Genomic DNA, 51,646 nt, shown 5'->3' on the forward strand with positions numbered 1-51,646 from the left:
CCTACGTGCACTACGTCGCGAACGAAACCATCGGCGGCCTGGAATTCGACTGGGTGCCGGAAGTCGGCGATGTTCCGCTGGTGTGCGACATGTCCTCGGACATTCTCTCGCGGCCTATCGATGTATCGCGCTACGGCATGATCTACGCCGGGGCGCAGAAGAACATCGGCCCGAGCGGCATCCTGGTCAACATCGTCCGTGAAGACCTGCTGGGTCGCGCGCGCTCGCTGTGCCCGACCATGCTCAACTTCAAGGTCGCGGCCGACAACGGCTCGATGTACAACACCCCGCCGGCCTTCGCCTGGTACCTCTCGGGCCTGGTGTTCGAGTGGCTGAAAGAGCAGGGCGGTGTGGCTGCCATGGGCAAGCTCAACGAAGAGAAGAAGCGCACCCTGTACGACTTCATCGACGCCAGCGGCCTGTACAGCAACCCGATCAACCTGACCGACCGCTCGTGGATGAACGTGCCGTTCCGTCTGGCTGACGACCGCCTGGACAAGCCATTCCTCGCCGGTGCCGACGCGCGCGGCCTGTTGAACCTCAAGGGCCACCGTTCGGTGGGTGGCATGCGCGCCTCCATCTACAACGCTGTCGACATCCACGCGATCAACGCGCTGGTTGCCTACATGGCAGAGTTCGAAAAGGAACACGGCTAATGTCTGAACAAGAACTCAAGGCCCTGCGTGTACGCATTGACAGCCTGGACGAGAAAGTCCTGGAGCTGATCAGTGAGCGTGCGCGCTGTGCCCAAGAAGTGGCCCGGGTGAAGATGGCGTCCCTGGCGGAAGGCGAAGTGCCGGTGTTCTACCGGCCGGAGCGTGAAGCCCAGGTGCTCAAGCGCGTCATGGAGCGCAACAAGGGCCCATTGGGCAACGAAGAGATGGCGCGGTTGTTCCGTGAAATCATGTCGTCGTGCCTGGCGCTGGAGCAGCCGCTGAAAGTGGCGTATCTCGGCCCGGAAGGCACCTTCACCCAGGCGGCGGCCATGAAGCACTTCGGCCACGCGGTGATCAGCAAGCCAATGGCGGCCATCGACGAGGTGTTTCGTGAGGTGGCGGCCGGCGCGGTGAATTTTGGCGTGGTGCCGGTGGAAAACTCCACCGAAGGCGCGGTCAACCACACGCTGGACAGCTTCCTTGAGCACGACATGGTGATCTGCGGCGAAGTCGAGCTGCGCATCCACCATCACCTGCTGGTGGGCGAGAGTACCAAGACCGATAGCATCAGCCGCATCTATTCCCATGCCCAGTCCCTGGCCCAGTGCCGCAAGTGGCTGGACGCCCATTACCCGAATGTCGAGCGCGTGGCGGTGTCCAGCAACGCCGAAGCGGCCAAGCGGGTCAAGGGTGAGTGGAATTCGGCGGCGATCGCCGGTGATATGGCCGCTGGCCTGTATGGTCTGACGCGCCTGGCCGAGAAAATCGAGGATCGCCCGGACAACTCCACGCGCTTCCTGATGATCGGCAGCCAGGAAGTGCCGCCGACCGGCGACGACAAGACTTCGATCATCGTCTCCATGAGTAACAAGCCCGGCGCACTGCATGAGCTGCTGGTGCCGTTCCACGATAACGGGATTGACCTGACGCGCATCGAGACTCGTCCTTCGCGCAGCGGTAAATGGACCTACGTGTTCTTTATCGACTTCATCGGCCACCACCGCGATCCGCTGGTCAAAGGCGTGCTGGAGAAGATCAGTCAGGAAGCCGTGGCACTCAAGGTGCTGGGCTCTTACCCGAAAGCGGTTTTGTGAGGCTTTAACATGAGTGGCAACTTCCTCGCCCTGGCTCAGCCGGGCGTGCAACAACTGTCGCCTTACGTTCCGGGTAAGCCTGTGGACGAGCTGGCGCGTGAGTTGAACCTGGATCCTTCCAAGATCGTCAAGCTGGCGAGTAACGAGAATCCACTGGGTCCAAGCTCCAAGGTATTGGCGGCGATTCGTGAAGAGTTGGCCGAGCTGACCCGTTACCCGGACGGCAATGGCTTCGCCCTCAAGTCCCTGCTGGCGGAAACATGCCGGGTCGAGCTGAACCAGGTCACCCTGGGCAACGGCTCCAACGACATCCTCGAACTGGTCGGCCGTGCCTACCTGGCGCCGGGCCTGAACGCCGTGTTCAGCGAGCACGCGTTTGCGGTTTACCCGATCGTCACCCAGGCAGTCGGTGCCGACGTCCGCGTGATTCCCGCCAAGGACTGGGGCCACGACCTGCCGGCCATGCTGGCCGCCATTGATGCCCAGACCCGCGTTGTGTTTATCGCCAACCCGAACAACCCGACCGGCACCTGGTTCGATGCGCAAGCGCTCAACGACTTCCTGCAAGACGTGCCTGAGCATGTACTGGTGGTGTTGGACGAAGCCTATATCGAGTACGCCGAAGGCAGCGACCTGCCGGACGGCCTGGATTTCCTGGCGGCCTACCCGAACCTGCTGGTGTCGCGCACTTTCTCCAAGGCCTATGGCCTGGCGTCGCTGCGGGTGGGCTATGGCCTGTCGACTGCGGTGGTTGCCGATGTACTGAACCGCGTGCGCCAGCCGTTCAACGTCAACAGTCTCGCCTTGACGGCGGCCTGTGCGGCGGTGAAGGATGCCGAGTACCTTGAGGAAAGTCGTCGCATCAACGCAAACGGCATGCTGCAGTTGCAGGATGGTTTCCGTGAGTTGGGCCTGGACTGGATTCCATCCAAGGGCAACTTCATCTGTGTCGACCTCGGCCAAGTGGCTGCTCCTGTGTTCCAGGGGCTGTTGCGCGAGGGCGTGATCGTGCGGCCGGTGGCCAACTACGGCATGCCGAACCACCTGCGGATCACCATCGGCTTGCCGGCTGAAAACAGTCGCTTCCTGGAGGCGCTGGCCAAGGTTCTGGCTCGTGGTTGATGTCACTGCATTGCAACCTGCTGTGCCTATGATCGGTCGCCTGGTGGTGGTGGGTTTGGGCTTGATCGGTGGCTCCTTCGCCAAGGGCCTGCGCGAAAGCGGGCTATGCGGCGAAGTGGTCGGTGTGGACCTGGACCCGCAATCGCGCAAGCTGGCGGTGGAGTTGGGTGTGGTGGATCGCTGTGAGGCGGACCTGGCGCTGGCATGTCAGGGGGCTGACGTCATTCAGCTCGCGGTGCCGATCCTGGCCATGGAGAAACTGCTGGCGGTATTGGCCGGCATGGACCTGGGGCAAGCGATCCTGACGGATGTCGGCAGTGCCAAGGGCAATGTGGTGCGTGCGGCGCAATTGGCTTTTGGCGGTATGCCTGCGCGCTTCGTGCCCGGCCATCCGATTGCCGGTTCCGAGCAGAGTGGCGTGGAGGCGTCCAATGCGCAGCTGTTCCGCCGCCATAAAGTGATCCTGACGCCGCTGGAGCAAACCGATTCAGCCGCGCTGGCCGTGGTGGATCGTCTCTGGCGTGAGCTGGGGGCGGACGTGGAGCATATGCAGGTCGAGCGCCACGACGAAGTGTTGGCGGCGACCAGCCATTTGCCGCATTTGTTGGCATTCGGCCTGGTGGACTCCTTGGCCAAGCGCAACGAAAACCTTGAGATTTTCCGTTACGCCGCCGGTGGCTTCCGCGATTTCACGCGGATTGCCGGCAGCGATCCGGTGATGTGGCACGACATCTTTCTCGCCAATCGCGAAGCGGTGTTGCGCACCCTGGACACCTTCCGCAGTGACCTCGACGCCTTGCGCGACGCAGTCGATGCCGGGGATGGCCATCAATTATTGGGCGTGTTCACCCGTGCGCGGGTCGCACGTGAGCATTTCAGCAAGATCCTGGCTCGCCGGGCCTATATGGAATCTGCTGTGAGCGCCGATGAGTTGACCTTTATTGCCAGTCCGGGCGGCCGCTTGAGCGGGCGTATCCGGGTGCCGGGGGATAAGTCGATCTCCCATCGGTCGATCATGCTGGGCTCGTTGGCTGACGGTGTGACCGAGGTCGAAGGTTTCCTGGAGGGCGAAGATGCTCTGGCAACCTTGCAGGCGTTTCGTGACATGGGCGTGGTGATTGAGGGGCCGCACCATGGGCGCGTGACCATTCATGGTGTGGGATTGCACGGCTTGAAGCCGGCGCCGGGGCCTATCTACCTGGGTAATTCCGGTACATCCATGCGCCTGCTGTCGGGTTTGTTGGCGGCGCAACGTTTTGACAGCGTATTGACCGGCGATGCTTCCCTGTCCAAGCGCCCGATGAATCGCGTGGCCAAGCCATTGCGGGAAATGGGGGCGTTGATCGAAACCGGGCCGCAAGGGTGTCCGCCGCTGACCATTCGTGGTGGCCAGACGCTGAAAGGCCTGGCTTATACGCTGCCGATGGCCAGTGCCCAGGTCAAATCCTGTCTGTTGCTGGCGGGGCTGTATGCCGAAGGTAAAACCGCAGTGACCGAGCCTGCGCCGACCCGCGACCATACCGAGCGTATGTTGCGCGGTTTTGGTTATCCTGTTGTGGTGGCGGGTGCTACCGCGTCGGTGGAATCGGGCCATGTGCTGACGGCTACCCATATTGAAGTGCCGGGGGACATCTCATCTTCGGCATTCTTCCTGGTGGCTGCTTCGATTGCCGAGGGTTCCGAGCTGTTGCTGGAGCATGTCGGCATAAACCCTACTCGTGCCGGGGTGATCGATATCCTGCGGCTGATGGGCGCCGATATCACTCTGGAAAACCAGCGCGTAGTCGGTGGCGAGCCTGTCGCTGACCTGCGTGTGCGTGCTGCTGCGCTCAAGGGTATCGAGATTCCAGAAGCGCTGGTGCCCTTGGCCATCGATGAGTTTCCGGTGTTGTTCGTCGCGGCGGCCTGCGCTGAAGGCCGGACTATTTTGCGTGGCGCTGAGGAGTTGCGCGTCAAGGAGTCTGACCGTATCCAGGTCATGGCCGACGGTCTGCTGGCGTTGGGAGTGAAGTGTGAACCGACCCCCGATGGGATTATCATTGATGGTGGCCTGATGGGCGGTGGTGAAGTCCATGCCCATGGTGATCACCGGATTGCCATGGCGTTCAGTGTGGCTTCCCTGCGGGCAGTTGCGCCGATTCGTATCCATGACTGCGCCAATGTTGCTACGTCTTTTCCGAACTTTCTTACACTGTGTGCCCAAGTCGGCATGCGTGTTGCCCAAGAGGCTCAATTGTGAATATCAAATCACCGGTGATTACCATCGACGGGCCAAGCGGCTCGGGCAAAGGCACTATCGCCGGCATCCTGGCCAAGCGCCTGGGCTGGTGCCTGCTGGATTCTGGCGCGTTGTATCGTCTGCTGGCTTTTGCTGCGCGTAACCACGGCGTCGACCTGACCAACGAAGAGTCCCTGAAGCTGCTGGCCGCGCACCTCGATGTGCAGTTCGTCGGCGCGACGGAAGGTCATCCCCAGCGCATCATCCTGGAAGGGGATGATGTGACCGACGATTTACGTAATGAGCAGGTCGGCTCCTGGGCCTCGCAGGTTGCCGCGCTGCCGGCTGTGCGGGATGCGCTGCTGCAGCGTCAGCGCGCTTTCCAGGAGCCACCGGGCCTGGTGGCCGATGGCCGAGATATGGGCACGGTCGTGTTTCCTGAGGCGCCGTTGAAGATTTTCCTGACCGCCAGCGCCGAGGAACGGGCTCGCCGCCGTTACTTGCAGTTGAAGGGCAAAGTCGATGGTGTTAGTCTGTCGAGTCTGCTAGATGAGATCCGTGCACGCGATGAGCGTGATACCCAGCGCGCAGTAGCCCCGCTCAAGCCGGCGGCTGATGCCATACAGCTGGACTCCACGGAGTTGTCCATCGAGCAGGTGCTGGAACGCATCTTGAGTGAAATCGCCATTCGCGATATCGCCGGGTGATCAAGAAGGCCGCAGGGGACCAGTCATAGTCCTGCGGTGGCTTCTTTTAACTGAAACTGACCCACACCGTCTGGGGTGTGGAGATGGGCGTATTCTTCGCCCTTATCAACAGGAATTAAAATGAGCGAAAGCTTTGCGGAACTCTTTGAAGAAAGCCTAAAAACCCTGAACCTTCAGGCAGGCTCCATCATCACCGGTGTTATCGTTGATATCGATTACCAAGCTCGCTGGGTAACCGTTCACGCTGGTCTGAAGTCTGAAGCTCTGATCCCGCTGGAACAGTTCTACAACGATGCTGGCGATCTGACAATCAATGTCGGTGACGAAGTTCACGTTGCTCTGGACTCGGTTGAAGACGGTTTCGGTGAAACCAAGCTGTCCCGTGAAAAAGCCAAGCGCGCTGAATGCTGGATTGTTCTCGAAGCAGCCTTCGCAGCTGAAGAAGTGGTCAAGGGCGTTATCAACGGTAAGGTTAAAGGCGGCTTCACTGTCGACGTTAACGGCATCCGTGCGTTCCTGCCAGGTTCTTTGGTCGACGTTCGTCCTGTGCGCGACACCACGCACCTGGAAGGCAAAGAACTCGAATTCAAGGTCATCAAGCTCGACCAGAAGCGCAACAACGTTGTCGTTTCCCGTCGCAGCGTCCTGGAAGCAGAGAACTCCGCCGAGCGTGAAGCTCTGCTGGAATCCCTGCAGGAAGGCCAACAAGTCAAAGGTATCGTCAAGAACCTCACCGATTACGGCGCATTCGTCGATCTGGGTGGCGTCGATGGCCTGCTGCACATTACCGACATGGCTTGGAAGCGTATCAAGCATCCTTCCGAAATCGTCAATGTTGGCGACGAGATCGATGTCAAGGTTCTGAAATACGATCGCGAGCGCAACCGTGTTTCCCTGGGCCTGAAGCAACTGGGTGAAGATCCATGGGTTGCTATCAAAGCCCGTTACCCAGAAAGCACTCGCGTAACCGCGCGTGTTACCAACCTGACCGACTACGGCTGCTTCGCAGAGCTGGAAGAAGGCGTGGAAGGCCTGGTACACGTTTCCGAAATGGACTGGACCAACAAAAACATCCACCCTTCGAAAGTCGTACAAGTCGGCGACGAAGTGGAAGTTATGGTTCTGGACATCGACGAAGAGCGTCGTCGTATCTCCCTGGGCATCAAGCAGTGCAAATCTAACCCATGGGAAGATTTCTCTGGCCAGTTCAACAAGGGCGATAAAATCTCCGGCACCATCAAGTCGATCACCGATTTCGGTATCTTCATTGGTCTGGACGGCGGCATCGACGGCCTGGTTCACCTGTCCGACATCTCCTGGAACGAAGTTGGCGAAGAAGCTGTTCGTCGTTTCAAGAAGGGCGACGAGCTGGACACCGTTATCCTGTCGGTTGACCCAGAGCGCGAGCGCATCTCCCTGGGTATCAAGCAACTGGAAAGCGATCCGTTCTCCGAGTACGTTCAAGAGAACGACAAAGGCGCCATCGTTAAAGGCACTGTGAAAGAAGTTGACGCCAAAGGCGCCATCATCGTTCTGGCCGACGATATCGAAGCGACTCTGAAAGCCTCCGAAATCAGCCGTGACCGCGTTGAAGACGCGCGCAACGTTCTGAAAGAAGGCCAGGAAGTAGAAGCCAAGATCATCAGCGTTGATCGCAAGAGCCGCGTGATCCAACTCTCCATCAAGTCGAAAGATGAAGTGGAAGAGAAAGAAGCAATCCAGAGCCTGAAATCGGCTCCGGAAGCTGCAACAGGCGAGACCACCATGGCCTCCCTGCTGCGCGAAGCAATGGCTAAGCAGAACTAAGTTCTGTAAGGCTGAAAAAAAGGGCGACTTCGGTCGCCCTTTTTTATGCCTGAAATTCGTTGAATCCACGCGCAAGAACCAAGGGTTAGGGCTTGGTGTCAGAGCTGACTATAGTGTTGATAAGAGCCACCCCGTGTTATTAAGGATTTCAATGAAAAGGCTTATCGTAGTGCTCGCAGTGGTATTGCTTGCAGGCTGTGCCGCTACCAGCGCCAAAACTCACGTCAAGCGCGGTGTCAGCGGCATTGAGGTTGACTGCTCGGGGCTTGGCGGCAATTGGGAGAAGTGCGAGAAGCGCGCCGCCCGCGAATGCAAGATGCGGGGCTATAAGGTCATCACCAGGTCCAGCGACGCCAAAGACGAAGAGGGTGATTACTTGTTCGGTTGGAACCCTGCTGGAGCAGTCACTCGTACCATGCTTGTGATCTGCAATTGAGTGTGTTGATCGCTCATGGCGGTGGTTATTCAAACGGCAGATAAGTTGATGTGTGGGCTGTTCAAAATCATCAAGTCATGCTAAAACCTTCGAAGCGCTTTTCCTAGCTGCTTGAAAAAGAAGGGAAAAATATGACGAAGTCGGAGTTGATCGAACGAATTGTCACCCATCAAGGGCTGCTTTCATCCAAGGATGTAGAGCTGGCTATCAAGACCATGCTTGAGCAGATGTCCCAGTGCCTGGCGACCGGCGATCGGATTGAAATTCGCGGGTTTGGGAGTTTTTCGCTGCACTACCGTGCTCCGCGGGTAGGGCGTAATCCTAAGACTGGGCAGTCAGTCAGCCTGGACGGTAAGTTTGTCCCTCATTTCAAGCCGGGCAAGGAGTTGCGGGATCGGGTGAATGAGGATGAGGAAGATGAAGGTAGTCTGTGATCGTAGTTTGGAGGATTAGATGAGTAAAATCAGGCAATTTGTTGAAATCGCGCTGCTCATTTTGGTTGTCGCCGTCGTGATTGTATTCACTCTTGAAAATGATCAGCGTGTAAGTCTTGTTTTCTTTACTTGGTCGACGCCTCAAGCTCCAGTTGCAGTCTATGTTGTCTTGGCTCTGTTGATAGGTTGCTGTCTCGGTCCTGTTATCAGCTCGTTAACACGTCTGCGTTCAAGGCGTGCAGCGAAAGCGCGCATTCAGAGCTAACACGCTGGTGTTGGGGGCTTCAGCTATTGGTCTTTGAAAGTTGGATTTTATTTGGCTGGATTGGTCTTTTTTGTATGCTCAATGAATGTGCTCTTTCTTGCCGGTAGGGTTTTAGGTTTTTCTTATTTGAGTGTTGACCCGTGAGTGCAACGCTTTTCGGGTTATGGCAGTTTGGATATCTAATTCAATGGTTTCGCATTAAGTGACGTTGTGCGTTGGCGAAATTGTTTGTGGAATATTTGTCTCTGTGCCGCATCAATGAGTCGTGGGGGCGGAACTGCTAAGAGGTCAGGCTCAGTAATGGGTTTGTAGTCTCTTGAAAGCCTGTCTGCGTCCTCCTGTCGTGTGTCGAGTCGTCAGCCCTGTTGGAAATTTTGCCCTGGTCTATACTGGAAGGCGCTTTGCCGCTGCGACATTTCGTAGCGGAAGGCAGGGGTTGCATGAGCTTTTTGTGAGAAAAATCATAGGCTTTTTAGAGGTGGGCACGGTTGGGAAGCGTCAATACGTTGCCTGGATTTGCTCGCTGTAACGCCATGATTACAAGTATTTCTCTCCGATGCTGTTGTGGAATCATCAATTTGGCTACAGCTATGCCGGGAGAATAACGGCATAATGTGCCCTTTGATACATTGCCCAAGGCGTATGCGCTTACGCTGTCTCGCAGGTGGGTCAATCCCAATTGGCGGCGTTTTGAGTGGGGCGTATGAAAAAGAGAGCCTCAGCATCGGGTTGTGATTCCCGGGATAGTTGATGTGTTGATCGTTCCAGAATTAGCTAATGGAGTTTTACCTGATGTCAGGCATCAAGCAGTCAAGTGTTGACAGATTTAAGAACAAAGAAGCCCTAATTGGTATTGTCGGATTGGGGTATGTCGGTCTGCCCCTGATGTTGCGTTATAATGCCATTGGCTTTCGTGTATTGGGCATCGACATTGATGAGGCTAAAGTCTCTCGGTTGAATGCTGGTCAAAGTTATATCGAACATATTCCTGCTGAAAAAGTTCAGAGCGCCCGTCAAAGCGGTTTTGAGGCTACCACCGCATTTGAGCGCGTGAGCGAATGTGATGCCTTGATACTGTGTGTTCCAACTCCCCTGAACAAGTACCGTGAGCCGGACATGAGCTTCGTGATTAATACCACGGAAGCCATTAAGCCTTACTTGCGCGAAGGTCAGGTTGTTTCGCTTGAAAGCACCACCTATCCGGGGACGACTGAAGAAGAGTTGCTTCCGCGTGTTGAGGGTGGTGGTTTGAAGGTGGGTGAGAATATCTTCCTGGTTTACTCGCCAGAACGGGAAGATCCGGGTAATCCAAACTTTGAAACCCGTACTATTCCGAAAGTAATCGGTGGGCATACTCCTGCATGCCTTGAAGTCGGCATCGCCCTGTACGAGCAGGCAATTGACCAAGTGGTGCCGGTGAGTTCTACCAAGGCCGCTGAAATGACCAAGCTGCTGGAAAATATCCACCGCGCGGTGAATATCGGCCTGGTCAACGAAATGAAAGTTGTCGCTGATCGGATGGGCATTGATATTTTCGAAGTGGTCGACGCAGCGGCAACCAAGCCTTTCGGCTTCACGCCTTACTACCCTGGTCCAGGTCTCGGTGGGCACTGCATCCCCATCGATCCGTTCTACCTGACCTGGAAGGCCCGCGAGTATGGCCTGCACACGCGTTTCATCGAGCTCTCCGGCGAAGTCAACCAAGCCATGCCCGAGTACGTAGTCAGTAAGCTGATGGACGGCCTCAATAACAACAGCAAGCCGTTGAAAGGCAGCAAAGTGTTGGTGCTTGGTATCGCGTACAAGAAAAACGTGGACGATATGCGTGAGTCCCCCTCCGTGGAAATCATGGAGTTGCTGGAAGCCAAGGGTTGTATCGTGGCTTACAGTGACCCGCACGTTCCGGTGTTCCCGAAGATGCGCGAGCACCACTTCGACTTGTCCAGCGAGGCGCTGACCGCAGAAAACATTGCGGGCTTCGACGCCATTGTCCTGGCGACTGATCACGACAAATTCGATTATGAGCTGATTCGCCAGCACGCACGATTGGTGATCGATAGTCGCGGCAAGTACCGCACCCCTGAAGCCCATATCATCAAAGCCTGATTGCTGGAGTGTTCCCTTTGAAACGTTTCGCCCTTATCGGCGCTGCCGGTTACATCGCCCCTCGGCATATGCGCGCAATCAAAGACACCGGTAACGAGTTGGTGTCGGCCTATGACATCAATGATTCCGTGGGGATCATTGACAGCCTGTCTCCGCAGAGCGAGTTTTTTACCCAGTTCGAGCGTTTCAATGAGCACGCCTGGCAGCTCAAGCGCGATCCGGCCACCGCCTTGGATTACGTCGCAGTCTGCTCGCCCAATTATCTGCATCACTCGCATATCGCGGCCGGCTTGCGCCTTGGCTGCGATGTGATTTGCGAGAAGCCGCTGGTTCCCACGCCTGAAATTCTCGACGAATTGGCCTTGGTCGAGCGCGAGACGGGCAAGCGCGTTTACAACATCCTGCAACTGCGTCATCACCAGGCAATTCTCGACCTGAAAGAGAAGGTTGCCCGTGAGTCTCGCGACGGCAAGTACGATGTAGAACTCACCTATATCACTTCGCGTGGCAAGTGGTACATGGAGAGCTGGAAGGGTGATCCGCGCAAGTCGTACGGCATCGCGACCAATATCGGCGTGCACTTCTACGACATGCTGCATTTCATCTTTGGCAAGTTGCAGCGTAACGTTGTGCACTTTGCCAATGATTACAAAGCAGCTGGCTACCTTGAATACGAGAACGCCCGTGTGCGCTGGTTCCTGTCCATTGATGCCGATGACTTGCCGGATTCTGTCAAGGGCAAAAAGCCAACCTATCGCTCCATCACGGTTGATGGCGATGAGATGGAATTTTCCGAAGGCTTTACCGACCTGCATACCACCAGCTACCGGGAAATCCTCGCCGGCCGTGGCTATGGCATCGAAGACGCGCGTCACTGCGTCGAAACCGTAAATACCATTCGTTCGTCCGCCATCGTTACGCCGCAGAACGGCGAGGGCCACCCTTTTCTTGCAACCCTGAGTCGCTGAGGCAGGCATGAATTATCAAGTTCACCCTTCCGCAATTGTCGATGAAGGCGCGCAGATCGGTGACGACTCGCGGGTGTGGCATTTCGTGCACGTTTGCAGTGGCGCACGTATTGGCAGGGGCGTGTCCCTCGGGCAGAACGTCTTTGTTGGTAACAAGGTGCTTATCGGGGACAACTGCAAGATCCAGAACAACGTTTCGGTCTACGACAACGTGACGTTGGAAGAAGGTGTGTTCTGTGGACCGAGCATGGTGTTTACGAATGTCTACAACCCGCGCTCTCTGATCGAACGCAAGAGCGAGTATCGCGACACCCTTGTCAGAAAAGGCGCCACCCTGGGCGCCAACTGCACGATCGTCTGTGGTGTCACCATCGGTGAGTATGCTTTCGTTGGCGCCGGCGCGGTGATCAACAAGCCGGTACCCGCCTATGCCTTGATGGTGGGCGTGCCCGCTCGGCAAATCGGCTGGATGAGTGAGTTCGGCGAGCAATTGGACCTGCCGCTGGAAGGCGATGGGGTTGCGATCTGCGAGCACAGCGGTGCTCGCTACCTACTGAGCGGTAAAACGCTGGTCAAGGAGGCCGGGCAATGATCGAGTTTATTGACCTCAAGATCCAGCAAGCCAGGATCAAAGACAGGATCGACGCCGGTATCCAGCGTGTCCTGGCGCATGGCCAATACATCCTTGGCCCGGAAGTCGCGGAGCTCGAAGAGCGCCTTGCCGCATTTGTTGGTGCCAAGCATTGCATCACCTGTGCTAATGGCACCGATGCCTTGCAGATTGCCCTGATGGCCTTGGGCGTAGGCCCTGGCGATGAAGTGATCACACCGGGCTTCACCTACATCGCTACTGCAGAAACCGTTGCGCTGCTGGGCGCCAAGCCTGTCTATGTCGACGTTGACCCGCGCACCTACAACCTAGATCCGGCGTTGCTGGAGGCGGCAATTACACCGCGTACCAAAGCGATTATTCCGGTTTCTCTGTACGGTCAGTGTGCGGATTTCGACCCGATCAATGCCATCGCGGCCCAACACGGCCTCCCGGTGATCGAGGATGCAGCGCAGAGTTTTGGTGCAACCTACAAAGGGCGCCGATCCTGCAATCTGACAACCATTGGGAGCACGAGCTTTTTCCCGAGCAAACCACTGGGTTGCTATGGTGACGGCGGTGCGCTCTTTACCAACGACGATCAGTTGGCTGTTGTCATGCGGCAAATCGCCCGCCATGGCCAGGATCGCCGTTACCATCACGTGCGTGTTGGGGTGAACAGTCGTCTGGATACGCTGCAGGCGGCCATCCTCTTGCCCAAGTTGGAAATATTCGCCGAAGAGTTGGCGTTGCGGCAAAAGGTCGCTGAACGCTACAGCCAGCTGCTCGCAGAGGTCGGCATTACTGCGCCCTTTGTAGAGACATTCAACACCAGTGCCTGGGCGCAGTTCACCGTTCAGGTCGATGCGCGGGACAAGGTCCAGGATCAACTGAAGGCGTTCGGCGTACCCACTGCGGTGCATTATCCGATCCCTCTCAACCGCCAGCCGGCCGTGAAGGATGATAGCGCCGAGCTACCAGTTGGTGATGCAGCCGCCTCGCGGGTCATGAGTTTGCCAATGCATCCCTATCTCGATGAGGCGGCAACGCAGTCCATTGTCCAGGCGTTGGGCAATAGCCTGGGGGAGTGAGTTCCGGTGGTCGGGCTTGACTGTCAGGGGTGGGCTTACCCTGATACTGCTGGATTACATATCTTATTGATTTTAAAAGTTTTTAGCTTAAATTCCTCCAGGCGTAAATTGTCGGTAAACGGCACCTGGAGGGGGTGACACTAGTTATGAGATTGGCCCGGATTGCTGATAAAGTGGCGGCCATTTTTGGGCTTATCTAAGGAGATTGAAAATTAACGTTCCCTTCATTGATCTCAAGCGCTTTGAGCCTGGGTTCCACGCCGCGCTGATGGAAAAATTCCACGCGATGACCATCAACGCACAGTTCATCGGTGGTGCTGAAGTCGCTGCCCTGGAGTCACGCTTGCAGTCGGATTTGCAGGTGGCTCATGCCGTGAGCTGTGCAAACGGCACGGATGCTCTTCAGCTGGCCCTGCGTGCAGTGGGCGTGGGGGAGGGGGACGTGGTACTGGTTCCGAATGTGACCTTCTGGGCGACCTTCGAAGCGGTCGTCAATGTAGGCGCAAAACCAGTCACCATTGATGCTGACATCACTGATGGAGGCGTCGATTTTGCTGCGTTCGAGCAGGCCATTCGCGAGGCATCGCCCAAGGCTGCGATCATTGCCCACCTGTATGGCTGGGGCAGTGCGCGCCTGCAGGATCTGCGTGATCTGTGCAAAAAACACGCTGTATGCCTGATCGAGGACGGTGCTCAATCGTACGGTGCTGAATTCGCGGGTGAGCCGATCTGCAAGGGGGCGTTCATTTCCACTACCTCCTTCTACCCAGCCAAGGTTCTTGGTGGTGCGGGCGACGGCGGTGCAGTGTTTACCGATGACGCGGCGCTTGCCGACAAGGTTCGACGTCTCGGTAATCACGGGCGCACGGCTCATTACGGGTACGGCGACGTGGGCTGGAATTCGCGCCTGGATTCGCTGCAGGCGGCGTTCCTCAATTTGTCCATCGGGCATATCGAGGAACGCCTTGCGTCCCGTCGCAAGGCGGTCGCCTTTTACCGAGACGCTCTGCCTTCGACTGGCATCGAGCTGATGTCGGCCCCGGCCGCATACACAGAAAATGGTTACTGCAATGTCTGCCTGGTGCCTGACGCGGATACCAAGCTCGCCCTGGAGTCTGCACTCAAGGCGGCCGAGATCGGTTTTGCAAACATCTACCCTGGCGTCATGTCCAGCCAGCCAGGCGCCGCCGCCTATATCAAAGGGCACTTCGGCGGCCAGGTCGGCGAGCGACTGTGTGCATCGGTGCTTAACTTGCCGCTGTTCCCGTACATGACCGATGAGGAGCTGCAACGCGTGGCGTCCGTGGTCCGTGCAACGCTGGCCGGAGGCGATCATGGCAAATGATGTCTACATCCATCCGACCGCGAACGTCTCGGACAAAGCCAGTATTGGCCAGGGCACCAAGGTCTGGATCAACGTACAGATCCGCGAAGATGTGGTGATCGGAGCAGGGTGCATCCTGTCCAAGGATGTCTATGTCGATCACGCGGTGAAAATCGGCGATCGCTGCAAGATCCAGAACAGCGTCTCGGTCTATAACGGCGTAGAGATCGGTGACGATGTCTTTGTTGGCCCCAATGCTTGTTTCACCAACGACAAAGTGCCACGCGCATTCAACGCCGATTGGTCCATCACACCGACCTTCGTGCATAACGGTGCCAGCATCGGTGCCAATGCGACCATCGTCTGCGGGATTACCATTGGTGAGTACGCCATGGTCGCCGCCGGGAGTGTCGTCACCAAGGATGTTGCACCTTATACCCTGGTCATGGGGAATCCTGCTCGTGCGGTCGCCAAGATCGACAGGGAAGGCAATCGAGTTTCCGGAGACGTTTGAGATATGTTTGAAGAAGTGCTCAAGGTAGGCCTGATTGGCCTGGGGAATATGGGGCGCAATCACTTGCGCGTGCTGTCCCTGCTCAAAGGCGTGGAACTGGCCTTTGTCGCCGATGCGAACGCTGCCGTGGCAGCTCGTGCTGGCGAAGCGCACGGCATACCCGGGGTGGTTGACCCAACCCCGTTGCTCGCAAACGTCGACGCGGTGGTGATTTGTACCCCGACCGTGACCCACGCCGATTACATCCGCCTGGTAGCCGCTCAGGTGAAGAATATCTTCGTCGAAAAGCCCCTTGCTGCGACCTTGGAGGAGTGCGATGAAGTCGCAGCTTTCGCCAAGGACAACAACCTGAATATCCAGGTCGGCTTCATCGAGCGCTTCAACCCAGCAGTGCAGGCGCTGAAGGTGGTCCTGGAAAAAAGCGAGCAGATCATCAGTATCGACTTCACGCGGACCAACAAAGTGAGCTCGCGTATCACCGATGTTGATGTCGTCACCGACCTGATGATTCACGACATTGACCTGGCGCTGTACCTCAACGGCCCGGCAAAGTCCGTGGCTGCTCACGGTTTCGCGCACGGGAGCATGATCGATTTCGCCTCAGCGTTGATTACCCATGAAAACGGCCGCTTCTCAAGAATTCAGGCGAGTCGCGTAACCGACAAGAAGAAGCGCCAGATCGAGGCTACTTGCACCGACATGTTTGTCGACTGCGATCTGTTGCGTAAGGAAATCATCATCAACCGTCAGTCTGAGACCCAGCAGGGCGGCGTATTGCCCTACACCATCTCTGCGATTCAAGAGGCAGTTGCGGTGCCTCCTCAGGAAGCCCTGTTGTCCGAGCTGCAAGCCTTCATGGCGAGCTGCCGGCAGCCATCCTCGGTCAGCGTGCCGGGTGTCGATGCAGGTGTTGAGGCAATGAAAATTTGTGCAGTGATTCAAGCGGCGGTGCAAGCATGACTATTCGGGATGATGTGCGGGGCAAGACGATCCTTGTCACCGGTGGTGCTGGCTTTATTGGCAGTCACCTTGTGGACAAGCTGCTGGTCGAAGGCGCAGCGCATGTTGTCGTGATCGACAATCTGTTTGTCGGCTCGGAAGACAATCTGGAGGAGGCTCTCGCGACTGGCAAAGTCACCTTTTATCGCGACGATGCGGAATTCAACACCAGTCTGGAATACATCTTTACCAATCATTCAATTGATATCGTCTTCAATTGCGCGACCAAGGCGCTGAATTATTCGTTCCTGAACCCGGCCAACGCTTTCGATACCAACGTGCGCGTGACGCTTAACCTGTTGGAGCTGCAGCGCCGGGGCCTGTTCAAGACGCTGTGTCATTTCTCCACTTCGGAAGTTTACGGCTCTGCTGTTTACGAGCCGATGGACGAAGCTCATCCACGCAATCCAACCACCACGTATGCTGCGGGTAAAGCTGCTGCCGACCTGGCAGTGGAAAGCTATGTACGGATGTTTGAGCTGGATGCCTTCATCGTGAGGCCGTTCAACAACTACGGGCCACGCCAGAACTACAAGGGCATGCTCGCCGGTGTGATCCCGATTACCGCCATGCGCTTGCTGAAAGGCGGTACGCCTGAGATTCATGGCGAGGGTACTCAGAGCCGCGATTTCATCTATGTGCAGGACACGGTAGATGCCGTTGTGAAGCTGTACTCCGTGCTGCCGTCGGGTGAGACCGTCAACATTTCCACCGACAATCAGATTTCCATCACGGAGCTGATTGAGCGTATCTGCAAAGCTTTCGACTATAGCGGTGAGATCCTGCGCAAACCGGGACGCCATTCGGATGTGCTTTGCCACAATGCCAGTAACGAAAAGGTAAAGGGCCTTATCCAGTACTCTCTGACGCCGTTCGATAAAGGCCTGGCGGACACCCTGGCCTGGTACAAACAGCGCATCGACTAATAGGGTGTAAGCCTTGATTCAGGTTGGCGGATGCTGATTTATCTTGCCCCTCATGCGTATTCAAGCCTGAATTGGTTCTAGCGTATGTAACGTCTGGGTGAGCCAATACCGGGTTTGAAATTAGTCGTAGGCGTGTCAGTTTCAGCGGGCAACCTGGACGGTACAGAAACACGGTATTGGCTGGTCTGGTTTTATCAGGTGTTAAATATGAATGTTGGAATCGTAGGCGCAAACGGATTTGTCGGCGGTCACCTGGTCTCTAGACTGACTGCCGAGGGGCATCAGGTTCGAGCCTACGGTCGCAGCGATATTGATCTTGTCATTCCGGAGTCATTTGGCTGCCTTGAGGATCACGATGCGGTGATCAACTGCGCCGCTTATGTGGGGGCGGATCGAGAAAAGCTGTTCACCGTAAACGTACAGGGGATCATTAACCTGTGTGCGATGTTGCAGGCGCGCGCAACACCCCCTTATTTGCTCAATGTATCCAGTGGCGCTGTATACGGCTATTCGGATGGCCCGGCGGTGTTCGATAGTCCGGCAGCCCCTGTGGGTGATTATGCTTTAAGCAAGTACCTCGGGGACGAGGTCGTCCGCCTGCATTATCGAGGGCCATCTGCAGTTGCGCGTTTGTATTACCCCTACGGTGAAGGTCAGTCCCGGGAGCGCCTGATGCCAAGGTTGATCCAGCGCATCCTGAACCGCGAGCCGATTGATATTTCGATTCATGCTTCGTGCCCGCTCATCAACCCGCAACATATTGATGACCTGTGCGATCAGCTCTGTGCAATGACGCTAGGGCGAGTCGAGGGCGTGCATGTGTTGGGTGGAAGCGAGATCGTCAGTATTCAGGAGATTGCGCTGCTCGCGGGGCGGATTCTAAATATTGAGCCTGTTTTCAATCATGTAGACGGTGCTAAATCCAGTATGTATTGCAAAGGACGGGGTGCTATTTCCCTGGAGTCCGGACTGGGTCGTTTAATCGACAGTATTCGAGGTGGGCAATGAAAGCATATCGATCAGAAGGGCCAGGTACTCCTGACCTGAGCAAGTTTGCGCGTGTAGGGACGAATGTCATTATTGAAGATGGCGTCCGGGTCTTTCACCCGGAAAATATCGAGCTTGGGGATAATGTCTACATCGGTCACGACACGATCTTGAAAGGTTATTACAAGGACAAGATTGTTCTAGGAAACAATGTGTGGATTGGCCAAGGCTGTTTTCTGCATGGTGCCGGCGGCATTGAAATCGGTGACTGCGTGGGTATAGGCCCAGGGGTGAAAATCCATGCGGCGTACCACGAAGATAGCGGGCGTGACGTACCTATCATGTTTCAGAGCTTGAGCTTTGCCAAGGTTGTCATTGAAGACGATGTAAACATTGGTATTGGCGCAATCATCATGAACGGCGTAACCGTCAGCAAGGGCAGCAAGGTGGGAGCAGGTGCCGTCTTGACCAAGACCTTCCCTGAATACTCTGTCGTCGCTGGTGTTCCGGCCAAGTTGATTCGCAGCCGATGATTACGATGCTCTCCTGCTCAAGTCTCATCCCGGAGGTGGTATGAGGGTTTTGATCGGCCCGGTAGAAATCGCCGGTGTTGCCAAAGGTCTGGCCAAGGGCTTTGCCGAAAATGGCATCTCGGCTGACCTGGTGTTGGAGAGCAGGCATATCTTTTCCTACGGCGGGGCGCGTGACTCGTGGCTGATCCGTGCCTGGCAGGCAATCGGTGCGCGTCGGGCCGCGACACAATCACGTCAATTGTTGCGCAAGATCTTTTACGTACTGCTGCACAAAGCCTGGAGCTGGCTGGTTTTTCTAGGGTCGGTTTTTTGCTACGACGCTTATATTTTCCTCTACGGTCGTACGTTAACGGACTCTCATCTCGAACTGTTTTTGCTCAAGGCGTTCAGGAAGAAAGTGGTGTTCATTAACGTGGGCAGTGACTTCCGTCCCCCTTATCTGGATGGGTCTGTTTATCCCTGTGTGCCAGAGTCGCCTGATTTTCATAAATTGGGACGGGTGGTCAAAACCCTGAAAAAGCGTATCGCCCTGCATGAGCGTTACGCTGACTTCATTGTCAGTTCGCCGAGCAGTTCCCATTTCCATGAGCAACCCTTTATAAACTGGTTCTCTATGGGCGTGCCGGCTGCCTTTGATGCGCCTGGTGGTATTGATGCAAAGCCCGCAGCGGGAAAAGTGACGATTTTGCACAGTCCCTCAAGTCCCCTGGCCAAAGGCAGCCAGAGGATAGGTGAGGTTATCGATGGGTTGATCGCCCGGGGGCATCCGATCGAGTTCATCAAGCTCCAGGGTGTCAGTAATCAGGAAGTACTCAAGCAGTTGGCCCATTGTGATTTCGTTGTGGATCAACTGTATTCGGACATCCCGCTTGCCGTTTTTGGTTCCGAGGCGGCTCGTTTTGGTAAACCTTGTGTCATCGCAGGCTACATGGCCGAGCATGTCTCCCGTTATATCCAGGCCGAAGACGTGCCACCCAGCTTGTACGTGCTACCGCAGGATCTGGAATCCGCTATAGAGAAGCTGGTTTGCGATCCCGAGTACAGGATGGCGTTGGGCCGGCGTGCGCAGCTTTTCGTTGAAGAGCGCTGGTCGTGTGCGGTCGTTGCCAGGCGTTACCTGGATCTTCTTGAGGGCGTTCCTCGCGCAGAATGGTGGTTTGACCCTGCGAACATTGACTACGTCGGCGGGTGTTGCGCCCCCGATTCTCATGTGCGTTTTCTGGTAAATGGCGTAGTCGATCAGTTGGGTGTCAGCGCTTTGGCAGTGGGGGATAAACCAGTCCTGGAGCGCGCGCTTCTGGCGTTGGTCAAGGGCGAGGATCAAGTCCCCAATGCTTAAGGCGATTTTGCGTGACAGCCTGATCTACGGTCTGGCCTCCGTCCTGTCCCGAGGGTTGGCTATCTTTCTGCTGCCACTCTACACACGGGTACTCTCGACCGGCGATTACGGGGCTTTTGACTTGCTCATCACCCTGGGCGCGCTGGTGAATCTAACCGTTGCGCTGGAAGTGTCGCAGGGGTTGGCGCGTTACTGGGGAGACATAAAGGAACCCTCCGAAAGGCGCACGCTGGCCAGCACGACCTTTTGGTTCACGCTGGGCATGTACAGTGTGTTTCTGCTGGCGGGCCTGTTGGCTTCGTCGCGCCTGAACCTGTTGGTGCTCGGCGACGCGGCGTACCTCGACACCTTTCGCCTTGGCCTGGGTTTTATCACCATCAATGGCATTTACTATTTGCTGCTCAACCAGTTTCGCTGGGAGCTGCGCAGCAAGGCTTATGCCATGGTCAGTTTCGGCTATGCATTGATGACATTGGCTTTTGCCGTGGTGTTCTGTCTGCTGCTTGGCAAGGGGTTGGAAGGGGTGATGCTTGGCCAGCTACTGGCCGCGTTGTGCTCAACACTGATCTGTCTTTGGCTTCTACGCACCACATTCGGCTTTTCCTTCGATGTTGAAAGGCTCGCGGCGATGCTGAAGTTCTCCATGCCGTTGGTTCCGGCCGGCCTGGCGGTGTTTGTCAGCCTGTATATCAACCGCGTTGCGCTGATGCATTTTGGCTCACTGCAGGACGTCGGCCTGTTCGGTATTGGCAGCCGTGTCGCGGGCCTTTCCGCCTTGCTGCTGCTCGGTATCCAGGCCGCACTGACGCCACTGGTCTACCAGCATTACCGGGAACCGGAGACACCGGGACAGATTGCCCGGTTATTCAGCTGGTTTGTTGCTGTAGCGCTGGCCGGCTGCCTGTTCCTGGCGGTGTTTGCCCGCGAGCTCTTGACTGTGTTCGCAACCGCGGATTATCTCGGAGGCGCCTCGCTGGTTGCCTTCCTCGCCCCCGCGTTGCTTCTGTCTCAGATGTATATTTTTGCGCCGGGCATCGCCATCCAGAAAAAAACCATCTGGCAGCTGTGGGTAACGCTGCTGTCAGCGGCGGTCAGTGCCGGGGCCAACTGGCTGCTGGTGCCGTTGTGGGGCGTTTACGGGGCTGCAACGGCGACACTTCTGGCCGCGCTGGTGTTCTTTGTGGCCTGGCTGTTGGTCAGTCAGCGCCTCTATCGGATTCCCTATAACTGGCGTGCCTGCGCGTCTGGCGTGGTGGCCTTCATTATTTGTGCCTGGGTGAGCGCGCAGCTGGATCAATGGGATCTCTATTTGCCGCTGACCCTGATGTTGAAATCGTTGCTGTTGATTGCACTGTCCATTGTCGTGGTGGCGAGTGGCCTGCTGCCACTTGCAGATATTCGTGCGCTGTTGCTGCAGGTTCGCCAGCGTGTCGGTCGACGGTCTAATGTGTGATTCGGCAGGCTTAACCTTGTTTCTGGAGATTGGATAGCCATGTGCGGTATTGCAGGGGGATGGTGGCCGACACGGTCATCCTTGGTGGATGACAGCCTGGCCAGGGCGCTCGACGCCATGCGCCTACGGGGGCCGGATGACCGGGGGTACGAGCTGTTCGAGGCGGCAAACGCCGTCGTCGGCCTGGGACATACGCGCCTGTCGATCATTGATCTGTCATCGGCTGGGCATCAGCCGATGCATTGCGCTGAGGGGGCGCTATCGATCGTTTTCAATGGCGAGATCTACAACTACCGCGAACTGCGCGAGGAACTCCGCTCGCTCGGGCACCCCTTTGTTTCCGACTCTGATACCGAAGTGCTGCTGGCCGCATGGAAGCAGTGGGGCAGAGCGTGCCTGCCACGCCTGACGGGCATGTTCGCTTTTGCGGTGTTTGACCGGGTAGCGGCGACGCTGACGTGCGTGCGTGACGCGTTTGGCATCAAACCCTTCTTTTATAGCCAGGAACAAGGTGCGTTCCTGTTCGCCTCGGAAGTGGCGGCGATCAAAGCGTTGAAGCGCGAAAAGGCGACTCTGGACTGGCAGCGTGCCTACGATTATCTGGTTCACGGCGATTATGAAAGTGGTCCCGGCACCTTTTTTGAGGGGGTGTTGAACCTGCTGCCAGGGCATGTGCTTACGGTTGACCTCAAGACTGGCGCGCTCAGCGACCCGCTACGTTGGTGGGCCCCCTCGATCAAAGAGCGCAGCGACCTGAGCTTCGCGGATGCCACGGAGCGTGTCCGAGAAACCTTTCTACAAAGCATCCGCTTGCACCTGCGCAGTGATGTCGCGGTCGGCGCGGCGTTGTCCGGCGGCATCGACTCCTCTGCTGTTGTGTGTGCCATGCGTCATGTCGAGCCAGACGTGCCGATCAATACCTTCAGCTACATTGCGCGGGGCAGTGATGTAAGCGAAGAGGTGTGGGTTGATCGAGTCAATGAACATGTGGGCGCGGTCCCCCATAAAATGGTGGTCAGCGCCGATGAACTCGCGCGCGACCTCGATTCCATGATCCTGGCTCAGGGCGAGCCTTTCGGTAGCACCAGTATTTACGCCCAGTATCGGGTGTTTCAGCTGGCGAAAGAGCAGGGCGTTACCGTCACGCTGGACGGTCAGGGCGCTGATGAGATGATGGCCGGTTATAGCGGTTATCCAGGTCAGCGCCTGCGAAGTCTGATCGAGAAGGGAAAACTGGGCGAAGCCTGGAGTTTTCTTGATGAGTGGTCCAAGTGGCCAGGTCGCAGCCGGATGGGCGGGGCCAAGCGATGCGTCGCTGAAATGACCCAGGGCACGTTGAACCAGGTGCTGCGCTCATTGAATGGCATGAACGCATTGCCCGCCTGGATCAAAAGTGAGCCGCTTGCCGAGCGCGGCATTGTTCAGCGTTTTCCGCTGCAGCGCTCTGACGTGACCGAGTCGGGTCGCCGTGTGGTTGCCGAGCTGGCACTCTCGTTGACGCGCCGTGGATTGCCCGCTTTGCTGCGTCATGGCGACCGCAACTCGATGCGTTTCTCGGTTGAAAGCCGGGTACCTTTCCTGACGCTGGATATGGTGAATCTGTTGCTGTCGTTGCCAGAGTCCTACCTGATCTCGCCGAAGGGCGAGACGAAGTCCGTGTTTCGTGCCGCCATGCGCGGTATCGTGCCCGATGACGTCCTGGATCGCCGCGACAAGATCGGCTTTGCCACTCCTGAACAGGTTTGGTTGACATCGATGGTGGATACGATTCGCAGCTGGCTGCGAGTTGATCTGCAGTTGCCGTTTTTCGACCAGGCAGAGGCGTTACGTGAGTTTGAGTTGATCATGGCGGGCAAAAAGCCTTTTACCTGGCAGGTCTGGCGTTGGATTAACTTCTGTCGCTGGCACAGTCATTTTATTGCTTGATATTGGATCAAGGTTTTACTTTGAAAAGCATACTGATAATTTCTTTTTCCGTTATTCATAGCGATCCTCGGGTCATGCGTCAGGTTCGCCTGCTCGAATCTGATTACCAGGTGACTGTTGCCGGTTATGGCCAAAAGGCTGATGCGAATATACGTTTCGTAAACCTTGAGAAATCACCCGCGAGCCTGCCGAAGAAGCTGTTTTGGGCGGCCAAGCTGCTGGCCGGTGCGTTTGAAAGCTACTACTGGAATCAGCAACAGGTCCGCAGCGCCCAGGCACTGCTCAGTGCCAGCAGTTTTGACCTTATCATTGCCAATGATCTGTCCAGTGCGCCGTTGGCGTTGAAGTTGGCGGGTGCTACGCCAGTGCTGGTGGATGCGCACGAGTACTCGCCTCGGGAATTCGACGATAAATGGGCGTGGCGGTTGCTGTTCGGTCGTTACAACCACACGCTTTGCCAACGCTACCTGCCGTTGGCCGCGGGCATGGTTACCGTGTGCCAGGGCATTGCCGACGAGTATGGGCGTGTCTATGGGGTTCAACCGGTGGTTGTTCATAACGCGCCACTCGATCAGAAACTGGCGCCATCGCCTGTCAATGAACACCAGGTTCGTCTGATCCACCATGGCGCCGCCATTCGGTCTCGTCACCTGGGCGTCATGATCGAGATGATGCAGTACCTGGATCAGCGCTTCAGTCTGGATTTCATGCTGATGGAGTCGGATGCGGCTTACATGAAGGAGCTGCGCCAGGCTGCCAGCGCAGACGCGCGGATCAGGTTTATCGAGCCCGTACCGATGCCGCAGATATGCCAGGCGCTCAATGGATATGACATGGGCGTCTATCTGCTCCCACCGGTCAACTTCAACCATGAGCATGCGTTGCCCAACAAGTTCTTTGAGTTTGTGCAGGCCCGTCTCGGGGTTGCCATCGGCCCTTCGACTGAAATGGCTACGCTGCTGAACAAGTATCGCTGTGGTGTGGTTGCTGACTCTTTTACCGCCCAAGCGCTGGCCGCCTCCATGAATGCGCTCAGCGCTGAAGATATCGCTGAATTCAAGCAAGCGTCGCATCGCGCGGCCAGTGAACTCAATTACGAGCATGATGGAAAGGTTCTGCTCTCGGAAATCACACGGCTGCTCTGAACACCGTCATTTATGAGTGAATTTATGAAAATTGTTACCGTCGTCGGTGCTCGCCCTCAGTTCATCAAGGCCGCTACTGTCTCCCGTGCAATGGTTGAGCAAGGCGACTGCGTCGAAATCATGATCCATACCGGACAGCATTTCGACGCAAATATGTCGGATGTTTTTTTTCAAGAACTGGAGATCCCTAAACCGGCCTACAGCCTCGGGGTGGGAGGCGGGAGTCACGGGCAGAACACCGGGCGCATGATTGAAGCCATTGAGGCTGTGCTGATCAAGGAGTGTCCGGATGCGGTGCTGGTCTACGGGGACACGGACTCCACCCTGGCCGGCGCGCTGGCGGCCGCCAAGTTGCACGTCCCCATTGTTCATGTCGAGGCGGGGCTTCGTTCCTTCAACCGGGCCATGCCTGAAGAAATCAACCGCAAGTTGACTGATCACCTCAGCGATTTGCTCTTGACCCCTAATCAGCAGGGTATCCAGAACCTGGCGCAGGAAGGTATCACCGGTTCGCACGTCATCAACGTGGGTGACGTGATGTTTGATGCAGCCTTGTACTTTGGGGCAAGAGCCGACGAGACCAGCAAGATTCTTCAGACGTTGTCACTGGCCCCAAAAGCGTATTGGTTGGCGACCGTGCATCGGCAGGAAAATACCGACGATCCACTGCGTCTGCAGCGCATCTTTGATGGCTTGTCCCGGTCCCCGCTGAAAGTCGTCCTGCCCTTGCATCCGCGGACCCGCAATCGCCTCGCTGATCAAGGGATAGTCATGCCCGAGAACATCCTGATAGTGGAACCGCTTGGGTATATCGACATGGTCATGCTTGAGAAGCATGCCGCGCTGATCGTCACTGACTCCGGTGGTGTGCAAAAAGAGGCGTATTTTCATCGGGTGCCCTGCCTCACGTTGAGAGATGAGACTGAGTGGCTGGAACTGATCGATATGGGCTGGAACCGCCTTGCTTCGCCACTGAACGACGATTTTTTCAGCGCATTTGAACAGGATTACCTGCCGGGCACGGCAGATGGCGAGCCTTACGGTGACGGTCAGGCCGCTGGCCGGGTTGTTCAATCACTTCGCCTCGTTTCAGGCCAGAGGTAGTTCGGGTGCGAGTCTTGTTCCTCCACCCGGCAGCGGCATTCGGTGGCGCATCCAAGAGTCTGATCGAGCTGTTCGGGTGTCTGCGCGCCTACGGTGTGCAGGGCACGGTGTTAAGCCCCTCCGGTACCGTCTGCCAGGCTTTTATCCAGGCGGGAATGGATGTCAGGGCGGTCAAGGGGTTGAGTCAGTTCGACAACACCCGTTATGGCTATTATCGACGCTTGCGCTGGATCATTCTGCTGCGCGAGTTGTTCCTGCTGCCCTTTTCCCTGATCGCCCTTTGGCGCTTGCGGCATGAGCGCTTTGACGTGTTGCACCTGAACGAAGTGACGTTGTTGCCGCTGGGCATACTGGCGAAGTGGTTATTGCGCATACCGATGGTGGTGCATGTGCGGTCCCTGCAACGTCCTCCCGGTCAGGGCGTGCGTACAAGGCTTGTGAGTGCAGTATTGCGGCGTTTTGCCGATGCGGTCGTGCCTATCGACCACACCGTCGCTTCTACCCTTTCAAACGATTTGCCTTTGCGCATTGTGCATAATGGCCTGAGTATTGATGGCCCGCTGAATCAACGGTCGCGACGGGATCGGGATGAACCCGTAAGAGTCGGGTTCGTGGGTGGGCTCATTCCTCTGAAGGGGGTTTATGAGCTTGTGGAAGCCATGCGCATCCTCAGGGACCGTCAGGTTCGGATCGAATGCTGGATTGCTGGCGAGAATGCACGGGATCTTTCCGGGCCCAAGGCTTGGGTACTGCGCAAGCTTGGGTTTGCACACGACGTACGTACCGATCTCGAATGTTTCATCGTAAAGCATGATCTGCAAAGCCATGTGCGCCTGATGGGCTTTGTAGACGATGTCCGGCGGTTGTATCCGCAGCTCGATATTCTGTGCTTCCCTTCCCATCTTGATGCGGCGGGCCGGCCGGTGTTCGAGGCGGCGTTCTACTCAATTCCAAGCGTGGTTGCCGTGGCGAACCCCGTACCGGACGCGATAATTCATGAGGTGACGGGGTTGGCCATACCCCGCTCTGATCCAGAATTACTCGCTAATGCCTTGCAACGACTGGCAGGGGACGACGAGTTTCGTTTGACCCTTGGCCGCCAGGCTCGCCGGTGGGCTGAGGATAATTTCGCCATCGAAGTGAATGCACGGCTCATGTACCAGATTTATCAGGATGTCTGCGGTGTGACATCCCAGGATGTTCATCAGGGATAATCACTGGTCTGGTCAAAGGCATCTGAATTTGCTCAAGCGTGCGCAGGTGGCTGGCCGATCTTGGCCAGCCACCTTGCCAGGCAGAATACCTCGCTCGAATCAATGATTGAGTACCCCGATTCCCTATGAAGATTCTCGTTGTCTCGCAATACTTTTGGCCCGAAAGCTTCATCATCAACGACATCGTGCGTACCCTTGATGAGCAGGGCCATGAGGTGGTTGTGGCTACCGGCAAGCCCAATTACCCGGATGGCAAAATATTTGAGGGCTATAGCGCCAAGGGCACCCAACGCGAGCGCTACCTCGGGAAGATCGATGTGCTGCGCGTTCCGCTCTGGCCAAGAGGGGAAGGGGGCGCGAAGAACCTGATTTTCAACTACTTGTCGTTCGTCTTCGCCGGCCTGCTGTTTTTACCGTGGATGCTGCGTAAACGAGAGTTCGACGCGATTCTGGTCTTCGCCCCTTCGCCAATCCTGCAGGCTGTTCCCGCGATTCCGTTGAAGTGGCTGAAGAAGGCCAAGCTTGCTTTGTGGGTGCAGGATCTGTGGCCGGAAAGTCTCTCTGCCACCGGATTCATTCATAACCGGTATGTGTTGAGGCTGGTGGGTGAGGCGGTCAAGGTCATCTATCGCCATTGCGACACGCTGCTGGTGCAGTCGCACGCATTTGTAGAGCCGGTTGCCCGGTACGCGGCACGCGAAAAAATCCAGTATTACCCTAACTCAATGGACACGCGGGGGGCGCAGTCGCCGTTTGTTGTGCCGCCTGAGCTGGATGCCGTGCTCACGCAACATTTTTGCGTAGTGTTTGCGGGCAATCTGGGCACCGCCCAAGCCCTCGATACACTGGTCGAGGCAGCATTAGAGCTGCGTGATGACGCGCAGATTCGCATTGTGCTGGTTGGCAGCGGGAGTCGTCTGGACTGGCTCAAATCGCAGAAGTCGGCCCTTGAGCTGGACAATCTGGTGCTGCCGGGGCGCTTTCCGGTAGAGGCGATGAGCGCGATTTTCAAACGATCATCGGCATTGTTGGTTTCGCTGACTGATGAGGAGGTTTTTGCCCAGACTATTCCGAGCAAGATTCAGGCGTATCTCGCAGCGGGACGGCCGATCATCGCGTCGATGAACGGCGAAGGCGCGCGCGTGATCGATGAAGCAGGCGCAGGCCTGACTTCGCCTGCTGAGCAAGTTCCTCCGTTGGTGGCCAATATTCGGCGCCTGAATGCTATGGGCACGCAAGAGCGAGCGGCAATGGGCGAAGCCGGGCGGGCGTACTTCGATGCCAATTTTGACATGGACAGCCAAGTGAGCCGCTTGGTCGGGCTGTTGCAGCGCTAAGGGGCGACGCAAACACATCAACATCTGCGAACGGGGTGGATTGAATGCGTGTTAGTTGTTCGGGGCGTTATCTCAAGTGCTGTAATACTTTATAAACGCATGAGGGATTAATGCGTCGGTGTGAAGTAAACTCAATCCAGGTCATGTAAGTCTTCAGTATGTAAAGTGTTTCCATGCAAAGTTGTAGACTGTTCGGCTTCCTTTTTTGAACGTCTTTATTCTGTTTTTTATTGATGGGATTTTTTTCTCGTCTTTTCCAGATCTGAAAATTTAGAAGGTTCATGATTCATGGCACGTGTTCTTGTTCTTGGCGTTACCGGCATGCTCGGCAGTGCGGTCTTCAAGGCTTTCAGTTCCGACTCGGAGCATGAGGTGTGGGGAACGTTGCGAAGCGCTGCCGGACTGCGACACTTCCCAGCCGCCAACCACGAGCGCCTCCTGTCGGGCGTCGATGTGTTGGATCAGGACTCGCTTGTTGCGGTGCTCGCCCGGGTTCGTCCTGACGTGGTGATCAATTGCGTAGGCCTGATCAAGCAATTGGCCGATGCCAACGATCCGCTGACGGCATTGCCGGTCAACTCGCTGTTGCCGCATCGGTTGGCGCGACTGTGTGCCCTGAGCGACGCGCGCCTGATCCAGATCAGTACCGATTGCGTCTTCTCGGGGCAAAAAGGCGGCTACCTGGAAAGCGACGTTTCAGATGCCAGTGATCTGTATGGGAAGTCCAAGTACATCGGCGAACTTCATGACGTGCCCAATGCGGTAACCCTACGAACCTCCATCATCGGGCATGAGTTGAATTCCAGTCACTCCCTGGTGGATTGGTTCCTGTCACAACAGGGCAGCACACGCGGTTTTTCCAAGGCCATTTTCTCCGGCCTGCCCACCGTTGAATTGGCCCGCGTCATGAAAGACTTCGTCATTCCGCACCCGGAGCTCAATGGTCTGTATCATGTGTCCGCAGATCCAATTGCCAAGCTCGACTTGTTGAAGCTGATTGCCAGCCAATACGGCAAGTCAATCGAGATCCGCCCTGATGCGGCATTAGTCATCGATCGCTCGCTCAACAGTGAGCGTTTCACCCAGGCAACTGGATACACAGCTCCAGCCTGGCCCCAGCTCATTGAGCTGATGCACGCCACTCGCTAACGAATTCGGAAGGTTTACATGTTCGACGACAAGGTATTGATGATCACCGGTGGCACCGGTTCCTTCGGCCATACGGTCCTCAAGCGTTTTCTCAATACCGCTGTGCGCGAGATTCGCATCTTCAGTCGCGATGAGAAAAAGCAGGAAGATATGCGTATCGCCCTGGCCAACGACAAGGTCAAGTTCTACATCGGTGATGTGCGCGATTACGACAGCCTGTCCCAGGCAATGGTCGGCGTCGATTACATCTTCCATGCCGCTGCGCTCAAACAGGTGCCCTCCTGCGAGTTCTATCCTATGGAAGCAGTGCGTACCAACGTACTGGGCACCGAAAACGTATTGAATGCCGCCATTGCGACGGGCGTGCAGCGCGTCGTTGTATTAAGCACCGACAAAGCTGTTTATCCGATCAATGCCATGGGCATCTCCAAGGCGATGGCCGAGAAGTTGATGGTGGCCAAGTCGCGCATGATCCCGGTCAAGGGGCCGGTTATTTGCGCAACACGTTACGGCAACGTCATGGCTTCGCGCGGCTCGGTCATTCCATTGTTTGTCGATCAACTGCGCAAAGGTGAAGTGCTCACGGTCACGGATCCTGAAATGACACGTTTCCTTATGTCACTTGAAGACTCGGTCGACCTGGTCCTGCACGCGTTTGAGCACGGCCAGCAGGGCGATTTGTTCGTTCAGAAAGCACCGGCCTCCACTGTCGGTGACCTGGCCGAAGCGCTCAAGCAACTGTTCGCCAAGAGCAATGAGGTCAAGGTCATAGGTACCCGCCACGGCGAGAAACTCTATGAGTCCCTGGTGTCGCGGGAGGAAATGGCCAAGGCCGAGGATATGGGGCGCTATTACCGTATTCCGGCAGATAACCGCGACCTGAATTACAAGAAGTACTTTGTTGAGGGGGAGCAGCTGATCTCCGACATGGATGATTACACTTCCCACAATACAGAACGCCTGGATGTACCTGGCATCAAGGAACTGCTACTCAAGCTTGATTACATCAAGGAGCAACTCGATGCTTAAGGTGATGACACTCGTCGGCACGCGTCCCGAGCTGATCAAAATGAGCCGGGTCATCGCCGAGCTGGATCGTCAGGTCAATCATGTCCTGGTGCACTCTGGGCAGAACTACGATTACGAACTCAATCAGGTGTTCTTCGACGACTTGGAAATTCGCAAGCCGGACCACTTCCTGGGTGCTGCCGGCGATACCGCCGCGAAAACCATCGCCGAGGTCATTGCCAAATCCGATGAAATCTTCGAGCTGGAACAGCCTGACGCGTTGCTGCTCTACGGGGACACCAATACCTGCCTTGCAGTGATCGCCGCCAAGCGTCGCAAGATTCCGGTGTTTCATATGGAGGCCGGAAACCGCTGCTTCGATCAGCGGGTGCCTGAAGAACTCAACCGCAAAGTGCTGGACCACCTCAGTGACATCAACATGGTGTTGACCGAGCATGCCCGCCGCTATCTGATCGCCGAAGGCATTCGTCCGGAAACGATCATCAAGACCGGCTCGCACATGCAGGAAGTGCTCGACTACTACATGCCCAAGATCGAGCAATCCGATGTGTTGGCGCGTAGTGGCCTGGAGCAGGATAAGTTCTTCATTGTCAGCGCCCACCGCGAAGAGAACGTCGATACCCCGGAGAACCTGCGGGATTTGCTGGATACCCTGCGTGCCCTGGCGGACCACTATGGTTTCCCTCTGATCGTCTCGACACACCCACGTACACGCAAACGTCTGGAGGCTTTGGGTGAGTCCCTTGACCATCCGCTGATCCGTTTCGTCAAACCGTTCGGTCTGCTGGATTACATCAAGCTGCAGATGTCGGCGTTTTGCGTGCTGTCCGATAGCGGCACCATCACCGAAGAGGCTTCCCTGTTGAGCCTGCCGGCGGTCACCTTACGCAACGCCCATGAGCGCCCCGAGGGTATGGATGAGGGCACACTGATCATGAGCGGCCTCAAGCGCGAGTCCGTGATGGACGCGGTTCGCGTGGTTACCAGCCAGCACGTGCGCGGGCAACGCAAGGTGCCAGTGGTCGCGGATTATCAAGGTGGGCCGGTTTCGTTACAGGTGGTTCGTGTGGTGCTGAGTTACACCGATTACATCAATCGTACGGTGTGGAAAAAGGCTTGAGATCGTTATGACACGTGTTCTTCTGACCGGAGCCAGTGGCTTTGTCGGGGCTGCGGTTCAGGCTCGTCTGCTGAGTGATCCGGGGTACGCGGTGCGTTCGGTCTATCGGCGTCTACCCTCGCAGCCATTCGCGCGTCTTGAGGTCTTTCAGGCCCCGGGACTTGAACCGCACAACGACTGGCAGCCGGCGCTTGAAGGGGTTGACGTGGTCATCCACTGTGCGGCTCGGGTCCATGTCATGGACGAGCGTGAATCCGACCCGCTGGAGGCTTTCCGGCGTGTGAATGTGCACGGGACATTACGTTTGGCAGAACAAGCGGCAGCGGCCGGTGTTCGCCGTTTCATCTACCTGAGTTCGATCAAGGTCAACGGTGAGGGCACGTTACCGGGTTGCCCTTACACGGCAGATGACGTGCCTGCTCCAATAGATCCCTATGGCATCTCCAAGTTGGAGGCGGAGCATGTATTGCTGAAGCTCGCCGCCGAAACGCAGATGGAAGTCGTGATTATTCGTCCGGTGCTGGTGTACGGCCCAGGGGTAAAAGCCAACTTTCGCAGCATGATGGCCTGGCTCAATCGTGGCGTGCCTTTGCCGCTGGGGGCTGTCAGCAACAAACGAAGCCTGGTGGCGTTGGACAATCTGGTCGACCTTATAGTGACGTGTGCACACCATCCTGGCGCTGCGAATCAAGTGTTTTTGGTGAGCGACGATGAAGACCTGTCTACCACTGAATTGCTGCGGCGCATGGCACGGGCATTGGGTCAGCCAGCGCGTCTGTTGCCACTGCCAATGTGGCTGTTGAGTGGCCTCGCGCAATTGCTTGGAAAAAAAGCCTTATCCCAACGTCTGTGTGGATCGCTTCAGGTCGACATCAACAAAACCAAGGCATTGCTTGAATGGACCCCGGTGATCAGTGTGAATGGGGCTCTTGAAAAAACGGCAAAAGACTTTCTGGAGCATTAAGCGTGGAAGGCAAGGGGGGTGGGCAATCCGAAAGTCGAACGAAGGGATCTCGGGCAATGCGTGAGCGTTTATTAAATTTGCCGCGTAGCTACAAGCGTGTCTTGCAGTTAATGGTTGATGTGCTGTTGGTCTGGTTTGCACTGTGGCTGTCGTTTGTCGTGAGACTGGGGATTGAGCGACCCATCAACCCGTTCGGTGATTACGCGTGGTTGTTTATCGCCGCCCCCATCATTTCTGTGCCTATTTTTATCCGGTTTGGCCTTTATCGCGCGGTGATGCGCTATTTCGGCAATGAAGCGTTGGTCAGTATCTTTAAAGCCGTGGCGTTGTCGTCGCTGGTATTAACCGTCTATGTCTATTTGTACCGGCCTAACGTATTGGTGCCACGTTCGTTGATCATCAACTTCTGGTGGCTGAGTTTGCTGATGATCGGCGGATTACGGTTGTTCATGCGCCAGTATTTTCTCGGCGACTGGTTCCTGGCCGGTCAGCATGTGCCTTTTCTACGCCAAGACGATGATGCCACCAAGGTCGCTGTCTATGGGGGGGGAGCCGCAGGTAACCAATTGGTCGCGGCGCTGCGCTCGGACAAATCAATGCGACCGGTTGCGATCATCGACGACGACGCGAGTATCGCGCGGCGGGTCATCGCCGGGCTTAAGGTTTACCCTTCTTCTGATATTGAGCAGATGATCGAGGAGACCGGCGCCACCGAAGTACTGTTGGCTATTCCATCGGCCTCGCGTGCTCGACGCCGTGAGATTCTGGCTGGACTTGAGTGTTATCCGGTACACGTGCGTACGATCCCCGGGTTCATGGACCTGGCCAATGGTCGCGTCAGTGTCAGTGATCTGCAGGAGGTTGATATTGTCGATCTGCTCGGTCGCGATCCTGTTGCGGCGCAACAGGCTTTGTTCGAGCGCTGCATCCGCAATCATGTTGTCCTCGTGACCGGGGCCGGCGGCTCCATTGGCTCGGAGTTATGCAGGCAAATCCTCACCAGTCAGCCGACGGCGCTGATCCTGTTTGAGCACAGTGAATTCAATCTCTACAGCATCCAGACTGAACTTGAGAAGCTGATCCAGGATGAAGGGTTGAACCTGGAGTTGGTGCCGATCCTGGGTTCGATTCGCAACAGTGAGCGTTTACTGGATGTCATGCATACCTGGAAGGTTAATACGGTTTATCACGCAGCCGCCTACAAACACGTACCCATCGTCGAACATAACGTCGCTGAGGGTGTGTTGAATAATGTCCTCGGGACATTGCTTACCGCGCAGGCTGCGGTGCGAGCAGGTGTAGAACACTTTGTGTTGATCTCCACCGATAAGGCGGTGCGGCCGACCAACATCATGGGGTGTACCAAGCGACTGGCTGAGATGACCTTGCAGGCGCTCAGTCGGGAGCCCGAACCGCTGTTGTTCGGTGAGCACGAGACGCAACCCTGCACCAACAAGACACGCTTTACCATGGTGCGTTTCGGTAATGTACTGGGCTCGTCGGGTTCCGTCATTCCGTTGTTTCGGGAGCAGATAAAGAGCGGTGGCCCGATTACAGTGACCCACCCGAACATGACCCGCTATTTCATGACCATTCCCGAAGCTGCGCAGTTGGTCATTCAAGCAGGCGCCATGGGGCAGGGTGGCGACGTGTTTGTGCTCGATATGGGGCAACCGGTAAAGATTGCCGACTTGGCTGAAAAGATGGTTCACCTGTCGGGCCTGTCATTGCGTAGTCATGAGAAGCCTAACGGAGATATCGCGATTGAGTTCACTGGACTGCGTCGCGGTGAAAAGCTCTATGAAGAATTGCTGATTGGGGACAACGTATCGCCGACCGAGCACTCGATGATCATGCGCGCCGATGAGGAGCACCTGTCATGGGAGCCATTCAAACTGGCAATCTCGGCACTGCTGGATGCCGTCGCTGCGGATGATTATGTCCAACTGCGCGAGTTGCTCGGCGCGACGGTGAGTGGCTACGTGCCCGAGTGCCAGATTGTCGATCTGATTCACCGGCGCCGTCAGGAAAATGCTGACGGCCTTTGAGTCACACAGAAATTGAATCGTCATTTTCTGGGGTGTGTATAAGGCCGACACATCAGTACCAATAAGAAATGTATGTTTTTGGAGTTGTTCGGATAATGAACTATTGGTGGCTGGTTCCGGCATTGACCGGGCTTTCTTTTTTTCTGACCGCTGCCCTGCGTCGCTATGCGTTGTCGCGAAAAATGCTCGATATTCCCAATGGGCGCAGTTCGCACTCCATACCCACACCGCGTGGCGGTGGCGTGGCGATTGTTCTGAGCTATATCGTGGCGTTGCTCGGCATGTTTGCGGGAGGGCTGATACCTCCCACATTGTTTTACGCATTAACCGGTGCAGGTGTGTTGACTGCCGTTGTTGGTTTTTTGGATGACCATGGGCATATAGCCGCGCGCTGGCGACTGTTGGCGCACTTTACGTCGGCGATATGGGCGGTGGTGTGGCTGGGAGGGTTGCCGGCTATAAGCCTGTACGGCGTTAATGTTGATATCAGTTGGGTTGGGTATTTTTTCGCGGTCGTTTATTTGGTGTGGATGCTTAATCTTTATAATTTTATGGATGGCATCGATGGCATCGCCGGTGTTGAAGCGGTGACGGTTTGTCTGTCTGGCTGTCTCTTATATTGGATCAACGACACGCCGGCGCACGCTTGGTCATTAGTTGCTCTGGCCAGTTGTGTTGCAGGGTTTTTACTCTGGAACTTTCCGCCAGCCAAGATATTCATGGGCGATGCCGGGAGTGGATTTCTTGGCATGGCATTGGGCGTTCTATCGCTGCAGGCGGCCTGGGTCTCTCCCAAGTTCTTTTGGGCTTGGCTGATACTCCTTGGCGTGTTCATTGTAGATGCTACATTCACCTTGTTACGCCGTCTGGTACGAGGAGATAAAGTCTACGAAGCCCACCGTAGCCATGCATACCAGTTCGCGTCACGCCGTTTTGGTGCCCATTTGCCTGTGACTCTGGCAGTAGGAGCAATCAACATTTTGTGGCTATTGCCTGCGGCACTGTGCGTTGTTATCTACGATTTGGACGGTGCGGCAGTATTGACAGTGGCCTATGTGCCGCTGGTTTTATTGGCAGTCAAGTTTCGAGCTGGTGAGTTGGAACGCAGCAGTGTGTAATTGAGGTCGTACCGAATGCTACTTGGTGTAAGTGCAATAACCAAATAGCAAAGCTGCTACTTCACATCCTGTAATGAACACGTTTTTGACAGTTGCCTGATATCACCTAAGTTTGAAAAGCAGCTTCGGAAAGCTGCTTTTCTCTCAACGATGTCATGGAGCGTCACCAATGCAGAACACCTACATTTCTTCCCTTATTTTCGCCTTCCTCACCACCCTCTCCGTCGCCACCAACGCAGCCCCGTCCATCAAACCCGAAGCCCCAACCCCCATCACCGCCCAGATGACCCAGGTCGAGCAATCCGCCAAGGTCAACCTGAACGCCGCCGATGCCGAAACCCTGCGTCGTGACTTGTTCGGTATTGGCGCCGCTAAAGCCAAGGCGATCATCGCCTATCGCGAAAGCAATGGTCCGTTCACGGCGGTGGATGAGTTGTTGGAAGTGAAGGGTATCGGCAAGGCGTTGCTGGAGAAGAATCGCGATAGGCTGGCTATCAACTGAACCACCCAAGAGGCCGATCATTGATCGGCCTTTTTATCCTCCGGGTTCTGCGTTTTCAGGCTTTCGCGCACGACGTCCAGGATGCGTCTCGCCAATTTAGGGTCTTCAACACTCCTGGCCAGTACTAATGCGCCCACCAGTGTCGACATCATCACCAGGCTCTTTGCATCGCAACGCCCCTCTCCCAACGCCGTTTCTATTTGCTTTAGCCTTGCGTCGAGCACCTGGTCCGTTGTCGCACTGGGTTGGCCTCTCAGTCCCAGCTCTGAAGACATCGTTGGCAACGGGCAGCCCTGGTCCGGGGAGGTCAGGTGCCATTCAGACAGGTAACTGTCGATAAATGCGTCCAGCGGCCGTTCCTGGCTGAACAGCATGTCGCAATGGGCATCCAGGTCTGCAGCCGCCGCTTGCAGGGCTGTCTCCACCAATTCGCCCTTGGATTTGAAATGCGCGTAAAAGCCGCCGTGGGTCAGGTTCAACGCTTTCATCAGTGGCTGCAGGCCGGTGGCGTCGATGCCGTCGCGGCGAAAGCGTGCAGACGCTTCCTTGATGATGCGTTGGTGGGTTTGGGCTTTGTGGTTTTGTGAATAACGCATGGGGCAGCCTCGGTCGCAGGCTGGCATTTTAACCAACTTGAGCTTTTTTACACTTTTGTCGGCGTTTAGGGCGTTGGCATGGAATGTGATTACGTCTGGATGGAAGATTGTTCAACAATCGCGAGATGATTTTGTTGTTCCATCGGCCTATCGTCGGATTGATGCGCCGGCCCCTGTTCGACGAGTTATTTGCCCAGGTCAGCGCCGGGCCTGTTACCCATCCATGAGCGAGGATCTGCACCATGTACAAAGACTATCCGGCCGCTTACCAGGTCAGCAAAGGCTCGGCGCTGCAGGTCGACACGGCATTCTATGAGCGTATTCGTGATCGCGCGGATCAACGCACGCTCATCGAGCAGTTCGAGGTACCGATTCGTACCGGCCGGGCCTGGAAGGTGCCCGCCGGGCATGTGTTTCGTGTCACCACGCCGGTGGGCCCGCAGGTGGGCGACTTTAACGTGTGGAACGCCAACGATCCCCGTGAACGTCTCTGGGCCGCACGCACCCGCCAATTGCAGGGTGCCCATGTCAGTACCCATGACCGTTTATGGTCGAACCTGCCGTTCCTGCGACCTTTGGTCACCATCACCGATGACAGCTTGGCCAGTTACGGCATTGACGAGCACGGTGGGCGTCTGCACGACTTGCTTGGCACGCGTTGCGACCCTTACGTAAACCGCATGCTGACGGGGGAGGACTTCCATCACCATTGCCACTCGAACCTGACCCGTGCGGTTTTGCCTCACGGTCTGACGGAATTCGACGTGCATGACGTGCTGAATATTTTCCAGTGCACCGGCCTCAATCATGACGACATGTACTTCATGAAAGCGTGCCCGGCGCAGAAGGGCGATTACCTGGAGTTCTTTGCCGAGATTGATTTGCTCTGTGCGCTGTCGACGTGCCCAGGCGGGGATTTGTCGCTGCCGATGTGGGGGCCGGATGCGCAGGACCCGTTGACGGTGTGTCGTCCGCTGGGGGTTGAGATCTACAGGTTGGAGGATGAGTTGCTGAGCGGCTGGAGCCAGCCGGAGCGTGCTGCCTATAAAGGGCAGCACGGGTTGCAGATTGCCAAGGCGGATTGGGAGTAAGCGGTCCTAGCGGTCCTGCGCGTCCTTGGAGTCCGCCTGGGCGTTGCGCTCGGCCACGCGTTTGCGTTGTTCGTCGGTGAGTTCCACCTTGTTGGCGCTGTCACGCAGCATCATCAGCCCTCCGACGATCGACCCGATCGCAACTACCATAATCAACCACGCATACCACGGCATAAGGCTCTCCTTGAGGCAGATTGCCGTGGGAGAATTTTCCCACGGTAATAACTACTTTGAGTTACGGGCTTTCTGAGTAGTTCAGTGTAGGCCCGTTCTGCCTCGAAACCTTAGAGCCCGGTCAACATTGCGTCTGCCGGTGCATCGGCACGGTCCTGCGCGGTCATCTGGAAGTAGATGAAACCCACGGCCATAAAGCCGAGGAAGATCAGCCCGATCAGCGTGTTGAACCACGCCATGGCCACCAGGCACACCACCGCGAGTACCAACGCAATGCCGGGCACGATCGGATAACCCGGTGCACGGAAGGTCCGTTCCAGCAGCGGCTCGGTCTTACGCAGTTTGAACAGGCTGAGCATGCTCATGATGTACATCACGATGGCGCCGAATACCGCCATGGTGATCATCGCCGCAGTCAGGGTCATGCCGCCCAGGTTGATCAGGCCATCGCTATAGATCGCGGCGATGCCGACCACGCCACCGGCGATGATTGCCCGGTGTGGTGTCTGAAAGCGCGACAATTTGGCGAGGAAAGATGGCAGGTAACCGGCGCGAGCCAGGGCGAAGAACTGGCGCGAGTAGCCCAGGATAATGCCGTGAAAGCTCGCCACCAGGCCGAACAGGCCGATCCACACGAGCATGTGCAGCCAGCCGGAGCTGTCGCCCACCACGGTTTTCATTGCCTGCGGCAGTGGATCGTTGATGTTCGACAGGGTGCGCCAGTCGCCCACGCCGCCGGCGAAGAACATCACGCCCATGGCCAGGATCACCAGGGTCAGGATGCCGCTGATGTAGGCTTTTGGAATGGTGCGCTTCGGATCTTTCGCTTCCTCGGCTGCCATGGCCGCGCCTTCGATGGCCAGGAAGAACCAGATGGCAAACGGAATCGCCGCGAACATCCCCGCAATCGCCGGGGCGCCGAAGGTGTCGGAACCGGCCCAGCCATTCAAGGCAAAGTTGCTGAAGCTGAACGCGGGCGCAACCACGCCCATGAACACCAGCAGTTCCGCGACGGCGAGCACGCACACCACCAACTCGAAGGTAGCGGCCAGTTTCACCCCGAGAATGTTCAGGCCCATGAAGACGATGTAGGCACCGACGGCCGCATGTTTGGGATCCAGGGCCGGGAACTGCACATTCAGATAAGCGCCGATGGCCAAGGCGATGGCGGGCGGGGCGAAGACAAATTCGATCAGGGTGGCGAGGCCAGCGATCAAGCCGCCTTTCTCCCCAAACGCCCGACGACTGTAGGCAAACGGCCCGCCTGCGTGAGGAATGGCGGTAGTCAGCTCGGTGAAACTGAAAATAAAGCAGGTGTACATCGCGGCGACCATCAACGAGGTCACCAGGAAGCCCAAGGTGCCAGCAACGCCCCAGCCGTAGCTCCAGCCGAAGTATTCCCCGGAAATCACCAGCCCGACGGCAATGCCCCATAAATGCAGGGTGCCCAAGGTGGGTTTGAGTTGTGTGTTCATCGTGTTGCGCTCCCTGAACGGTTTGGAATGATTCAAGGTGTTGCAGCGGCCATGCCAGCCTGAGAATCATTGTCGTAAAGCGGCGCAACTGTCGTGTGGGGGATGGTTTGGCGTTTGAAATTTGCCGGCGTCGCACCACATAGGTGCGGCGGTGACGGTGCCGACGCTATCGGGAGCAAGCCCCGTCCCACAGGCTGACTGGCGCTCGGCATGACAACTCGGTCAAGTGTGGGAGGGGGCTTGCTCCCGATAGCGCCCGCCCGGACGCTGCAAACCCGCAGTGTAAACCCCGCATAAACCCACTCTTTACGCCATCTTTACGCCCCGCCCACCCCCTCGCTCTCGTTCCTTTACGCCACTCCTGCGGACAATTGCCCCACACGCGGCACTCGCCGCTAAACGGAGAGACTTCCATGAGCGTTCTGGACGGGGTGTCACTGCTATTGGCCGTGGCGCTGTTCATTTATCTGCTGGTTGCGCTGTTACGCGCGGATCGGAACTAGGAGCTGGCCATGCACAGTTATGACTATTGGCTGATCATTGCCTTCTTTGCCGTGGTATTGGTGCCGGCGCCGTTCCTCGGGCGGTTCTACTACAAGGTGATGGAAGGCCAGCGCACGTGGCTGAGTCCGGTGCTGGGGCCTGTCGAAAAAGCCTGTTATCGCCTGTCGGGGGTGGATGAACATCAGGAGCAAAGCTGGCAGAAATACATGCTGGCCTTGCTCGCGTTCAACCTCGCGGGCTTTTTGCTGTTGTTCGCGATCCTGCTGTTCCAGGACTATCTCCCACTGAACCCGCAGAAATTGCCGGGCCAGGAATGGACCCTGGCCTTCAATACTGCGGTCAGTTTCATGACCAACACCAACTGGCAGTCCTACAGCGGTGAGGCGTCCCTGAGTTACCTCAGCCAGATGGCCGGCCTGACCGTGCAGAACTTCGTCAGTGCGGCCACCGGCCTGGCCGTGCTGGTCGCGCTGTGCCGTGGGATCGGTCGCAAATCCACCAAGACGCTGGGTAACTTCTGGGTCGACATGACCCGCGCCACGCTCTACGGCCTGTTGCCGCTGTGCCTGGTGCTGGCGCTGTTCCTGGTATGGCAGGGCGTACCGCAAACCTTCGCGCACTACGTTGATGCTGTGACGATGCAAGGCGTGGATCAGGTGATCCCCCTGGGCCCGGCAGCCAGCCAGATTGCGATCAAGCAACTGGGCACCAACGGCGGCGGCTTCTTCGGCGTCAACTCGGCGCACCCGTTTGAAGACCCGACCGCCTGGGCCAACCTGTTCGAAGTGGCTTCGATCATCCTGATCCCGGTGGCGCTGGTGTTCACCTTTGGCCACTACGTGAAAGACCTGCGTCAGAGCCGCGCGATCCTTGGCTGCATGCTGGCGCTGTTCCTGATCGGCGGCGCCACTTCCCTGTGGTCCGAATACCAGCCCAACCCGACCTTGAACAACCCGGCCGTCGAGCAGACCGCGCCGCTGGAAGGCAAGGAAGCGCGCTTCGGCACCACCGGCACGGTGTTGTGGTCGGTGACCACCACGGCGGCGTCCAACGGTTCGGTCAACGGCATGCAAGACAGCCTCAACCCCCTCAGTGGCATGGTGGCGCTGGTCAACATGATGGTCGGCGAAGTGATCTTCGGCGGCGTCGGCGCCGGGATGTACGGCATGTTGCTCAACGTGTTGATCGCGGTGTTCCTGGCCGGCCTGATGATCGGCCGCACCCCGGAATACCTGGGCAAGAAACTCCAGGCCAAGGAAGTGCAGTTGCTGGTGGTGACCCTGCTGGTGATGCCGATGGGCGTGTTGGTACTCGGTGCCATCGCCGCCAGCCTGCCGGGTCCGGCCGGTGCGATCAGCAACCCTGGCCCTCACGGTTTCAGCCAGTTGCTGTACGCCTACACCTCGGCCAGCGCCAACAACGGCTCGGCGTTTGGCGGTTTCAGTGCCAACACACCGTTCCATAACTTGATGCTGGGCCTGGGCATGTTGATCGGCCGCTTTGGCTACATCCTCCCGGTACTGGCCCTGGCCGGCAGCCTGGCGATGAAGAAGACCGCACCGATTGGCCAGAACAGCTTCCCGACCCATGGTCCGCTGTTCGTGACCCTGTTGACCGTGACCATTTTGCTGGTGGGCGGCCTGACTTTCCTGCCGACGCTGGCGTTAGGGCCCATCGCTGAACACTTGAGCATGGGCTTCTAAAAGGGGATATGAAAATGAATATGCCTGCAAAAAACGCGGCTCCGGTCAAAACCCAGGAACCCGCTAAAACCGCCATCTCGTCCCTGTGGCGCCCGGCGCTGGTCCAGGCGTTCGTCAAGCTGGACCCGCGCCAGCTGCAACGCTCGCCAGTGATGCTGGTGGTCGAACTGACCGCGATCCTCACCACCGTGTTGTGCTTTGTGCCCGACACCGCCGTGCCGACCTATGTAGCTGTGCAAATCGCCGTGTGGCTGTGGTTCACCGTGCTGTTTGCCAACTTCGCCGAAGCCTTGGCCGAAGGGCGCGGCAAGGCCCGCGCCGACAGCCTCAAGGCTGGCAGCGAAGGCCTGAGCGCGCGCCGTAAGGAAGCCGATGACAGCTTTAAGGTCGTACCGGCCACCAGCCTGCGCAAAGGTGATGTGGTGCGTGTCGCCGCCGGGGAAATGATCCCCGGCGACGGCGAGGTCATCGAAGGCATCGCGGCGGTCAACGAAGCGGCGATCACAGGTGAATCCGCACCGGTGATCCGCGAGTCCGGCGGCGATCGCTCGGCCGTCACCGGCAACACGCGGCTGGTCTCGGACTGGCTGCTGATCCGCATCACCGCCAACCCCGGCGAGTCCACCCTGGACCGCATGATCGCCTTGGTCGAAGGCGCCAAACGCCAGAAAACCCCCAACGAAGTGGCGCTGGATATCCTGCTGATCGGCCTGACCCTGATCTTTCTGCTGGTGGTGGTGACCTTGCAGCCCTTCGCCCACTTCGCCAATGGCAGCTTGCCGCTGGTGTTTTTGGTCGCACTGCTGGTGACGCTGATTCCTACAACCATCGGTGGCCTGTTGTCGGCCATCGGTATTGCCGGTATGGACCGTCTGGTGCGCCTCAATGTGATCGCCAAGTCCGGCCGTGCCGTGGAGGCGGCCGGTGACGTGCATGTGTTGCTGCTGGACAAGACCGGCACCATCACCTTTGGTAACCGTCGGTGCGCAGCGGTGGTTGCGGCGCCTGGCGTCAGTGGCAAGGAAGTGGCCGAGGGTGCGTTGTTTGCCTCCTTGGCGGATGACACGGCGGAAGGTAAATCCATCGTCGAATACCTGCGTGCTCTGCATCCTCAAGCCGAGCCGTCTGCAGATGAGCTGACCGCGGTACCGTTCAGCGCCGAAACCCGTTTGTCCGGCGTCGACTACCAGGGCCGCGTGTTCCGCAAAGGCGCGGTGGATTCGCTGCTGGCGTTTATCGGCCAGCAACGCGGCGACCTGCAACCGGCGCTGTCACGGGAAATCGACAAGATCGCCCAGAGCGGCGGCACGCCATTGCTGGTGTGTGCCGACGGCAAATTGCTCGGTGCGATCCACCTCAAGGACGTGGTCAAGCCCGGTATCCGCGAACGTTTCGCCGAGCTGCGCAAACTGGGGATTCGCACCGTGATGGTCACCGGTGACAACCCGCTGACAGCCGCTGCGATTGCTGCCGAAGCCGGTGTGGATGACGTGCTGGCCGAAGCGACCCCGGAGAAAAAACTCGCGCGCATCCGTCATGAGCAAAACGACGGCCGCTTGGTGGCGATGTGCGGCGACGGCGCCAACGACGCCCCGGCACTGGCCCAGGCGGACGTCGGCATGGCGATGAACGACGGCACCCAGGCGGCGCGTGAAGCGGCCAATATGGTCGACCTCGACAGCGACCCCACCAAGCTGCTGGACGTGGTGCAGATCGGCAAGGAGTTGCTGGTGACCCGTGGTGCGTTGACGACCTTTTCCATCGCCAACGACGTGGCCAAGTACTTCGCGATCCTGCCGGCACTGTTCGCCTCGATCTACCCGCAATTGGGCGTGCTCAACGTGATGCATTTGCAAAGTCCGCAGAGCGCGATTCTCTCGGCCATCGTGTTCAACGCGCTGATCATCGTGGTGCTGATCCCCCTGGCGCTGCGCGGTGTGCGTGTGCAAGCCGCGAGTGCGGCGGCGTTGCTGCGGCGCAACCTGTTGATCTACGGCCTGGGTGGGCTGCTGGTGCCGTTCGTGGGTATCAAGGCGATCGACATGCTGCTGACTGCATTGCACCTGGTTTGACCCGATGCCTGTGGGCACCATCCCCGTGCCCACAGGTTGCAAAGACCGAATTGAGGAGTTTGAAATGTCCAACATAATCCGCCCGGCCCTGAGCTTGCTGGTGCTCATGACCCTGATCACCGGCGTCGCCTACCCACTGGTGGTCACCGGTGTCGCCCAAGTTGCCTTCCCGGACCAGGCCAACGGCAGCCTGGTCCGCGATGCCAGCGGCAAGGTACGTGGCTCCAGCCTGATCGCCCAGGATTTTACCGGTGACAGCTGGTTCCATCCGCGCCCTTCGGCAGGCGCCTATGCGACGGTTTCCAGCAGCGCCAGTAACCTTGGCCCAAGCAACCCGGCCTTGGCCACCCGCGTGTTCGATGACGCGAACAAGCAGTTGGTGCCCGGCCAGGGCCCGGTGCCTCTGGCATCGCTGACTACCTCCGGCAGCGGTCTTGATCCACACTTGCCACCCCAGGCGATTGCCTATCAACTGGCGCGTGTGGCTGCCGCGCGAAATGTGCCGGTGTCGACCCTGCAACGGTTGCTCGATGAACATATCGAGAGCCCGCTGGTGGGGCCGCCGGTGGTGAATGTGCTGGCGCTGAACATGGCCCTGGAAAAACTCTGAACCCTGTGGGAGGAGGCTTGCCCCCTCCCACATTGGATTTTCTCCGGGCCTGAACAATTGAAGGAAACCCCAGCATGAGCGACTCCGGCCGCGCCGATGCCCTGTTAGCCGATCTACCCCGGGACGGCCGTGGCCGGCTCAAAGTTTTCCTCGGCGCCGCGCCGGGTGTGGGCAAGACCTACGCCATGCTTCAGGCCGCCCACACCCAACTGCGTCAGGGCGTCAAACTGGTGGCTGGTGTGGTCGAGACCCACGGCCGCGCCGAGACGGAAGCCTTGCTCAGCGGCCTGCCGCAACAACCGCTGTTGCGCAGCGAATACCGTGGCGTGATGCTCGAAGAAATGGACCTCGACGGCCTGCTCGCCGCCAAGCCCAAGCTGGTGCTGGTGGACGAACTGGCCCACAGCAACGCGCCTGGCAGCCGCCATGAAAAGCGCTGGCAAGACATCCAGGAACTGCTCGCCGCCGGCATCAACGTGTTTACCACGGTCAACGTGCAGCATCTGGAAAGTCTGAATGACCAGGTTCGCGGTATCACCGGCGTGCAGGTGCGTGAAACCCTGCCGGACTGGGTGCTGCAAGAAGCCGATGAGCTGCTGCTGATCGACCTGCCGTCCCGCGAGCTGCTCGAGCGCCTGCGCGACGGCAAGGTGTATGTGCCGGAACAGGCCCGCGCCGCCATCGATGCGTTTTTTACCCAGACCAACCTGATGGCCCTGCGCGAGCTGGCGATGCAGACCGCCGCCGCCCACGTCGACGACGATCTGGCCCAGGGCTATCGCCAGCTCGGCCAGGCGGCTCCGGCGGTGCGCGGGCGCTTGTTGGTGGGCGTGGATGGCGACGCGCAAGCTGAACGCCTGGTGCGCCATGCCAGTCGCGTCGCCCAGCGGCGGCACTTGCCGTGGAGCCTGGTGCATATCGATAACGGCCGCGCGCGGGATGAGCACGCCCGCCTGCGTCTGCAAAATGCCCAGCAACTGGCTGAGCGCCTGGGCGGGGAAGTGGTGCTGCTGAGGGCCGGGGAGGTGGCCAAGACGTTGATCCAGCATGCCGCCGAACGCCGCGCCAGCCTGCTGTTGGTGGGGCAGTCGCGAATGAGTTGGCGGCGCCGCTGGTTCGGTGGCGGCTTGGCGGCGCGTCTGTTGCGTAATGCCCGTGGCCTGGAGATCAACGTCCTCGACAGCGACGAGGTTCCTGCCGCGCCACGCCTGCCGGAGGTGCGCGGTTTGGTGTGGTTCGATTACGCCTTGGCGGTGGTTGCGACCGTTGTCGCCGCCGCTGTGGCCTGGGCCGTGTCGAGCGTATTGCCGCTGCCGAATATCTCCCTGGTGTTTCTCGCCGCCGTGCTGCTGGTGGCGGTGCGCAGCAGCCTGGGGCCGTCGCTGGTGTGTGCGGCGTTGTCGTTCATGACCTACGACTTCCTGTTTATCCCGCCGAATTTCTCCTTCGCCATCCAGCGTGAAGAGGACGTGCTGACGCTGTTGTTCTTCCTGCTGATGGCGGCGCTCACCGGTAACCTTGCCGCGCGCCAACGCCGCCAGTTGCAGGCGTTGCGCGATACCCAGGAAGAAACCAGCGAACTGCTCGACCTGTCGCGCAAACTCACCGCCGCCACCGACCGCCAGGCGGTGATCAGTGCCGCCGCCCATCATTTGGAAGGTTGGAGCGACCTGGATCTGTGCCTGGTCAATCGTGACGGCCAGGGGGGCTGGAAGGTCGAGACCGGCGGCCCACTGACCTTTACCGAAGCCGAGCGCGCGGCCGCGGACTGGGCCTGGCAGCATGACCAGCCAGCAGGTATGGGCACCGGCACCTTGCCGTTTGGGCGCTGGTGGTGGTGGCCGTTGTCGGGTGAAGAGGGGCCGCTGGGGTTGCTCGGCGTCAGTGCCAAGCCGGGCCTGGAATTGAGTGGCCAGCGGCGTCGCCTGCTCACCGCCTTGAGCCAGCCTCTGGCCCAGGCCCTGGCGCGGGCGCAGTTGGCCCAGGAGCTGGAGTCCGCACGTCTGCATGGCGAAACCGAGCAATTGCGCAGCGCCTTGCTTGCGTCGGTGTCCCACGATTTGCGCACACCGTTGACCTCCATGCGCGGCAGCATCGACAGTCTGCTGGCGCTCGGCGAAGCCATCCCCCTGGAGGATCGCCGCGAATTGCTCGAAGGCACTCGCGATGAAGCCGAGCGCCTGGACCGCTATATCCAGAACCTGCTGGACATGACTCGACTGGGCCATGGCGCGCTGAAGCTGGCGCGGGACTGGGTGTCGCCGGGCGATATTGTCGGCAGTGCGCTCGGGCGTTTGCGCGCCGTGCTGGCGCCGCTGCAGGTGAACACCGATGTGCCGGCGGAATTGCCGTTGCTCTATGTGCATGCCGCGTTGATCGAGCAGGCACTGGTCAATGTATTGGAAAACGCCGCGCGCTTTTCACCGTCCCACGGCCGATTGCAACTGAGCGCCGGCGTGTCGGATAACCAATTGTTTTTCGCCGTGGCGGATGAGGGGCCGGGCATTCCTGAGGATGAGCGGGCGAAGATCTTCGATATGTTCTACACCGCTGCACGCGGTGATCGAGGCGGGCAGGGCACCGGCCTGGGCCTGGCGATCTGCCAGGGCATGGTCGGCGCCCACGGTGGGCATATCAGCGTGGCCGACGGTATTGACGGTCGCGGTACCTGCATTACCTTGTTCCTGCCGTTGCCGACACAGCCTGGCCTGGAAGGCGAGGCGTGAGCTACCCTGTTTTCTCTACGGATTTTGATGGGACGCCATGAGCCAGACCGCGACGATTTTAGTCATTGATGACGAACCGCAGATCCGCAAGTTCCTGCGCATCAGCCTGGCTTCCCAGGGCTACAAAGTGATCGAGGCCGGTACCGGCAACGAAGGGCTGGCGCAGGCGGCGCTGAACAAGCCGGACCTGCTGGTGCTCGACCTGGGCCTGCCGGATATGGACGGCCAGCAGGTGCTGCGCGAGTTTCGTGAGTGGTCGACGGTGCCGGTACTGGTGCTGTCGGTGCGGGCCAGCGAAGGGCAGAAGGTCGAAGCCCTCGACGGTGGCGCCAATGATTATGTCACCAAGCCCTTCGGCATCCAGGAGTTCCTGGCGCGCGTGCGTGCCTTGTTGCGCCAGGCACCGGTGGGCGAGTCCCAGGAAGCGGCGTTGCGTTTTGGTCCATTGACCGTGGACCTGGCTTACCGTCGGGTGTTGCTGGACGGCATCGAAGTGGCACTGACCCGCAAGGAATACGCCGTGCTGGCACAACTGGCGCGGCATCCGGGGCGGGTGATTACCCAGCAGCAATTGCTCAAGGATATCTGGGGGCCGACTCACACCGAAGACAGCCACTACCTGCGGATTGTGGTGGGGCATCTGCGCCAGAAGCTGGCGGACGATCCAACCCAGCCGAGGTTTATCGTGACCGAGGCTGGAGTGGGGTATCGGCTGTTGAGTGCCTGAGGCGATCTGTCAGCGCCACCCTCTATCTCTCTGTGGCAAGCCCGCTCGCCACAAGGGCTCCAGCAACACGGCTGTCTCAACGCTGCTCACTCTCATAGCGATCCAGTGTGTCGCTGGCAATTTCGCGCCCCAGTGCGATCAACTCCGGCGCCTTGTAGAACTCGAAAAACCGGCACACGCGCTTTGGCACGTTGATCAGCACATCTGGCGGGTAGCCGGCGATCTTGTACTGGGCCAGCGACGTTTGCATCACCTCGAAGCTCTGGTTGATCAGGTCCAGCAATGACGCCGGCCCGACGTTATCGATGATGAACGACCCGGTGGCTGACTTCGGTGCCCCAGGCTTTTCTGGTGCGGCGGCGGGTTGCTGGGATTCGGGTTCGGCCGACTCCAGCCACGGATTGATCTCGGCCGCCTGGGCCTGCAAGGCTTCCTGCTCAAGCTTCATCAACTGCTCAGCCTGCTTGCGGCGAAACGGCAGGTGCGAGCCCAGTGACGTGGCCAGGCTGTTGAAACGGCTCTTGAACGCCGGCGGGCGCTGGATCACCGGCAATTGGTAGTGCTTCTGGTTGGTGGCGTTGAGGTTGACCGCGATGATCAAGTCACAATGGCTCGACACCACTGGCACGATGGGCAGCGGGTTGAGCAGGCCGCCGTCCACCAGCATGCGGTTGCCTTGCATCACCGGGGTGAACAGGCTGGGAATCGCCGCCGAGGCGCGCATTGCCTGGTGCAGGCAGCCTTCCTGGAACCAGATTTCCTGTTGATTGGTCAGGTCGGTGGCGACGGCGGTGTAGGGGATGCGCAGCTCTTCGATATTGATCTCGCCGACGATCTTGCGGATCTGCCCGAAGACCTTCTCGCCGCGAATCGCCCCGAGGCGAAAACTCACGTCGACCAGCCGCAGCACGTCGAGGTAGTCGAGGCTTTCAATCCAGTTTCGATACTCGTCCAGTTTGCCTGCGGCGTAGATCCCACCCACCACGGCACCCATGGAGCAACCGGCGATACAGGCGATGTCGTAGCCGCGCCGTTCGATTTCCTCGATCACCCCGATATGGGCGTAGCCCCGGGCCCCGCCGGATCCCAGCACCAAGGCAACACGTTTCTTCATGGTCGATATCCTTCATAAGCGGGTGCCCACAATGCACCTATTTTAGGGGGGGCTCCAATCTTCGTTGAACCAGGCAATATTTTTCCAGAGTAGCGCCCAGGCTCGGGTATGCTCTGGCAATAGGTACTACCGATTTCAGGCTAAGGACAAGGCACTTTTTCTTGTAGGCAACGTCTACACCGTACGACTGTTTTTCTTTATTTTGAGGTGTCATCGATGAAAGCCTGGATGTGTGTGCCTGTGATTGTGTTGGCCCTGGCCGGTTGCGCCGGGAAAACCGCTTACCGTGACAGCTGCGGCACCCAACTGGATGCGGCGTGGCACGAATTGGACCTGGCCAAGGCCGAAGGTTTTGCCGGTACCGTTAGCTATTCCAAGGCCCTGTCTTTGTTGACTGGCGCCAAGACCCAGCAGCAATTTGAAGCGTTTGAAGGTTGTTCCAACAAGGCCGAGAAAGCACGGTTCTATATTCGTGAGTCACGCGCCGGGCGTTAACCCGTAGCGTGTAGCAGGATTTTTTCATCTGGGAGTGAGGGCAGGATGTCAGCTTTGGTCGATCAGTTAGTCGCTCAGGTCATTGGCCTGGAAGTAGGGTTACTGAGCTGCCGGGCTCGCCTCGCCGCCGTTACCGATGATGAAGCCCTGCATGACCTGCGCACCACTGTGCGCCGCCTGCGCAGCCTGTTGCGCCCTTTGCGCGGGCTGCCGGGTGTCGAACAGCTTGAATTGGCCGCCAGCACGGTCGGCCAGCTCACGACGCCGCTGCGCGACCGAGAGGTGCTGGCGGCGTACTTGCATCAGCATGGTCATCACGAGGCCGCTGATCGGCGCCTGCGCCTCCAACCCGAGGCCTATCGCCAGGTGGCGCAAAGCCCGGAAGTCGCGCATTTGCTGCTGATCCTCGATGCATTCCCGCGTTTTATCCGTGCCTCTGAACATCAGAAATTGCTCAAGGGCTTGCGGCCACGCATCCAGAAACGCCTGGCCAAGCAATGGCAAAAACTTGATCAGGCGCTGAAGGAACCAAGCCATGATCGCCACCGTTTGCGCTTGTTGATCAAGCGCGTGCGCTACGCCGCCGAGGCGTACCCCCAACTGGATAAGTTGCCCGCCAAGGCCATGTCGCGCCTGAAAAATGCCCAAGCTGCATTGGGTGATTGGCATGACTGCTGGCAATGGTTGGCCCAGGCTGAGCATCAAGCCGATCTGCAGCCCTGCGTTGCGATATGGCACCGCACCATGGCCAAGGCAGAAGGGCAGGCGGATCGGGTGCTGGATAAACTCAGCGCCGATTGTTTCTAAATCGGTCCGGCTTTTGGCCGGAATAAGCGCTGTACCTTGCCGTCACGCTGGTTAAGATCGCGCATACGTTTTTTTTGATGTGAGGTCGCCATGCGCTTTAGTGATTTGCTCGACGCCGCCCGTAGCAATCCGCTGGATATCACCATTCCTGCCGAATGGGCCCAGGGCCGAGCGTCCTTTGGTGGCCTGGTCGCTGCGTTGCAATACGAAGCCTTGCGCGCCCAGGTTCCGACGGACCGCCCATTGCGCTCTCTGGCAATCACCTTCGTTGGCCCGGTGGCGCCGGATGTACCCGCCAGTTATCAAGTTGAAGTGTTGCGTGAAGGCAAGGCAGTCAGCCAGTTGCTCGGCCGCGTGGTGCAGAACGGGGAAGTGGCGACGCTTGTCCAGGCTAGTTTTGGTGCGTCCCGCGAGTCGGAAATCAATGTGGCGAGCGAACCTCCGCCGGTTTTCAAGCACTGGGATGAATGCCAGGAACTGCCCTATATCAAAGGCGTAACGCCTGAGTTCATGCGCCACTTGGCGATGCGCTGGAGCGTTGGCGGTTTGCCGTTTACCGGTAATAAATCCCGCGAGATGGGCGGTTGGGTTCGCTTGCGCGGGGATGTGAAGGAGGAGCCGTTGACCGAGGCGCATATCCTCGCACTGGTCGACGCTTGGCCGCCGGCCTTGCTGCCACACCTGAAAAAGCCCGCACCGGGCAGCACCCTGACCTGGACCATCGAGTTTATTCAGCCACTGCAGGACCTGACGACCCTGGACTGGTGCCAGTACCACGTCAGCATCGAGCATGCGCGCGACGGCTACGGTCACGCCGCCGCCGCGCTGTGGAGTCCAACCGGCGCGTTGATCGCCCTCAGCCGCCAGACCGTGGTGGTCTTCGCCTGATGCTCAGTGGCGGTGGCTCTGCCGCCCGGCACGCCACCGCCACCGCCACCGCCACCGCTCAACACAAAGCGCGGGAAGGTCACGAACTGCGCGACCACCAGGGGCGGCACCGCATCTTTGCGATCAGTGAATGACTCGCAGGCCTAAGCTTCCAGGCTATGGCCCTGACGCTGCAACGCCAGGCCAGCCAGGATGCCAACTGCGCCAACGGCGAAACTGGCCAGGCTCAGGCTGAACACTCCGGACACAATCAACAGAAACCCGATGATAAACAGCGGCACAGCGATCAGATGCAACGCCAGGTTGGTCGGGTGCTGATGGCTTTGTGGGTAGTTACGCCATTGCCAGGCGGGGAGATTCGGATGACGTTTGCCCATGATGGTGAATCCTCTGTCCGTTGAAACAACATGGGGAGAGTTTAGGGGGGGAGGGGCGGGGGGG

Annotated in this window: 47 protein-coding genes and 1 pseudogene (1 of these 48 cut by a window edge); 43 read left to right on the forward strand and 5 right to left on the reverse strand. The window is 58.0% G+C overall.

The window, feature by feature from the left end:
- From serC to AD670_RS12925, 33 genes are all read left to right on the forward strand, one after another.
- Positions 1–656 carry the 3' portion of a 3-phosphoserine/phosphohydroxythreonine transaminase gene (gene serC, locus AD670_RS12770; RefSeq protein ID WP_053132455.1) on the forward strand. 430 nt of this gene lie to the left of the window's left edge, so the window shows 656 of its 1,086 coding nt (coding positions 431–1,086); its start codon lies off the left edge, out of view; its stop codon occupies positions 654–656.
- Positions 656–1,750, forward strand: a complete 1,095-nt coding sequence (gene pheA / locus AD670_RS12775) for a prephenate dehydratase (RefSeq protein WP_053132458.1) — start codon at positions 656–658, stop codon at positions 1,748–1,750. The genes serC and pheA overlap by 1 nt, the downstream gene beginning before the upstream one ends.
- Before the next feature lie 9 nt (positions 1,751–1,759).
- Entirely contained in the window at positions 1,760–2,872 is a 1,113-nt protein-coding gene (hisC, locus tag AD670_RS12780) for a histidinol-phosphate transaminase (protein ID WP_053132462.1), read from the forward strand.
- A gap of 28 nt (positions 2,873–2,900) precedes the next feature.
- Complete coding sequence (locus AD670_RS12785) at positions 2,901–5,111, forward strand: bifunctional prephenate dehydrogenase/3-phosphoshikimate 1-carboxyvinyltransferase (protein WP_053132465.1); 2,211 nt, start codon at positions 2,901–2,903, stop codon at positions 5,109–5,111.
- Positions 5,108–5,797 carry a (d)CMP kinase gene (cmk, locus tag AD670_RS12790; protein ID WP_053132468.1) on the forward strand — a complete coding sequence of 230 codons (690 nt, stop codon included), beginning with the start codon at positions 5,108–5,110 and terminating at the stop codon, positions 5,795–5,797. The genes AD670_RS12785 and cmk overlap by 4 nt, the downstream gene beginning before the upstream one ends.
- A gap of 120 nt (positions 5,798–5,917) precedes the next feature.
- Positions 5,918–7,603, forward strand: a complete 1,686-nt coding sequence (gene rpsA, locus AD670_RS12795) for a 30S ribosomal protein S1 (protein ID WP_027604177.1) — start codon at positions 5,918–5,920, stop codon at positions 7,601–7,603.
- A 151-nt stretch (positions 7,604–7,754) separates the two neighbouring features.
- A complete protein-coding gene (locus AD670_RS12800; RefSeq protein WP_053132471.1) occupies positions 7,755–8,039 on the forward strand; it encodes a hypothetical protein in 285 nt (94 codons plus the stop codon).
- 131 nt (positions 8,040–8,170) lie between these two features.
- On the forward strand, positions 8,171–8,473 hold the full coding sequence (ihfB, locus tag AD670_RS12805) for an integration host factor subunit beta (RefSeq protein ID WP_053132474.1): 303 nt from the start codon (positions 8,171–8,173) through the stop codon (positions 8,471–8,473).
- 19 nt (positions 8,474–8,492) lie between these two features.
- Entirely contained in the window at positions 8,493–8,738 is a 246-nt protein-coding gene (locus AD670_RS30880) for a LapA family protein (protein ID WP_082340964.1), read from the forward strand.
- 792 nt (positions 8,739–9,530) lie between these two features.
- Positions 9,531–10,844: a UDP-N-acetyl-D-glucosamine 6-dehydrogenase gene (gene wbpA, locus AD670_RS12810; protein WP_053132575.1), complete on the forward strand. Its 1,314-nt coding sequence runs from the start codon at positions 9,531–9,533 to the stop codon at positions 10,842–10,844.
- Between the two features lie 17 nt (positions 10,845–10,861).
- The gene (gene wbpB, locus AD670_RS12815; protein WP_053132477.1) at positions 10,862–11,812 is read left to right on the forward strand and encodes a UDP-N-acetyl-2-amino-2-deoxy-D-glucuronate oxidase; all 951 of its coding nucleotides are present in this window, start codon (positions 10,862–10,864) and stop codon (positions 11,810–11,812) included.
- Between the two features lie 7 nt (positions 11,813–11,819).
- Positions 11,820–12,404 (forward strand): UDP-2-acetamido-3-amino-2,3-dideoxy-D-glucuronate N-acetyltransferase, encoded by a 585-nt coding sequence (gene wbpD, locus AD670_RS12820; RefSeq protein ID WP_053132479.1) that lies wholly within the window; start codon positions 11,820–11,822, stop codon positions 12,402–12,404.
- On the forward strand, positions 12,401–13,492 hold the full coding sequence (locus AD670_RS12825; protein ID WP_053132481.1) for a DegT/DnrJ/EryC1/StrS aminotransferase family protein: 1,092 nt from the start codon (positions 12,401–12,403) through the stop codon (positions 13,490–13,492). Before wbpD ends, AD670_RS12825 begins: the two co-directional genes overlap by 4 nt.
- A gap of 205 nt (positions 13,493–13,697) precedes the next feature.
- Entirely contained in the window at positions 13,698–14,837 is a 1,140-nt protein-coding gene (locus AD670_RS12830) for a DegT/DnrJ/EryC1/StrS aminotransferase family protein (RefSeq protein WP_218187625.1), read from the forward strand.
- Positions 14,827–15,330: an acyltransferase gene (locus AD670_RS12835; protein WP_053132483.1), complete on the forward strand. Its 504-nt coding sequence runs from the start codon at positions 14,827–14,829 to the stop codon at positions 15,328–15,330. Before AD670_RS12830 ends, AD670_RS12835 begins: the two co-directional genes overlap by 11 nt.
- Positions 15,331–15,333: 3 nt before the next feature.
- A complete protein-coding gene (locus AD670_RS12840; RefSeq protein ID WP_053132486.1) occupies positions 15,334–16,290 on the forward strand; it encodes a Gfo/Idh/MocA family protein in 957 nt (318 codons plus the stop codon).
- Entirely contained in the window at positions 16,287–17,255 is a 969-nt protein-coding gene (locus AD670_RS12845) for a dTDP-glucose 4,6-dehydratase (RefSeq protein ID WP_053132488.1), read from the forward strand. The genes AD670_RS12840 and AD670_RS12845 overlap by 4 nt, the downstream gene beginning before the upstream one ends.
- A gap of 207 nt (positions 17,256–17,462) precedes the next feature.
- Positions 17,463–18,263 (forward strand): NAD(P)-dependent oxidoreductase, encoded by an 801-nt coding sequence (locus AD670_RS12850; protein ID WP_053132490.1) that lies wholly within the window; start codon positions 17,463–17,465, stop codon positions 18,261–18,263.
- Entirely contained in the window at positions 18,260–18,775 is a 516-nt protein-coding gene (locus AD670_RS12855) for a DapH/DapD/GlmU-related protein (protein WP_053132492.1), read from the forward strand. The genes AD670_RS12850 and AD670_RS12855 overlap by 4 nt, the downstream gene beginning before the upstream one ends.
- A 40-nt stretch (positions 18,776–18,815) precedes the next feature.
- Positions 18,816–20,114 carry a glycosyltransferase gene (locus AD670_RS12860; RefSeq protein ID WP_053132494.1) on the forward strand — a complete coding sequence of 433 codons (1,299 nt, stop codon included), beginning with the start codon at positions 18,816–18,818 and terminating at the stop codon, positions 20,112–20,114.
- The gene (locus AD670_RS12865) at positions 20,107–21,567 is read left to right on the forward strand and encodes an oligosaccharide flippase family protein (RefSeq protein ID WP_053132496.1); all 1,461 of its coding nucleotides are present in this window, start codon (positions 20,107–20,109) and stop codon (positions 21,565–21,567) included. The genes AD670_RS12860 and AD670_RS12865 overlap by 8 nt, the downstream gene beginning before the upstream one ends.
- Positions 21,568–21,651: 84 nt before the next feature.
- Complete coding sequence (asnB, locus tag AD670_RS12870) at positions 21,652–23,493, forward strand: asparagine synthase (glutamine-hydrolyzing) (protein WP_371263181.1); 1,842 nt, start codon at positions 21,652–21,654, stop codon at positions 23,491–23,493.
- Positions 23,494–23,513: 20 nt separating this feature from the next.
- Positions 23,514–24,638, forward strand: coding sequence for a glycosyltransferase (locus tag AD670_RS12875; RefSeq protein ID WP_156338227.1), 1,125 nt, complete (start codon positions 23,514–23,516; stop codon positions 24,636–24,638).
- Positions 24,639–24,662: 24 nt separating this feature from the next.
- A complete protein-coding gene (gene wecB / locus AD670_RS12880) occupies positions 24,663–25,742 on the forward strand; it encodes a non-hydrolyzing UDP-N-acetylglucosamine 2-epimerase (protein ID WP_053132505.1) in 1,080 nt (359 codons plus the stop codon).
- Positions 25,743–25,747: 5 nt separating this feature from the next.
- Positions 25,748–26,956: a glycosyltransferase family 4 protein gene (locus tag AD670_RS12885; RefSeq protein WP_053132509.1), complete on the forward strand. Its 1,209-nt coding sequence runs from the start codon at positions 25,748–25,750 to the stop codon at positions 26,954–26,956.
- A 125-nt stretch (positions 26,957–27,081) separates the two neighbouring features.
- The gene (locus AD670_RS12890; RefSeq protein ID WP_053132512.1) at positions 27,082–28,293 is read left to right on the forward strand and encodes a glycosyltransferase family 4 protein; all 1,212 of its coding nucleotides are present in this window, start codon (positions 27,082–27,084) and stop codon (positions 28,291–28,293) included.
- Positions 28,294–28,581: 288 nt separating this feature from the next.
- Positions 28,582–29,442 carry an SDR family oxidoreductase gene (locus AD670_RS12895; RefSeq protein ID WP_053132515.1) on the forward strand — a complete coding sequence of 287 codons (861 nt, stop codon included), beginning with the start codon at positions 28,582–28,584 and terminating at the stop codon, positions 29,440–29,442.
- A gap of 18 nt (positions 29,443–29,460) precedes the next feature.
- A complete protein-coding gene (locus AD670_RS12900) occupies positions 29,461–30,471 on the forward strand; it encodes a polysaccharide biosynthesis protein (protein ID WP_053132519.1) in 1,011 nt (336 codons plus the stop codon).
- On the forward strand, positions 30,464–31,591 hold the full coding sequence (gene wecB, locus AD670_RS12905; protein ID WP_053132523.1) for a non-hydrolyzing UDP-N-acetylglucosamine 2-epimerase: 1,128 nt from the start codon (positions 30,464–30,466) through the stop codon (positions 31,589–31,591). Before AD670_RS12900 ends, wecB (AD670_RS12905) begins: the two co-directional genes overlap by 8 nt.
- 7 nt (positions 31,592–31,598) lie before the next feature.
- Positions 31,599–32,555: an SDR family oxidoreductase gene (locus AD670_RS12910; protein ID WP_053132524.1), complete on the forward strand. Its 957-nt coding sequence runs from the start codon at positions 31,599–31,601 to the stop codon at positions 32,553–32,555.
- A 56-nt stretch (positions 32,556–32,611) separates the two neighbouring features.
- Positions 32,612–34,603 (forward strand): nucleoside-diphosphate sugar epimerase/dehydratase, encoded by a 1,992-nt coding sequence (locus tag AD670_RS12915; protein ID WP_053132527.1) that lies wholly within the window; start codon positions 32,612–32,614, stop codon positions 34,601–34,603.
- 95 nt (positions 34,604–34,698) lie between these two features.
- Positions 34,699–35,721, forward strand: coding sequence for a glycosyltransferase family 4 protein (locus AD670_RS12920; RefSeq protein ID WP_053132530.1), 1,023 nt, complete (start codon positions 34,699–34,701; stop codon positions 35,719–35,721).
- Positions 35,722–35,890: 169 nt separating this feature from the next.
- Positions 35,891–36,223 carry a helix-hairpin-helix domain-containing protein gene (locus AD670_RS12925; protein ID WP_053132534.1) on the forward strand — a complete coding sequence of 111 codons (333 nt, stop codon included), beginning with the start codon at positions 35,891–35,893 and terminating at the stop codon, positions 36,221–36,223.
- 17 nt (positions 36,224–36,240) lie between these two features.
- Here the strand turns inward: AD670_RS12925 and AD670_RS12930 are convergent, their stop codons facing one another.
- Positions 36,241–36,819 carry a TetR/AcrR family transcriptional regulator gene (locus AD670_RS12930; protein ID WP_053132536.1) on the reverse strand — a complete coding sequence of 193 codons (579 nt, stop codon included), beginning with the start codon at positions 36,817–36,819 and terminating at the stop codon, positions 36,241–36,243.
- Between the two features lie 242 nt (positions 36,820–37,061).
- Here AD670_RS12930 and AD670_RS12935 point away from each other — a divergent pair, with 242 nt between their 5' ends.
- Positions 37,062–37,910, forward strand: a complete 849-nt coding sequence (locus tag AD670_RS12935) for a DUF1989 domain-containing protein (RefSeq protein ID WP_053132539.1) — start codon at positions 37,062–37,064, stop codon at positions 37,908–37,910.
- Positions 37,911–37,916: 6 nt separating this feature from the next.
- Here the strand turns inward: AD670_RS12935 and AD670_RS30885 are convergent, their stop codons facing one another.
- Both AD670_RS30885 and eat read right to left on the reverse strand, forming a co-directional pair.
- On the reverse strand, positions 37,917–38,084 hold the full coding sequence (locus AD670_RS30885; protein WP_082143258.1) for a DUF2897 family protein: 168 nt from the start codon (positions 38,082–38,084) through the stop codon (positions 37,917–37,919).
- 110 nt (positions 38,085–38,194) lie between these two features.
- Positions 38,195–39,559, reverse strand: a complete 1,365-nt coding sequence (gene eat / locus AD670_RS12940; protein ID WP_053132546.1) for an ethanolamine permease — start codon at positions 39,557–39,559, stop codon at positions 38,195–38,197.
- Positions 39,560–39,972: 413 nt separating this feature from the next.
- Here eat and kdpF point away from each other — a divergent pair, with 413 nt between their 5' ends.
- The 6 genes from kdpF to AD670_RS12970 all read left to right on the forward strand — a co-directional run bounded on the left by kdpF (position 39,973) and on the right by AD670_RS12970 (position 47,901).
- Positions 39,973–40,062 (forward strand): K(+)-transporting ATPase subunit F, encoded by a 90-nt coding sequence (gene kdpF, locus AD670_RS12945; protein ID WP_003218754.1) that lies wholly within the window; start codon positions 39,973–39,975, stop codon positions 40,060–40,062.
- Positions 40,063–40,071: 9 nt separating this feature from the next.
- A complete protein-coding gene (kdpA, locus tag AD670_RS12950) occupies positions 40,072–41,766 on the forward strand; it encodes a potassium-transporting ATPase subunit KdpA (RefSeq protein ID WP_053132550.1) in 1,695 nt (564 codons plus the stop codon).
- Positions 41,767–41,780: 14 nt separating this feature from the next.
- Positions 41,781–43,838, forward strand: coding sequence for a potassium-transporting ATPase subunit KdpB (gene kdpB / locus AD670_RS12955; RefSeq protein WP_172681471.1), 2,058 nt, complete (start codon positions 41,781–41,783; stop codon positions 43,836–43,838).
- 64 nt (positions 43,839–43,902) lie between these two features.
- Positions 43,903–44,448 (forward strand): potassium-transporting ATPase subunit KdpC, encoded by a 546-nt coding sequence (gene kdpC, locus AD670_RS12960; RefSeq protein ID WP_053132555.1) that lies wholly within the window; start codon positions 43,903–43,905, stop codon positions 44,446–44,448.
- A gap of 74 nt (positions 44,449–44,522) precedes the next feature.
- Positions 44,523–47,174: a sensor histidine kinase KdpD gene (locus AD670_RS12965; RefSeq protein WP_053132557.1), complete on the forward strand. Its 2,652-nt coding sequence runs from the start codon at positions 44,523–44,525 to the stop codon at positions 47,172–47,174.
- Positions 47,175–47,211: 37 nt separating this feature from the next.
- Positions 47,212–47,901 (forward strand): response regulator, encoded by a 690-nt coding sequence (locus tag AD670_RS12970; protein ID WP_053132558.1) that lies wholly within the window; start codon positions 47,212–47,214, stop codon positions 47,899–47,901.
- Between the two features lie 76 nt (positions 47,902–47,977).
- Here AD670_RS12970 and AD670_RS12975 read toward each other — a convergent pair whose 3' ends face one another.
- Positions 47,978–49,015, reverse strand: a complete 1,038-nt coding sequence (locus AD670_RS12975; protein ID WP_053132560.1) for a patatin-like phospholipase family protein — start codon at positions 49,013–49,015, stop codon at positions 47,978–47,980.
- Between the two features lie 216 nt (positions 49,016–49,231).
- On the opposite strand from AD670_RS12975, the gene AD670_RS12980 reads away from it, so the two are divergent.
- From AD670_RS12980 to AD670_RS12990, 3 genes are all read left to right on the forward strand, one after another.
- The gene (locus tag AD670_RS12980; protein WP_010176194.1) at positions 49,232–49,510 is read left to right on the forward strand and encodes a hypothetical protein; all 279 of its coding nucleotides are present in this window, start codon (positions 49,232–49,234) and stop codon (positions 49,508–49,510) included.
- Positions 49,511–49,555: 45 nt separating this feature from the next.
- Complete coding sequence (locus tag AD670_RS12985; RefSeq protein ID WP_053132562.1) at positions 49,556–50,317, forward strand: CHAD domain-containing protein; 762 nt, start codon at positions 49,556–49,558, stop codon at positions 50,315–50,317.
- A gap of 90 nt (positions 50,318–50,407) precedes the next feature.
- Positions 50,408–51,205: an acyl-CoA thioesterase II gene (locus AD670_RS12990; protein WP_053132564.1), complete on the forward strand. Its 798-nt coding sequence runs from the start codon at positions 50,408–50,410 to the stop codon at positions 51,203–51,205.
- 3 nt (positions 51,206–51,208) lie between these two features.
- On the opposite strand, the pseudogene AD670_RS12995 reads toward AD670_RS12990, so the two are convergent.
- Positions 51,209–51,582 (reverse strand): annotated as a pseudogene (locus tag AD670_RS12995) (terminase).
- Positions 51,583–51,646: the final 64 nt, after the last annotated feature.

The organism is Pseudomonas sp. MIACH (genome assembly GCF_001269925.1).
GTDB lineage: Bacteria > Pseudomonadota > Gammaproteobacteria > Pseudomonadales > Pseudomonadaceae > Aquipseudomonas.

Coding starts and splice junctions, on each gene's coding strand:
- pheA (WP_053132458.1), top strand. CDS start 656: ATGTCTGAACAAGAACTCAAGGCCCTGCGTGTACGCATTGACAGCCTG.
- hisC (WP_053132462.1), top strand. CDS start 1,760: ATGAGTGGCAACTTCCTCGCCCTGGCTCAGCCGGGCGTGCAACAACTG.
- AD670_RS12785 (WP_053132465.1), top strand. CDS start 2,901: ATGATCGGTCGCCTGGTGGTGGTGGGTTTGGGCTTGATCGGTGGCTCC.
- rpsA (WP_027604177.1), top strand. CDS start 5,918: ATGAGCGAAAGCTTTGCGGAACTCTTTGAAGAAAGCCTAAAAACCCTG.
- AD670_RS12800 (WP_053132471.1), top strand. CDS start 7,755: ATGAAAAGGCTTATCGTAGTGCTCGCAGTGGTATTGCTTGCAGGCTGT.
- ihfB (WP_053132474.1), top strand. CDS start 8,171: ATGACGAAGTCGGAGTTGATCGAACGAATTGTCACCCATCAAGGGCTG.
- AD670_RS30880 (WP_082340964.1), top strand. CDS start 8,493: ATGAGTAAAATCAGGCAATTTGTTGAAATCGCGCTGCTCATTTTGGTT.
- wbpA (WP_053132575.1), top strand. CDS start 9,531: ATGTCAGGCATCAAGCAGTCAAGTGTTGACAGATTTAAGAACAAAGAA.
- wbpD (WP_053132479.1), top strand. CDS start 11,820: ATGAATTATCAAGTTCACCCTTCCGCAATTGTCGATGAAGGCGCGCAG.
- AD670_RS12825 (WP_053132481.1), top strand. CDS start 12,401: ATGATCGAGTTTATTGACCTCAAGATCCAGCAAGCCAGGATCAAAGAC.
- AD670_RS12835 (WP_053132483.1), top strand. CDS start 14,827: ATGGCAAATGATGTCTACATCCATCCGACCGCGAACGTCTCGGACAAA.
- AD670_RS12840 (WP_053132486.1), top strand. CDS start 15,334: ATGTTTGAAGAAGTGCTCAAGGTAGGCCTGATTGGCCTGGGGAATATG.
- AD670_RS12845 (WP_053132488.1), top strand. CDS start 16,287: ATGACTATTCGGGATGATGTGCGGGGCAAGACGATCCTTGTCACCGGT.
- AD670_RS12850 (WP_053132490.1), top strand. CDS start 17,463: ATGAATGTTGGAATCGTAGGCGCAAACGGATTTGTCGGCGGTCACCTG.
- AD670_RS12855 (WP_053132492.1), top strand. CDS start 18,260: ATGAAAGCATATCGATCAGAAGGGCCAGGTACTCCTGACCTGAGCAAG.
- AD670_RS12860 (WP_053132494.1), top strand. CDS start 18,816: ATGAGGGTTTTGATCGGCCCGGTAGAAATCGCCGGTGTTGCCAAAGGT.
- AD670_RS12865 (WP_053132496.1), top strand. CDS start 20,107: ATGCTTAAGGCGATTTTGCGTGACAGCCTGATCTACGGTCTGGCCTCC.
- wecB (WP_053132505.1), top strand. CDS start 24,663: ATGAAAATTGTTACCGTCGTCGGTGCTCGCCCTCAGTTCATCAAGGCC.
- AD670_RS12890 (WP_053132512.1), top strand. CDS start 27,082: ATGAAGATTCTCGTTGTCTCGCAATACTTTTGGCCCGAAAGCTTCATC.
- AD670_RS12895 (WP_053132515.1), top strand. CDS start 28,582: ATGGCACGTGTTCTTGTTCTTGGCGTTACCGGCATGCTCGGCAGTGCG.
- AD670_RS12900 (WP_053132519.1), top strand. CDS start 29,461: ATGTTCGACGACAAGGTATTGATGATCACCGGTGGCACCGGTTCCTTC.
- wecB (WP_053132523.1), top strand. CDS start 30,464: ATGCTTAAGGTGATGACACTCGTCGGCACGCGTCCCGAGCTGATCAAA.
- AD670_RS12910 (WP_053132524.1), top strand. CDS start 31,599: ATGACACGTGTTCTTCTGACCGGAGCCAGTGGCTTTGTCGGGGCTGCG.
- AD670_RS12915 (WP_053132527.1), top strand. CDS start 32,612: ATGCGTGAGCGTTTATTAAATTTGCCGCGTAGCTACAAGCGTGTCTTG.
- AD670_RS12920 (WP_053132530.1), top strand. CDS start 34,699: ATGAACTATTGGTGGCTGGTTCCGGCATTGACCGGGCTTTCTTTTTTT.
- AD670_RS12925 (WP_053132534.1), top strand. CDS start 35,891: ATGCAGAACACCTACATTTCTTCCCTTATTTTCGCCTTCCTCACCACC.
- AD670_RS12930 (WP_053132536.1), bottom strand. CDS start 36,819: ATGCGTTATTCACAAAACCACAAAGCCCAAACCCACCAACGCATCATC.
- AD670_RS12935 (WP_053132539.1), top strand. CDS start 37,062: ATGTACAAAGACTATCCGGCCGCTTACCAGGTCAGCAAAGGCTCGGCG.
- AD670_RS30885 (WP_082143258.1), bottom strand. CDS start 38,084: ATGCCGTGGTATGCGTGGTTGATTATGGTAGTTGCGATCGGGTCGATC.
- eat (WP_053132546.1), bottom strand. CDS start 39,559: ATGAACACACAACTCAAACCCACCTTGGGCACCCTGCATTTATGGGGC.
- kdpF (WP_003218754.1), top strand. CDS start 39,973: ATGAGCGTTCTGGACGGGGTGTCACTGCTATTGGCCGTGGCGCTGTTC.
- kdpA (WP_053132550.1), top strand. CDS start 40,072: ATGCACAGTTATGACTATTGGCTGATCATTGCCTTCTTTGCCGTGGTA.
- kdpB (WP_172681471.1), top strand. CDS start 41,781: ATGAATATGCCTGCAAAAAACGCGGCTCCGGTCAAAACCCAGGAACCC.
- kdpC (WP_053132555.1), top strand. CDS start 43,903: ATGTCCAACATAATCCGCCCGGCCCTGAGCTTGCTGGTGCTCATGACC.
- AD670_RS12965 (WP_053132557.1), top strand. CDS start 44,523: ATGAGCGACTCCGGCCGCGCCGATGCCCTGTTAGCCGATCTACCCCGG.
- AD670_RS12970 (WP_053132558.1), top strand. CDS start 47,212: ATGAGCCAGACCGCGACGATTTTAGTCATTGATGACGAACCGCAGATC.
- AD670_RS12975 (WP_053132560.1), bottom strand. CDS start 49,015: ATGAAGAAACGTGTTGCCTTGGTGCTGGGATCCGGCGGGGCCCGGGGC.
- AD670_RS12980 (WP_010176194.1), top strand. CDS start 49,232: ATGAAAGCCTGGATGTGTGTGCCTGTGATTGTGTTGGCCCTGGCCGGT.
- AD670_RS12985 (WP_053132562.1), top strand. CDS start 49,556: ATGTCAGCTTTGGTCGATCAGTTAGTCGCTCAGGTCATTGGCCTGGAA.
- AD670_RS12990 (WP_053132564.1), top strand. CDS start 50,408: ATGCGCTTTAGTGATTTGCTCGACGCCGCCCGTAGCAATCCGCTGGAT.